Consider the following 55,243-nt stretch of genomic DNA (forward strand, 5'->3'; position numbering starts at 1 on the left):
AACGCCCAGGTGATGCCGCCGGCGAGCTTCTGGTCCGCCAGCAGGTCGGTGCCGGGCGGGGCGCCCGCCGTGGTGAAGGTGGTGACCAGCTGGTGGTTGGCCATCATCACCGCGACGCCGAAGAAGGCGTGGAACGGCATGCCCATGAACAGCTCGATGATCCGCATCACGTGGCCGGGGCGGTTCGGGCCCGGGTCCACGCCCATGATCGGCCAGAAGAACGCCAGGCCGGTGGCCAGGAAGTGCACCATCATGAAGATGTGCCCGGCGCGGTACTGCATCAGGAAGTCGAACAGCGGGGTGAAGTAGACCCCGTACAGGCTCGCGATGAACAGCGGGATGGTGAACGCCGGGTGCGAGATCACCTTGACGTACCGGCTGTGCAGCAGCGCCACCAGCAGCTCGCGCGGGCCGCGCGGGCGCCCCTTGCCGGCCGGACGCAGAGCGCGCAGCGCGAGCGTGATCGGGGCGCCGAGGAGCAGCAGGATGGGCGACAGCATGGACAGCACCATGTGCTGGATCATGTGTGCGCTGAACAGTGCCATCCCGTAGTCGTTGAGCCCGCTGCAGGTGACGAGGATCACCGAGCCGACGCCCAGGACCCAGCCGGCGGTGCGCCCGACCGGCCACTTGTCGCCGCGGCGGTACAGCCGGACGACGCCGAGCGCGTACAGGCCGAGGGCGACCAGGCTGCCGGCCAGGAAGACCCAGTCGGGGGACCAGGTCCACGCGTTCGAGAAGGTGAACGGGCCTAGCCGGGTCATCCCCCCGTGGTGGTGCATGCCTGACATTCCGTCGCCCATCGGCGGGTCCCGCTTTCCGTCCTGGTGGCCCCTGGAGGGGTCCGGTTCGCCCGTTTTGCTTGGCATACAGCCTAGGCGGGCCTTACCCCGCGCCGTGCCCCGCCCCCTCCGCGGGGGTGGGCGCGTCTCACTACAATGAGCGACCTGACGGAGGGGGTGGGCGGTGACCTCGACCACGGGGCCCCGGATCGCGATGACGGGGGCGACGGGCTTCATCGGCTCGTCGGTGCTCCAGGCGTTGGACGGATCCGACGTCCGCGCCCTGGCCCGGAAGGTCCCCGCCGTGAGCGGCCCGTCCTGGGTGGAGGGCGACCTCGCCGACGGGAAGGCCCTCGCCGAGCTGTGCGACGGCGCCGACGTCCTGCTCCACCTCGCGTCCAGGATCTCCGGCACCGCCGAGGAGTGCGAGGAGGTCAACGTCCGCGGGACCGGGGCCGTCATGGCCGCCGCCCGCCGGGCCGGGGTCTCCCGGATCGTCCACCTGTCCACCGCGGCCGTGTACGGGCAGGGCCCGCACGCGGGCGTCGGCGTGGACGAGGTGCCCGCCGTGCCCGCCTCGGAGGCCAGCCGCACCCGGCTGCTCGGGGAACGGGCCGCGCTGGCCGCCGGGGCCGTCGTGCTGCGGCCCGGCGTGGTGACCGGCCCGGGGGACCGCTGGGTGGTGCCCGCCGTGGCCGAGCTGGTCCGCCGGGTGCCGGTGCGCTGGGCGGGCGGCGGGGCCCGGCTCTCGCTCGTCGACCGTGCCGACCTGGCCCGCCTGATCGTCGCCGTCGCGACCGCCGAGCCCGCCGTGCCCTCGGGCGTCCACCACGCGAGCCACCCGGAGCCCGTCCGCGCCGGGCAGCTCCTCGACGCGCTGGACGCCCTCGGGCTGGTCCCCGCGCCGACCGGCCCGGCCGTCCCGTGGGAGGAGTGCCGCCGCCTGCTGGCCTCCGCGCCGGGCCGCGTCTCGGAGCGGCAGTTCGCGATGATCGCCCTCGACCACTGGTACCGCAGCGACGACATCTGGTCCCTGGCCGCCTGCCCGCCCGGCCCGGGGCCGCTCGCCCGGCTCGCCGCCGCCGCCGACTGGTACCGCGCGGCGCTCGCGGCGATGGGCTGAACCGCACCGGCCGGAAGGCCGGTCGGACCGGCGGCAGTGGCCGGCCGACACCTTGACCGGCCCGCCGCCCGGGTCGGTCGCGCTCTCGACGGTGCGGATGTCGGCGTTCGGCGTGCGCTCTCGACGGTGCCGTTGTCGGCGGCCGGGCGCCCCTCCTCCGGACGAGCTGTCCGGGGGAGAGCCCCGTCCACGCGGTCTGAGGATTCGGTGAGGGCCGTGACGCCGGGGCACGGCAACACAATCACTCAGAAGTCACCGCGATCGGACGTGACGTACGAGGGTTTGGTGGAACTCCGACGTTTGATGTGGTGTCAGATTGTTGATTTCTGTTGGAAGTTGGGTCTACGCTCCTGCCCGGCCATCCCCTCGCCAATCCGTCCCCGGAGACGCCCATGGGTCGCAGACACCTGCCCTCGAAACTCCGCACCGCCCTCGGCGCCCTGGCCCTGTTGCTGGGCGCGCTCGGCAGTCTGACCACACCCTCCCCCGCCCACGCCGCCACGCCCGTCCAGACCGCCGTCACCGTCGACGGCACCCGGCCCGGCCTCGCCTTCGACGGGATCGGGGCCATCTCCGGCGGTGGCGGCAACTCGCGCCTGCTGGCCGACTATCCGGAGCCGCAGCGCAGCCAGGTGCTCGACTACCTGTTCAAGCCCGGCTACGGCGCCTCGCTCCAGGTGCTGAAGCTGGAGATCGGCGGCGACACCAACTCCACCGACGGCGCCGAGCCCAGCATCGAGCACACCAGGGGCACCGTCGACTGCGACCAGGGCTACGAGTGGTGGCTCGCCGAGCAGGCCCGGGCCCGCAACCCCGGCATCACGTTCTACGGCCTGTCCTGGGGTGCCCCCGGCTGGATCGGCGACACCGGCAGCGGCGGAAGGTTCTGGTCCCAGGACACCGTCGACTACCTGATGTCCTGGATGGGCTGCGCAGCCCGGCACCACCTGGCCGTCTCCTACCTCGGCGGCTGGAACGAGCGCGGCTTCGACGCCGCCTGGTACGAGAGCCTCAAGAGCGCGCTGGTTTCCCACGGTTACGGCGCCACCAAGGTCGTCGCCGCCGACGACTCCTGGGCGGTGGCCGACGCCATGGCCACCGACCAGGCGTTCAGGAACGCCGTCGACATCGTCGGCGTGCACTACCCCTGCGGCTACCTCGGCTCCTACACCAACTGCCCCAGCACCGCGAACGCCCAGGGGCTCGGCAAGCCGCTGTGGGCGAGCGAGAACGGCTCCGAGGACGCGAACGACGGCGCCCCCGCGGTCGCGCGCGCGATCAACCGCGGCTACCTCGACGGCCGGATGACCTCGTTCATCAACTGGCCGGTCATCGCCGCGCTCTACCCGAACCTGTTCTTCTCCACCGACGGCATGTCGATCGCCGACCAGCCCTGGTCCGGCAGCTACACGATCGGCAGGACCACGTGGGTCACCGCGCACACCGCCCAGTTCGTCCAGCCCGGCTGGCGCTACATCGACTCGGCGGGCGGGTACCTCGGCGGCGCGCGCGCCAACGGCAGCTACGTGACGCTGAAGTCGCCGAACAACACCGACTACAGCACCGTCATCGAGACCGCCGACGCCACCGCCGCCCAGACCGCGAGCTTCACCGTCACCGGCGGCCTGTCCACCGGCACCGTGCACGTGTGGTCCACCGATCTCGGCTCGACCGACCCGGCGGACTGGTTCGTCCACACCCAGGACGTCGCGCCGCAGGGCGGCTCGTTCGCGCTGACCCTCCGGCCCGGCCACGTCTACACCGTCACCACCACGACCGGCCAGGGCAAGGGCGCCGCCACCCCGCCGGCTCCCGCCGCGCTCCGGCTGCCGTACGCGGACGACTTCGAGACGCCCGCCACGACCACCTCGCCCAGGTACTTCACGGACATGAACGGCGCCTTCCAGACCGCCCCGTGCGGCGGCGGCCGCACCGGCACCTGCCTGCGCCAGATGGCCCCGGCGACGCCGATCCGCTGGACCGACGAGCCGTACGACGCCCCGTACACGATGATGGGCGACGGCAGCTGGGCCAACTACACGGTCACCGCCGACACCCTCTTCGAGCAGTCGAGCACCGTCGAACTCCTGGGCAGGGTCAACCAGCAGGGCCGCAACAACAACGGCCTGAACGCCTACCACCTGCGCGTGAGCGACACCGGCGCCTGGTCCATCGACAAGAGCGACACCAGCTGGAACTTCACCACCCTCGCGAGCGGCACCACCACCGCTCCGGGCACCGGCAGTTGGCACACCGTCGCGCTCTCCATGCAGGACACCACCCTCACCGCAGCCGTCGACGGCGTCACGGTGGGCAGCGCGACCGACGGCAGCTTCACCAACGGCCAGGCAGGCCTCGGCGTGACCGGCTACCGGACCGACCAGTTCGACAACTTCGCCCTCACCCCGGGCACCCCGACGACCCACACCGGCCCGATCACCTCCGCGCTGCCCGGCAAGTGCGTCGACGACGACGGCGACTCCAGCGCCAACGGCACCGCCGTCCGGCTCTGGGACTGCAACGGCGGCGGCTCGCAGGTGTGGACCTGGTCCAACGGCGCCCTCACCCACGGCGGCAAGTGCCTCGACGTGACCGGCGCCGCCACCCTCAACGGCACCCCGGTCGAGCTCTGGGACTGCAACGCCGGTGCCAACCAGCAGTGGACGCCCCAGCCGGACGGCACCGTCAAGAGCACCCAGTCCGGCCGCTGCCTCGACGACCCGGGCTTCGCCACCGCCAACGGCACCCGGTTGGAGATCTGGGACTGCAACGCGGGCACCAACCAGCGATGGAAGCTGCCGTAGCCAGGCAGACCGCCCGGCCCCGCCCCGCTGCCGGCAGCAGGGCGGGAGCCCGGCCCCCGGGGTCAGGCGCGGGGAACCAGCGTGTTCTCGTTGGTGCGGCCCGCCGCGAAGTCGTCGACGTTCCGCGCCGTCGCTTCGATGATCTGGCCGACCGCCGTGCGCGTGAAGTACGCCTGGTGCGAGGTCACCACGACCTGGGGGAAGGTCACCAGCCGGGCCAGGACGTCGTCCGCGATGCCCTCGACGGAGCGGTCCGTGAAGAAGACGCCGGTCTCCTCCTCGTACACGTCCAGGCCCACGCCCGACAGCCGGCCCGCCCGCAGCGTCTCGACGAGGGCCGCGCTGTCCACCAGCCCGCCGCGGCTGGAGTTCACCAGGATCGCGTCGTCCTTCATCCGCGCCAGCGCCGCCGCGTCGATCAGGTGGTGGGTCGCCGGGACGAGCGGCACGTGCAGGCTCACCAGGTCGGCGCGGGCCAGGAGGTCGGGCAACTCCGTGTAGGACATGCCGAGTCCCACGCAGGCCGGGTTCGGCGCGAGGTCCCAGCCGAGCAGCTCGGTGCCGAACCCGGCGGCGATCCGGGCGAAGCACTCGCCGATCTTGCCGGTGCCGAGCACCCCGACCGTCATCCCGTGCACGTCCCGCCCGAGCAGCCCGTCCAGGCGGAAGTCGAACTCGCGGCTGCGCCCGGCGGCCCGCACGATCCGCCGGTTCACCGCCATCGCCAGCGTCCACGCGTGCTCGGCGACGGCGTACGGGCTGTAGTACGAGACCCGGGCGACGGTCAGGCCGAGGTCGGCGGCGGCGTCGAGGTCGATGTTGTTGAAGCCGGTGGAGCGCTGGGTGATCAGCTCGGTGCCGCCCGACGCCAGGACGGCCAGGGTCCCGGCGTCCAGGACGGCGTTGACACTGCTGCTGACGGCAGGGTAGCCGGCGGCGAGGGGGGCGGTGTCCCGGTTGAGGAACATGCCCAGGCAACGCAGTTCGTGCCGCCCGGCGAAGGCCTCCTCCAGCAGCGGCCGTTCGTCGGCCTGCACCCCGTACGCGAGGATCTCCATCGGCGCTCCTTCCTCCGGCCGTCCCACGCTAACCCGGGCCACCGCCGGGACGCCCGCCGGAACGCCGTCCGGAGGGCCCGCCGGAGCGCCCTCCGGACGCACGGAGCCCCCGGGTCGCGAACGACCCGGGGGCTGCGCAGTGGAGGACGAGGTCAGAGGACCGTCTCCGCCTCCAGGTAGCGCTCCTGCGGGACGGTCTTCAGCTCGGCGACCGCCTCGGCGAGCGGCACCAGGTTGATGTTGGTGCCCTGCAGCGCCGTGATGTGCCCGAACGCGCCCTTGTGGACGGCCTCGACGGCGTGCCAGCCGAAGCGGGTGGCGAGCACCCGGTCGTAGGCGGTCGGGGTGCCGCCGCGCTGGGTGTGGCCGAGGATCACCGGACGGGCCTCCTTGCCGAGCCGGTGCTCCAGCTCGCGGGAGAGCTGGGTCGCGATGCCGGTGAACCGCTCGTGGCCGTAGATGTCCTTCACGCCCTCCTCCCAGTGCATGGTGCCGGGCTCGGGCTTGGCGCCCTCTGCGCAGACCACGATGGCGAACTTCTTCTGCCGGTCGAAGCGCTCGCGGACGACGGCGGTCAGCTGCTCGATGTGGAACGGCCGCTCGGGGACGACGATCGCGTGCGCGCCCGCGGCCATGCCCGCGTTGAGGGCGATCCAGCCGGTGTGCCGGCCCATGACCTCGACGACCATGACCCGCTGGTGGGACTCGGCGGTGGTCTTCAGCCGGTCCAGGGCCTCGGTGGCGACCGAGACGGCGGTGTCGAAGCCGAAGGTCACGTCGGTGGCGGCGATGTCGTTGTCGATCGTCTTCGGCACGCCGACGATCGGCAGGCCCGCGTCGCTCATCAGCTTGGCGGCCTTGAGGGTGCCCTCGCCGCCGATCGGGATGACGGCGTCCAGGCCGAGGTCCGCGCAGTACTTCTTGGCGCGCTCGACCCCGTCGCGCAGGTGGCTGGGCTGCACCCGCGAGGAACCGAGGATCGTGCCGCCCTGGGCGAGGATGCCGCTCACCGAGTCCAGGGTGAGGGGGCGGTGGTGGCCCTCCAGGAAGCCGCGCCACCCGTCCTCGAACCCGATGATCTCGTCGCCGTGGTCGACCACCCCCCGGTGGACCACGGAGCGGATCACCGCGTTCAGGCCGGGGCAGTCACCGCCGCTGGTCAGCACTCCGATACGCATTAGCTTTGCAACTCCCGAGCAGAACCGAGGAACGGCCGGACTACAGGCTGGGACGACGAGCCGCCACCGTAGCGGTGCGATCCCGCGCCGGGGTGGCGGGGAGCTGACCGTGGGGTGAAGGATCGGCCGAATCGGGCAGAACGCCCGAAAAAGGCCGTGGTGTCGAGCATACGACCCCTGGTCCGGCCGGGCAGGAGCCGACGCGGGAGCGGCGCCGTCGGCGCCCCCGCGTGGAAGTGCAGCCTGCTGCCGAGGAGGGTGTGCAGCCGGCATCCCCCATTGTCGTACGTTCCGGGCCGCCCGTGGACCGGGTGACCGCATGGCGGGCACCCGGGCCGGGCGTACGGACGTACCGGGTTTGTCCTCGGACTCCCGGGGCCGCCCTTCCGGGCGGACGGCGGGAGTCCGAGGACGAGCCTTACTGGGGGCGCGTCGTGGCGGCGATGCGCTCGGCGCGCAGCGCGTCGTACCAGGTGGTGTCGGCCGGCGGCAGGGCGTTGACGTCCAGCGCCAGCTTGATCAGCATGTCCGCGACCGCGGGGTTGCGGGCCAGCACCGGGCCGTGCAGGTAGGTGCCGAAGACGGTGTCGCGCCAGGCGCCCTCGGTGCCGTCACCGGTGCCGTTGCCCCGGCCGACGGTGACGTTGGCGAAGGGCTGGACGCCCTGGCCGAGGTGGGTGACGCCCTGGTGGTTCTCGAAGCCGGTCAGCTGCGGCAGGCCGAGCCGCGGGTCGACGTCGGCGAGCACGTCACCGACGCACCGGGCGCCTTCGCCGCGGGTGGTCCAGACGTCGAGCAGGCCGAGGCCCGGCTCGCGCTCGCCGAGGTCGTTGACGAACTCGTGGCCCATGATCTGGAAGCCGGCGCAGACGCCGAAGATGATCGCGCCGTTCTCGGCGGCCCGCACCAGGCCGCTGTCGGCGCGCAGCCGCTCGGCGGCCAGGCGCTGCGGCCGGTCCTCGCCGCCGCCGATCAGGTAGATGTCCCCGCTGGTGGGGACCGCCTGGTCGGAGCGGACGTCGATCCGGGTCACGTTGAGATGGCGCTGGCGGGCCCGGCGCTCCACGACCAGGGCGTTGCCGCGGTCGCCGTAGGTGCTGAGCAGGTCCGGGTAGACCCAGACCACGCGCAGGCTGCTCTCACTCATCCTCGAAGGCCTTCCGTCACGAAAAGAGGGGCGTGGGGGCGCGGCATCAGCCGGCCACGACCTTCCGCAGCTGCTGGAAGGCGGTGTAGTTGGCGATGGCCTCGATCCGGCCGGGCGGGGCCATCCGGACGGCCTGCTCCAGCGTGTCCACCACGTGGAACTGCAGTCCGGCGACCTCCAGGCGGACGGCCAGGTCCAGCTTGCGCTGGCCCATCACGAAGACCGGGTGCCCGGCGAGGCGCTCGTAGTCGACGTCCCACAGCCAGGAGGTGTCGGTGCCGTCGGCGTCGAGGGCGTTGACGGAGAGGATGACCGGGGCGGGCGGCCCGTCGATCAGCGAGAAGGTCTCCAGCCAGCCGGCCGGGTTCTTCGCGAGCAGCAGGCGGATGTCGCGGCCCTGGTACTGGACGACGTCGTAGCGGCCGGCGACGGCCGTCACCGAGCGCATCCGCTCCAGCGCGACCTGCGGCGAGACGCCGAACACGGCGGCGACGGCGGCCGAGCTGGTGGCGTTGGCCAGGTTGGCCCGGCCGGGCAGCTGGAGCTGGATCGGCCAGGCGCCGCGCTGCGGGTCGATGACGTGGGTGCCCTGGAGCGCCCAGTGCGGGTTGGGGCGCCGGAAGCCGCACTCCTGGCAGAACCAGTCGTCGCCGGGGCGCTGCATGACGCCGCCGCACGCGGGGCAGGACCAGGCGTCCTCCTTCCAGGCCTGTCCGGCGGCCACCCAGACCACCTTCTTGCAGGAGGAGGCGGCCCAGGTCACCAGCGGGTCGTCGGCGTTGGCGATGACCACGGCCTCGGTGTCCTGGAGGCCCTCGCGCCACTTCTCGGCCATCATCCGCGTCTCGGCGGCGCGGTCGAGCTGGTCGCGGGAGAGGTTGAGCAGGGCGATCGCCTTGGGGCGGGTGTCGCGGGCGACCCCGGCCAGGTACTTCTCGTCGACCTCGATCACGCCGAAGCGGGCGTCCGAGCCGCCGGCCAGGGCGGAGGTGATGCCGGCCGGCATGTTGGCGCCGAGGGCGTTGGAGACCACCGGGCCGGCGGCGCGCAGCGCCTCGGCGATCAGGCGGGTGGTCGTGGTCTTGCCGTTGGTGGCGCTGACCAGCACGACGTCGAGGTGGTCGGCGAGGGTGGCGAGGAGGTCGGGGTCGAGCCTGAGGGCGACCTTGCCGCCGATCACCGAGCCGCTGCCGCGACCGGCCTTGCGCGACACGGCGGCCGCGACCTTGCCGGCGGTGACCGCGATCTTGGCGCGGGCCGGCAGGGAGGCGTCGCGCGCGCCTGTGGGCTCCGATTCGGTGCCTGCCATGCTCAGTGGTTCCTCCTTGCTGCGGCACCGCCCGGGGGCCGGTTAACGGGCCGTCGGGCGGCGGGGACGGGGCCAGCCTACCGACTCCGTCACCCGGCCCCACGATCCGGACCCCGCGCCGCCTGCTGCGACGCGCCCCCGGGGGCGCGTCCCGGGACGCCTGACGCATCGTCAGGAAAGGCGGTGTACGGACGGGGCTCCCGCGGGAAGGAGGACGTCGCCGAAGGGCCGGGCGGTTCCCGGTGAGAATGTGGTGAAGAAATGATCAGCAGGCCGGACGGTGCGGCGCCGGCTCCGCGCCCGCCAGGGTGGCGGTGATCACGAGGGTGCCGTCCTCGGCGCGGAAGTCCAGCGGCACGGCCAGCCGGCGCATCGCCGTGATCAGGCCCGCGTTCGAGGCGTGCGTCACCGCGTACACGGTGCCGATCCCGGCGGCCCGGGCCATCGCGGCCAGCCGGCGCAGCAGGCCCAGTCCGAGCCCGCGCCGTTGCCAGGCGTCCTCCACCAGGACGGCCAGTTCGGCCTCCCCGTCGTCCCACATCAGGTGCCCGAGGGCGACGATCCGCCCGTCCCCGGCCGTCACGGCGAGGCTGCGCCCGTGGCGCCCGTCCAGCAGGTGGTCCAGGTGGCGGTCGGAGTCGCGGACCGGCCCGTGGTAGCGAAGCCTCAGCGAGGCGGGGGAGCAGCGCTGGTGCATCGCCCGGGCCTCCGCCTTGTCGGCCGGACCGGCCGCTCGGACGATCAGGGCCGTCCCGTCCGCCAGGGACAGCCGAGCGGGGAGCGGCTCCTCCGCGACGAGGGCGTGCATCCGGCCCGTCGCCGGGTGCGTCCGGGCGACCCGGGGCGGGGCGTCGAGGAGCGCCACCCGGCCACCGGGCCCCTCGGGCACCGCGCACCTCCGGTCGGACCTGCCGAAAGACCGGGTCCAGAGCCGTTCGAAGCGCGTGTGCGATGCCGTCATGGAGGCGACGCTACCGACACCGCGCTTCGGCGCGGTTACGCGATCGTGAACGCACGAGTGTCCGGGACGGACCCGGGACGTGCCCGTGACCGGGCCGGGACGGATCCGGCAGAGGTCCAGACCGGTGCCTCATGTGACCGGGACAACGGGCGGCCGACGGTGGTGGACATGCCCGGCGCTCCTGACGAACGCAGGACGCCGGGGCGTGACAGTCCACGAACGAAGGCTCTCCCATGCGAACCACCCCGTCCGTCCCCGCCACCGCGACCACCGCCCTGCCGCGCGCCCGGCGCGCGCCCGCCGCCACCGCGCTCACCGGCCTGCTCGACCGCGTCGACAACCAGGTCAAGCTGCGCGGCTACCCGGTCGAGCTGGACGAGATCGCCCGCGCGATCGAGGAGCACACCTGGGTCCGCCGCTCGGCCGCGATCGTCACCGCCGACGAGCGCACCGGCCATCAGAACCTGGTCGCCTGCGTCGAGCTGAACCCGCGTGAGGCCGCCCTGATGGACCAGGGCAACCACGGCCGCCACCACCAGTCCAAGGCCGGGCGCCTCCAGGTCAAGGCCCAGCTATCCGATCCGGGCCTGCGCGACCCCGGGCAGCTGGCCGGCCGCCCGCAGGTCGACCTGCCCGGCCGCCTCGACGGGCTCGGGGCCGGCCTGTACTACGTGGTGGGGCCGCGAGGCCTCCTACGCCAACCCGGCGTACGTGACCGTGCTGTTCGGGGTGTTCACCGGCCGGATCAGCGGTCCCGAGCTGGAGCGCTGCCTGATCGAGACCGCCGACGAGGACACCTTCGTCACCTCGATCCGCCGACTGCTCCCCACCCTGGAGGAGGAGGTGGTCCGCCGGATCGTCCGGATCGTCGGCGAGACCTACGAGTTCGAGTACAGCTTCCGCGAGCTCGCCGAGCGCCGGCTGGACGTCCCGGTGACGATCTTCAAGGCCGCCGGCCACGACTACTCCTTCATCGAGGGCAGCTCCGGCTACTCCGCCGTCCCGCCCACCGTGGTCGACCTGACCGCAGACCACTACGGTGTCCTCAAGGAGCACGGTGCGGTCGAACTGGCCGCCGCGATCCGGGCGCTGGAGCGGACGGCCGGTGAGCACTGATGCGGACACGCCCACGGACGGCCCAGAATCCGTGAGCCACGAAGCCCCTTCGGATAGGGATGGCTCGGCTCTCCGCCGATCCCACCTCGACCCGAAGGGGCTTCCCCATGTCATTGAAGAGGACCGTGTTCGCCACGGCCTGCTGCGCCCTGCTCCTCGCCCTCGCCCAGCCCGCCGCCGCGGACAGCGGCAACCACGGCCCCAAGACCCCGCAGGAGGCCGCCGCCTGCAAGTCCGTGACCGGCTCCCTCCTCGGCGGCTTCGGCTCGATGCTCGGCAACGCCGTCTGCGTCGTCCAGCCCGACAACGGCTGAGCCCCCGCCCCCGTACGCCCTCTCCGGCCGTCGCTCACAGGACGCGGGTCGGTGCGTCCAGGAGGTCGTGGCCGCCGGTCGTGACGAGGGTGGCCAGGTCGGTGCTGGTGAGGGCGTGCGGGGCGCGGAGGACGAACTCGTCGACGGCGCCTTCGGGGAGGGGGTGGGACTGCATCGAGACGATGGCGACCTGCCGTTCGGCGAAGGCGGTGCACACGGGGGCGAGGCCGGCGGGGGAGTTCCGGACGGTGGCGCGGACCCGCCAGAGGGCGGTTGGGGATGCCACGGGGGCCGGGGGCGGCGGGCCGTGCAGGTGGTGGCGGTGGGACCACCACGTGTGGAACAGCGTCGTGGCCAGCAGCGCCGCCGCAGAGGCGGCGAGCAGCACAGGACCGTCGTGGCCCTTCACGACGACCTTGGCGACGAGATCGGCCGCCGTGACGGAGACGAAGACGGCGGCGAGTTCGACGGTGTCGCGGCGCCAGCGGTGGGGGCGGGAGGGGGTGGGCGTTGCGGAGGTGTGGACGGCTGTCGAGGTGTGCTCCGTGTGCTCCATGGCACCACTGTCCCCAGGTGGTGTTTCCCGTCCACGAACCTCCCGTGACCTGCGGGTTAAGGTCTCGCCCCGCGCGTTACTTCCGGAGGTCCGCCGCAGCCGCCCGCACCTCGGAGAGGAGGAGTTCCAGGTCCGCCTCCGTCGTGTCGGCGTTCAGGAGGCAGGCGCGCAGCATCTCCGTCCCGTCCAGCCGGGCGCCGGTGACGAAGACCCTGCCGCGGCGCTGCACGGCGACGGGCAGCTCGCGGTTGAGCGCGTCGAGGGCGGCCCCGTCCAGCCCGGAGGAGCGGTGGCGGAAGGCGACGATCGAGGTCTGCACCTCGGCCAGCAGCTCGAACTCACCGTCCGCCTCGACCAGTTCGCCGAGCCGGCGGGCGAGCGCGGTGCAGCGCGCGATGTCGCGGGAGAGGCCCGCGCGGCCCTTGTGGGCGATGGTCGCCCACACCTTGAGCGCGCGGAACGGGCGGGTCTGCTCGGTGCCGTACTCGGAGAACCAGCCGAGCTCGCCGGCGGCCTCGTCGCGCAGGTAGGACGGGACGAGGCTGAAGGTGCCACGCAGCTCGTCGGTGTCGCGGACCAGCGCGCAGCCGCAGTCGACCGGCACGCCGAGCCACTTGTGCGGGTCGAGGGCGAGCGAGTCGGCGCGCTCCAGTCCGGCGTAGCGGTGGGCGATCGCGGGGTCGAGGACGCCGAAGGCGCCGTACGCGCCGTCGACGTGCAGCCACAGCTCCTGCTCGGCGCACAGGTCGGCGATCGGGTCGAAGGCGTCGACGGCTCCGGTGCCGACGGTGCCGGCCGAGGCGACGACGAGGAAGGGCAGCAGTCCGGCGGCGCGGTCGCGCTCGACCGCGGCGCGCAGGTCGGCGGTGTCGAGGCGGCCGTCCGGGCCGGTGGCGACGGTGCGCAGGTGCCTGGTGCCGAGGCCGAGGAGCTCGGCGGCCTTGCGGACGCAGGAGTGCGTCTCGCCGGTGACGTAGCCGACCAGCGGGGGCATTCCGGCGAGGCCGTCCTCGCGGACGTCCCACCCGGCCCGCCGGGCGGCGCGGTTCCGGGCGGCGGCGAGGCAGACGATCGTGGCCATCGAGGTGCCGGAGGTGAGCAGGCCGCCGCCGGCCGGGTGCGGGAAGCCGACGAGTTCGGCGATCCAGCGGACGACGGCGCGCTCCAGGTGGACGTCGGCGTGGTCGCCGCCGGCGGAGCTGGGGTTCATGGCGGAGGCGGCGAGGGTGGCGAGGACGCCGGCGGGGGCGGGGGCGGAGTTGACCCAGCCGAAGAAGCGCGGGCTGCCGTTGCCCATGGGGTGGGGCAGGACGTCCCGGCCGATGGCCTCGACGAGCTCGGCGAGCGGGCGGCCGCCGGCGGGCAGCGGGGCGTCGAGGAGGGCGCTGCGGGTCGCGTCGTCCATGGGCTGCCAGACCGGACGGCCGGGCAGCTCGGCGAGGTAGTCGGAGACGAGGTCGGCGGTGGCGTGGGCGGCCGTGCGGAAATCGGTACTGCGGAAATCCATCGGGCGTGCTCCGGCGGTGTGGGGGCGGGCGCGGCGTCCTCGGCGCACCGGGTGATCAGCCGATGGTACGGAATGGGCCCGCGCCGTTGCGGCGCGGGCCCGTCGGACGGGACGACCGGTCCGGCGAAGAGGCCCGGTCCGGCGAAGACGCTCAGTCCAGCGAAGCGGAGAGCCCGCTCGCGGAGCGGCAGTAGCCCTGCATCTCCTTGTTGGTGATCTTGGCGCAGAGACGTCCGGCCGCGCCGCCGTCGGTGTAGTTCACCGTGTAGTAGCTGACCAGGCCCTCCGCGCAGGCCTTGCGCTGCCAGCCGTCGGCGGCCGTCGCGCACTGCTGGGCGGCCCAGTCCTCGCGGTCGAGGTTGTACTTCATCGTCCGCGAGCCGACGCCCCGGCTGCAGTCGACGGCCCCGCCGCCGGCCTTGCCGTTGAGGCACCACTTGAGGGCGTCGGCGTACACCTCGGGGTGGTTCGGGTAGTCGTGCGAGGAGAGGTAGAAGGTCGGCGCGTAGAAGTAGCACGCGGACTGGAACAGCGACGGCTGGTCCTTGCACGGGTAGAGCGGGTCCTGGGCGAGCTTGTCGGCGGGCAGGTTGGCCTTGGCCTGCTCGTCCTCCTCGTCCGGGCCGAAGAGCTGCATGAACAGGCCCTCGGAGCAGCGGATCCGGTTCTGGTCGGTGGTGAACTTGTTGCACAGGTCGCGGGCCTTGGCCACGTCCTGCTTGGCGACGAACATCGTGCCGTGGCCGACGCCGTGGATGCACGGGCCGCTGTTCTTGGGGGCGCACAGCTTGAGCAGGTCCACCTCGGGCTGGGTCGAGGCGTTCAGCATCTCCTCGACGGCGCCGTGCAGGTAGCCGGCCGCGCAGGTCTCGTGCGGGAAGGAGATGACCTTCTGGAAGTCGGCGTTGAACCGCTTGACGGCCGCGTGCCCGAGCTCGTGCGCGATCGGGTGGCAGAAGCGCACGGTGTACGGCTTCTCCTTGGTGATCCTGTCGAGGTCGGCGAGGGCGACGCCCGGGTCGGTGGCGTCCATCTCGGCCATCATCTTGTTGCGCAGCGTCGAGCGGGTCCAGACCGCCGGGTCGCCGGTCGGGGTGGCGCTCGCGGCGGGGGTGCCGTCGGGCGAGGCGGCAGCGGCGGCGACCTGGGTGGTCGCCGCGTTCGCGGTCGCCGGCGACCAGTCGGTGACGGCCACCGATCCCAGGCCGAGGACGCCGAGCAGCAGGGCGGTGAGAATCGCGAACGCTCGCGGTTGCATGACAGGATCCCCCGGCGGATCGAGTGCGGACGGTTCGCTCCCATCCTGACGCGCGAAGCGGCCGCAGTCCGCGTTTTGGCCCGCCATCCGGGAGTGTCGGCGACGCTACCGCACCGTCCGGTCCCGGCCCCGCACGGGATGGTCCCGGGTGGCCGCCGGGGCTCGCCCGGACGGCGCAGCCGGCCCGGGTGCTCCCGCTGCGCCGTGCGGGGGAGGGAACGCTCAGATGTCCAGCGCCACCTGGTACTCCGTCAGCCAGGTGGCGAGGTCCAGCGCGAGGTCGACGCCGAGCCGCACGGACTGCGGGTCGGTCCCCGGGGCGAGCGCGTCGTCCAGCCGCCGCCGGTCGAGCAGGCCGAGCACCGGGGACTTGCCCTCGGCGGCGAGTTCGGCGAGTTCGGCGCGCAGCAGCGCCGGGTAGTGCGGGTCGGCGGTGACGGGGTACGGGCTCTTCACCCGATCGGCGACCTCGTCCGGCAGCACGTCCCGGACGGCGGCGCGCAGGAGGCTCTTCTCCCGGCCGTCGAAGCTCTTCATCGCCCACGGCGTGTTGAAGACGTACTGGACGAGCCGGTGGTCGCAGAACGGCACCCGCACCTCCAGCCCGTTGGCCATGCTCATCCGGTCCTTGCGGTCGAGGAGCAGGCACACGAAGCGGGTCAGGTGGAGGTAGGAGACCTCGCGCATCCGGCGTTCCAGCGGGCTCGCGCCGGGCAGGTGCGGCACCTCGGCGAGCGCCTCGCGGTAGCGGGCGCGGCGGTAGCCGGGCAGGTCGAGCTCGCGCAGGAGGTCGGCGTCGAGCAGCTGCTCGCGCACGCCGGCGCCCGGGCCGGCGAGGCCGCGCTCGACGGAGGGCGCCCACGGGAAGTCGTCGGCGGCTATCGCGTCGGGATCGTGGAACCAGCGGTAGCCGCCGAAGAGCTCGTCCGCGGACTCGCCGGACAGGGCGACGGTGGACTGCCGTCGCACGCCGCGGAAGAGCAGCAGGAGCGAGACGTCCATGTCGGCGAAGCCGCCGGGCAGGTCCCGGGCGCGCAGGACGGTGGCGCGCTGGGCGAGGTCGGTGAGGTCGGCGGCGTCCAGTTCCACGACGTGGTGGTCGGCGCCGACGTGCTCGGCCAGCATGCGGGCGTACGGGCCGTCCGGGGTGGGCCGGATCGCGTCGGCGTGGAAGTTCTCGCCCTGGCCGGCGAAGTCGACGGCGAAGGAGCGGATCGGGCCGGCGCCGGCCCGGCTCAGCACGCCCGCCGCCAGGGCGGTGACGGCGCTGGAGTCCAGGCCGCCGGACAGGAGGGAGCACAGCGGCACGTCGGATCGGAGCTGGCGGTGCACGATGTCGTCCAGCAGGGCGCGGACGGTCGCGACGGTGGTGTCCAGGTTGTGGGTGTGCTCGCGGGCCTCCAGCGCCCAGTAGCGGCGCACGGTGATCCCCTCGCGGCGCACGCGGACGACGTGGCCGGGGCGGACCTCGGCGATCCCGCGGTAGGGGGTGATGCCCGGGGTGCGGCAGAAGGCGAGGATCTCGCGCAGCCCGTCCAGGTCCACGGCCGGCCGGACGGACGGGTGGGCGAGCAGGGACTTCACCTCGGAGCCGAACACCACGCCGTCCGCCGTGGGGTGGTAGTGCAGCGGCTTGACGCCCATGCGGTCGCGCACCAGCAGCAGCTCCTCGCGCCGGGCGTCCCAGATCGCGAAGGCGAACATGCCGTTCAGGCGCTCGGCCAGGTGCTCGCCCCACTCCAGGTAGGCCCGCAGTACGACCTCGGTGTCGCTGCGGGTGCGGAAGCGGTGGCCGGCCGCCCGCAGCTCCGCGCGGAGCTCGTCGTGGTTGTAGACCTCGCCGCTGTAGGTGAGGGCGGCCAGCAGCCGGCCGTCCTGCTCGACGGTCATCGGCTGGACGCCGCCCTCGACGTCGATCACCGCGAGGCGGCGGTGCCCGATCGCGGCGTGGCGCTCCAGGTGAACCCCGCCCGCGTCCGGACCGCGGCAGATCTGGGTGGCCGTCATGGCGTCGAGGACGTCCCGGTCGTTCCGGTCGGCGGTGAGGTCGCGGTCGAAGGCGACCCATCCGGTGATGCCGCACATCAGCAAGCCTCCGGTCTTCCGCTACGTGTGGAGAGGGTCACGCTACGTGGCGTCCGGATGGGCGACAAGAGTGTGTCGAAAAGGTGAAGGGAGGGGTTCCGCATGGTCCTCTGGGCCGAAAGTCGCAATGTCTGCCCGATTCCGGGCAGAAACTTTGGCTTCCTGGGCGTCGTCCGCCTAATGTCTTCCTCCGTGCCGAGCTCACCCCACCCTCATGACGACCTCGTCGCCCACCTCGCCCGGACCAGCCCCCTCGGGCCCCGGGAAGCGGCGCGGGTCGTGGCGGAGGTCCTGGCGTACTTCTCCGAGACCACCGAGGAGTACGTCCGCCGCCGCCACGGTGAGCTCCAGGCGCGCGGACTGACCAACGAACGGATCTTCGCCCGGCTCGCCGAGGAGCTCCCGGTCCGCCGCGTCGCGGCACCGGAGCTCTCGGCGCGCCAGCTGCGCCGGATCGTCTACGGCTGAGCCGACACCAACTCACGGAGGAGCCCGTCATGTGCGGAATCGTGGCCTACATCGGCCCCAAGGACGCGACCCCCTTCCTGCTCGAAGGGCTCGCCCGGCTGGAGTACCGCGGCTACGACTCGGCCGGGGTGGCCGTCGCCGGCCGCACCGGCGGCATCAAGCTCCGCAAGGTCAAGGGCCGGGTCGCCGACCTCGCAGCCGCCGTCCCCGCCCGCTTCAAGGGCACCACCGGCATCGGCCACACCCGCTGGGCCACCCACGGCGTCCCCAGCGACGAGAACGCCCACCCGCACTTCGACAACGCCGAGCGCATCGCCGTCGTCCACAACGGCATCATCGAGAACGCCGACGAGCTGCGCACCAGGCTCACCGCCGACGGTGCCGTCTTCCGCTCCGAGACCGACACCGAGGTGCTCTCCCACCTCATCGCCGCGCACGCCGCCGAGGGCGTCGAACTGGAGGAGGCCGTCCGCGCCGCCCTCGGCAAGGTCGTCGGCACCTACGGCATCGCCGTCCTCGACGCCGAGCAGCCCGACCGCATCGTCGTCGCCCGCAACGGCAGCCCGATCGTCCTCGGCATCGGCGAGAAGGAGATGTTCGCCGCCTCCGACGTCTCCGCCCTCGTCCGCTACACCCGCCAGGTCGTGCACCTGGAGGACGGCGAGCTCGCCGTCGTCCGCGCCGACGGCTTCCGCACCTTCACCGAGGACGCCCGCACCACCCACCGCCAGCCGTCCACCGTCGACTGGGAGATCGACTCCTACGACACCGGCGGTTTCGAGCACTTCCTGCTCAAGGAGATCCACGAGCAGCCCGGCTCCGTCGAGCGCACCCTCAGCGGCCGCCTCGACGAGCGCTTCGCCACCGCCCACCTCGGCGGCCTCAACCTCGACGCCCGCGAACTGCGCGAGATCCGCCGGGTCAAGATCCTCGGCTGCGGCTCCGCCTACTACGCCGGCGAGATGGGCGCCCAGCTGATCGAGGAGCTCTCCCGCATCCCCGCGCACAGCGAGCCCGCCTCCGAGTTCCGCTACCGCAACCCGGTGATCGAGGCCGACACCCTGTACGTGGCCGTCAGCCAGTCCGGCGAGACCTACGACACGCTGGCCGCCGTCCAGGAGATCAAGCGCAAGGGCGGCCGAGTCCTCGGCGTCGTCAACACCGTCGGCAGCGCGATCGCCCGCGAGTGCGACGGTGGCATCTACCTCCACGCCGGGCCGGAGATCTCGGTCGCCTCGACCAAGGCCTTCACCTCGACGGTCGTCGCCTTCGCCCTGCTGGCCCTGCACTTCGGCCGCATCCACGACCTCTCGCCCGCCGACGGCCGGCGCATCGTCTCCGCCCTCAAGGCGCTGCCGGACCAGATCCGCGAGGTGCTCGACCAGAGCGACGCGATCGCCGAACTCGCCGCCGAGTACGCCAAGTCGGCCGGGATGATGTTCATCGGCCGGGTCCGCGGCTACCCGGTGGCGCGCGAGGGCGCGCAGAAGCTCAAGGAGATCTCCTACGTCCACGCCGAGGCCTACCCGGCGAGCGAGCTGAAGCACGGCCCGCTGGCGCTGATCAGCCCCGAGCTGCCGACCGTCGCCCTCGTCCCGGACGACGAGCTCCTCGACAAGAACCTCACCACCCTCGGCGAGATCAAGGCCCGTTCCGGCCGCGTCATCGCCGTCGCCCACCGTCGCCCCGAGGACAAGCTCGCCGACCACTGCATCATCGTCCCCAAGAGCGAGCCCGAGCTCGACCCGCTGCTCCTCAACATCCCGCTCCAGCTCCTCGCCTACCACGCGGCGGTGGCCCTCGGCCGCGACGTCGACAAGCCGCGCAACCTGGCGAAGAGCGTGACGGTGGAGTAGCCGTCCCCACCCCGAGGACGAGCGGACCCCGGCAAGGGGTCCGCTCGCCTTTGCTCATGGGCGACGTGTCGCGGGGCGGCCAGTCACGGAGCGGCCTCCCCCGTGGCCGCCCCGGGACCGGACGCTTCTGCGTGGTCGGCACGGGCCGGACGGTGATCAACTTCGGGCATGCGTCCGTCTGTTGCCGCTGGTACTCCGGCGACGGCTTCCGCACCAACCCGGGAACGGGTCCTCCAGGACGGGGACGCACGGGGACAGCAGCAGCTCCGTATGCGTGCTCAGCCGGCCGCGGACCATGCGGACGACGGTGACCTCGTTCTCGCGGCCCGGCTCCTCGTCGTCGCGGACGTGCAGCAACCCGTAGGAACCCGGAGCCAGTCGGCCGACCTCGCGGAAGAACGCCACGATCGAGTCGTCGCGGTGGTTCGGGCAGCCGCCGAGGTGGACGAAGACGCCGCCGTTCATCCGGCGGAGGTCCAGCAGGTAGGGGCTGTCGAGCTCCCGGACGCGCTCGTCGATGCGCGCGGCCATCCGGTCGAGGCGCGCGTCGGCGTGGGGGGCGTCGTCGGCGTCGGCACTCTCCAGGACGTTGATCCAGCCGTGGTACTCGAACACGCGCCGCAGCGTAGCGCCCGGCGACCCGGCGCCCGGCGCCTCTTGCGTCACCCGGTGTCGGGGCGGGGCGGGAGCCCCCGGCCGAGCGCCATCAGGGCCGGGGCGGGGACTCCGTACGTGAACACGCGGTCGGCGTCCCGGGCGTGCTGGACGGCGGCGTCCAGCACACCCGGGAACCGCGTCCGCGTGCACGTGCGCCGCTGGACCGCCGCGACCCACTCCGCGGCCATCCCGACCCCCGCGTACGCCAGAGCCCGCCCGTCCCGCCACGTCGGGTCCAGCGCCCGCCCCTCCTCGTCCGCACACCAGGCGCGCCGCGTCACCGCCCCGCCCTCACCGAGGACGAACCCCTCCACGTACACCAGCCCGGTCGGCTTCAGCGCGATCCGCCACGCGTTGCGGAAGCAGTCCCCGCCGTCACTGCGCCGCGGCAGACCCGCCGGCCAGCCGCACGGTTCCTGGAGCCGCCCCTGCGCCAGGACCACGGCCTCGGCCGACAGCCCGCCGCCCGCAGCCCGGGCCCGCAGCGCACGGAGGAGGTCCAACTCGTGGGAGGAGATCGACGTGATCGTGGTGGAGGACACGCGGCCAGTTTTCGCAGCCCCGCCGGGCTGCGCGAGCCCGGCTAGCCCGTCCGGTGCCTTGGGGTGTTGTGGGCCCGGGCAGAGGGCGGTGGGTTCCTCGGCTCGCTCTGCGGCGTCAACGCCGCTCGTCGGCGGGGCGGGTGGCCATGGCGGACGTCCCGCCCGTGAGGGTCTTGGTCAACCACGCCATGAAGGCGTCGTAGTCGGCGTCGAGGCTCCAGCGCAGCCGGACGCCGTTGTCGCTCGTGGTGGTTCGTCCGATGTCGTCCATCGCGATGCAGGTGTCGTCGGAGTCGACGAACGGGAGGTCGAGAGCAGCCGTGAGGGTGAGCGCATCGTGCTGCATGCTGCCGGGGTGGAAGCGGGTGAACCAGGCGTCGAGGTGTGCGGCCAGGAGGGTGGCCCACGAGGGTGCGCCCGGAGCGGCCAGCCACCGGTACAGCTCGGATTCGGCCGTGACCTCGATCTTCGGGGTGAACGTCACTTCGGAGGCGATGAATTCGGGTGCCGGGAGCTGTCCGGCGGCGACTGCCGCGAGCACGCTGTGGGCGGCCGGGACGTCCAGACGGACGTTGTGCTCGGCGATCTCCGGGTTGCGGTAGCGCAGGGCTCCGCCCATCTGGGTCACCCGGAGCCGGGCAGCCGCCTCGGGAGCCTCGGCGAGGACGTGGGCGAGGTTCGACAGCGGGGCCATGCCGACCCACAGAACCGGCCCGTCGGTGGCGGCCAGGACCTCGCGGACGGCGGCGACGACGTCGGTCCGCTGCGCCGGGACGTCCTGCGGGACGAGGTGCTCGATGACGAAGTAGGGCGTGTCCGAGAGCTCGGCGCCGGCCACCGTCATCACGTCGGGGCGCCCCATCAGGTCCAGCAGGTGGCGCGCGAAGCGTGCGCGTCGTCCCTGGGACTCGTCGCCGGTGATGACGAGCTTGAGGTCGCCGGTGTACCGCGCAGCGGCGGCGACGGCCAGGGCGTCGTCGGCATCACCGCCGATGTCGGTGTCGATGATCAGCGGGGCGTTGCGCAGGTCCTCCGGGAAAGGGGCCGAGCGCATGCGGGCCGCCATCCTGCCGAACACACTGTCAGGAACAGCCTCTCCCGGCGACATGATGGCTTCCCGGTGCCGGCGTAGGTCATCCCACGTGTCTTCGGAGTTGTCTCCCACGTCTTTCCTCTCGGGCTCAATCGTCAAAGGTCGGCCTCGGAGAATGCATCGTAGTTGCGCCCGCCCACACACCTCATGGGCGAGGGAACCCAGCGCCTCCCCGCCGATCGGCGGGGAGGTGACTGAGTATCCGTACTCAGGCGGGACCTGCGCTTGGCGGCGGACGATGGCGGACGGCCCGCCGGATCAACGACTCCTGCCGCAAAGGGGAATGACGCATGGGAGCACTCTGGTCCTCGCCCGACGAACCGCATCGCCGGTCCGCACGGCGCGGATCCGCGTCCGGGAAGCGGCCCATGTCGTGCATCGAGTTCATCGGCTGTGCCCTCGCCGCCGTGCTGGCCCTCGCCGGGCTGGCGGTCCTCGGGGGGATGGTGCTGTTGTTCACCGGCTCGGTCCGACTGGTGCCGAACAAGTGAGGGGCGAACAGGGGTTGCGCCGGCTGGCCGCCCACGTTCGGGTCCTCGTCGCGCTCGGCCGTCCCGCCGTCGCGCTGCTCTTCGCCCTCTACGCGGCGCTCGGGCTCGCCCAGGCGGGGCGTGCGGAGGACCGGCTCCTGTTCGCCGAGTGCGTCGTGCCGGTCGTGGCGTTCCTGCTCTGCTCGGTCTGCGTCAACGACCTCTCCGACGAGGCGATCGACCGGGTCAACCTGCCGGGGCACTGGAGCCGGCCGCTGGTCACGGCCGCGGCGGGGAGCCGGAATCTCGTCGTGACGGCCGTGGTGTCCGCCGTCGTCGCGCTCGCCTCGGCCTTCCTGCTCGGCCTCCGGCCGGGGCTGTTGACGGTCGCCGCCCTCGCGCTGAGCGCCGGGTACTCGCTGCGCCCGGTGCGGCTGGCCGACCGGGGTGCCGTCGCGGCGCTCGCCCTGCCGGCCTGCTACGTCGCGCTGCCGTACCTGCTCGGCCTCACCGCAGCCGGTGCCGCCGTCGGCCCTCGTGACCTGGTGATGCTGGGCGGCCTCTACGTCGGGTTCGTCGGCCGGATCCTGCTCAAGGACTTCCGCGACGTCCGGGGCGACGCCCTCTTCGGCAAGCGGACGTTCCTCGTGCGGCACGGACGCCGCGCCACCTGCCTGTTCAGCGCCTGCTGCTGGGCGATCGGCACGTGCGTCATCCTGGCCGCCACGCCCCGGCCCACGCCGGCGTTCGTGGCCTCGTACGGCGTGTGCCTCGCCGCCGTGCTGCTCATCCTCCGCGCGCTGGCGAACGACGTCGGGCACCGGCGGGAGGAGGCGCTCATCGCGGGCGCGGCGGTGATCGGCCGGGGGCTGCTGGTCCTCCAGCTCGCGCACCTGGCGACGGGGCAGGCCGGGTGGGGAACGGGCGTTCAGGCGCTGGTTGTCGGCGGGCTCCTGCTGGTGACGGTCGGCCAGGTCGCCGGCCTGGTGCGGTACGGGCCGGGAACCGGGCTCACGACTGCCTCACTCGGGCAGGAGACGGCCGAGGCGTCGCCGCTTCGGTGAGCGACCGCCCGGTGAGCGACCGCTCGTGGTGAACGCCCCCGCCTGTAGGGGCGGGGGCGTGGTGGTCACGACAGCTCCGGCGTGCCCGGCTGCGTGGTGGACGGCGTCGCGTCGGCGGAGTCCGTGGTGGCCGGTGTGGTGGGCGGGGTCATCCTGAGCCAGCCCGGCAGCAGGGCGTCCACGACGGGCATCGCCATGATCCGCGTGATGGCCGCCGCGACGGCGAGTGCGACGCCGAGTCCGGGGAGGGTGGACGGCAGGTTCGTGGTGTGGACGAGGGCGGGCAGCGCGGCGGCGAGGCCGAGGACGAGCTGGAGGGTGGTGCGGATCGTGCGGCGGACGGAGTCGGGCATCGGATCTCCCTCAGGTGGTCGGGGTGGTGGGGGCGGGCACCGCGGGCACGGTCGGGCCGGTCGTGACGTGCATCTCGACACCGGACGCGAGGGCCTTGGCGACGGCGGCCTCGATGGCGGCGGTGACCGTGGCGGTGTCGACGCCGTCGGCGTGGGAGAGCAGCGTCTGCATGACCGCCGCCTGCGCCGCGATCTGGGCCTTCGCCACGGCGAGTTGGTACTGGATCGGGTTGTTGGCGGCGAGCAGCCACATCGCCGGGACGACCGCGTCGGCGCCGGTCCGCTGCTGCCAGTCGGCGGTCACGTTCGGCAGGCCGTGCTGCCAGACCTGCTGGGGCAGCCCCCGGACCAGGGTGCGGATTCCGTCCGGGTTGTCGTCGGTGTAGTGGACGGCGTAGGCGATGGAGTCCCGGACGGGCTGGCTGCTGACCGCGTTGGCGGTCTCCTCGCGGATCATCGCGCGGAGCTGGTCCTCGGTGTACGGCACGTCGTCCTCCTGCAAGGTACGGCCGGGCATCCACTGCCCGTAGTCGGTGGTGGTGGCGGTGTTGCGGTCGCAGTCGACGCCGCCGATGGTGATACCGCCGCCCTGCCGGAGGTGGGCATGGGGGTCCCAGACACCGCCGGACCACGCGGAGGTCTGCCAGTACCAGGTGACGAGCCCGGAGGCGGCGGCGCCCCGGACCACGTGCAGTCCGCCGTAGACGCCCGTTCGCGCCGCGCCGAGGACGCCGGCGACGCCGGCGAAGTACGGTCGGACGCTCGGCCAGTCGGTGTCGGTGTCGACGGCGAAGTAGATCGGCCGGTCCGGGGGCATGCCGCAGGCGGCGGCCTGTGCCGCGGCCGTTCGGGCATCGGCGGCGCCGGCGGCCTGCCCGGCGAGGGCCCGGCCTTCGGTGGTCTCCCACACGACGCCGCACCAGATGCCGTGCGCGGCCAGGTCGTCGGCCTCCGCGCGGGTGAGGTTCTTCGACGCGTCGGTGCTGAGGTACCGCATGGCGAAGGCCGCGCCGGAGGCCTGGAGGGCGGCGGCCGTCGGGTGGGTCCAGGGGTAGTCGACTCCCCAGGTCACGAGGTGGCTCCCTTGGGTGCGTGGGGGTGAGGGTGGGGGTGAGGGTGGGGGCGAGGGCGAAGGGCTCGGCGGACGGCCGGCCGACGGGTAGTCCGAGTACGTTCTGCCCCGCCACCAAGAGCGGCAAAGCCCGCAACCGCACCGTGTTTGACCAGTACAGGGGCACGATCATCCTGGTGGGCCGGATGATCGGGATGAGTCCGGGACGAGCCCGGGACGAGCCCGGGATGCCGGCGGGCCGGGTGTCGGCGCGACGTCGCGCGCGCCGTACGCTACGTCGGAGCCCGCCGAGAACCCTGGAGAACCTCCTTGCCCGCAGCGCGCCGACTCGCTCGCAACCCCGCCGCCTGGTACGCGGCCCTGCTGGCCGTCGGGGTGACGGCCACACACGCGCTGCCCGTCGACGACGCGGAGCGGCTTCGCGCGTGGGCCTCGACCAATCTGGTCAACCTGCGGCCCTGGCCGGCCGGGCACCCCGTCGAGGCGCTGGCGGCGTCCGCGTTCGTGCCCCAGGGCGACGGGTGGGCGTGGCCGCTGCTCGCACTGTCGGGGTTCACCGTGGTGGCGGTCCTCGGCCGGCTGCGCGCGGTGCTGGTGCTCGCGCTGGCCCACGTGGGGGCGACGGCCGTGACCGAGGGGATGGTCTGGTGGCGCATCCGGCACGGCGGCCTGCTGCCCGACGCCGCGTACGAGGTGGACACCGGCCCGTCGTTCGTCGTGGTCGCGGCGATGGTCATCGCGGCGGGGTGTGCCCGCTCGGTGTGGTGGCGGGTGGTGTGGCTGGCCCTGCTGGTGGCGTCAGCACCCGAACTGCTCGACGGCCTGCCCGACGGGGACGTGGCCGCGGTCGGACACGTCCTGGCCGCGCTCACCGGTCTCGCGGTCGTCGCCGCCCACCACGTCCGCCGTCGCCACCCGGCCCCCGAGCGGGAGCCGGCCCGTGTGCCGAGCCGGTCGCGGCGGTGAGCCGCCGTGGTGCCCGTCGGCCACTCGCGCGGCCGGTGCGTCAGGCGGGCTCCGCCGAACCGGTCAGGCCGAGCTTGCGCTGGGCGCGCTGGTAGAAGGTGGTGCGGCCGAGCCGGACGACGCGGGCGGCGTCGGGCAGCATGGTCACCTCGACGATGTCACCGGGGGACACGTGGCCGGCCAGCAGGCCGTCCGCCTCGACGGCGAGGTCGCCGCTGTGCGGCAGCACCTCCAGCGCGAGCCGCTCACCGCTGGAGAGGAACACGGAGCGGTTGAACGCGGAGTGCGGGGCCACCGGTGTGATCAGCAGGCCCTCGGCGTTGGGCGAGACGATCGGGCCGCCGGCCGAGAAGCTGTAGGCGGTCGACCCGGTCGGGGTGGCGACGACGACGGCGTCGGCGGTGTAGGACACGAACGGCTGGTCCTGCACGCGCACGGCGACGGCCGCGGTCCGGTGCCCCGGGCTGCGCACCAGCACGACGTCGTTGAGAGCCGTGTGCCCGGTGGAGCCGAAGCGGGCGTGCACGCCCGAACGGGTCTCCACGGTGAAGCGGTGGTCGTCGATCGCGTCGAGCGCCGCCGGGAGGTCCGGCACGTCGACCTCGGCGAGGAAGCCCAGGCGCCCGACGTTGACGCCGAGCACGGGCGCGTGCCCGCCGGACACCATCCGCATGGCGCGCAGCATGGTGCCGTCCCCGCCCAGGCTGATCAGCAGGTCGGCGCTCGCGGTCATCTCCTCCGCCTCGACCGGGACGGCCTCGCAGCCGATCCGCGTCACCTCGGCCGCCAGTCCCAGGACCTTGGCGCCGCGCCCCCGGCTCCACCGGAGGACGGCGTCCACGCTGGGCGCGCACCTGCGCTCGGGGTGGAGGACCAGCCCCACCGTGCCGATGAATCCCATCCGGGGCACCTCGCCGTCGTGCGGGCGGATGTTGCTCCTCCCAGTCACGCACAGCCGGGTGCCGCCTTCAAGGGCACGGGCCGAGGACGGCGCCGGCCAGGGGCGGCCGTGTATGGAGGGTTCCGGCTGCGGGCACCGCGTGTCGTCCGAGAGTGCCGGTCGCGCGGCTCCTGGCCCGGTACGGCTCAGCCCCGGGCCAGGACGACCCCCCCGTGGCCACCGGCGCGTCGGCGAGCATGGCGGTCAGGCCGGCCCGCGGGCGTTCGAAGGTCCACCAGAGGCAGGCCGGCACGAACATGCACAGGACGAAGCCGGCTCCTACCGGGCCAGGGCGTCGCGTCGGTGGCCGATGGTGCGGGCACCGATCGGCGGTGGCCGACAACCACGTCGACGGCACGGTCACCGTGGCCGCCACGACCGGCAGTGGCCCTTTCCCGGACGACACCGCGCCCGCATCGAGGCCGACACCGGTCGGCGGCGCCCTCGCCTGCGCCGCCAACACGCCCGCTCCGACCGCCAACGGCCACGCCGACACCGTGACCGGCGCCCGCGCGGGCAGTGCGCCGGCCTGTGATCCCGGGGCCCTGCGCCCGGTCCGCCCGCTGCGTCCGGTCCGTCCGGTCCGTCCGCTCCGCCGCCTCGGCGGATCCATTCGGGCCGGACGCACCTCGGCCCCCGTGGGCTCCGTCGTCCTCTCCGGTGGACGGCGGGCCCCGGGGGCCGGAGGCCTCATCCGGTGCCGGTGGCACGCGGCACCGGATGGGTCTACGCGGGCTTGCGGCCGTGGTTGGCCTTCTTCTTCCGCCGGGCCTTCTTCTTGCGGGCGCGCTTGGACATTCTGTTGTTCCTCTCGGTCGACGCGTCGGCGGTGTGGTTCAGGCGGCCTGGCCGACCAACTGGTCGGCGAGCTTGGCGAGCCGCTTCTTCGAGCGCTCCTCCTGCGCTGCCTGGGCGGTGGGTGCGACCGAACCGCCGTCGTAGTAGGCGCCGTTGACGACCGGGAAGTCCGGCAGGCACAGCCGGACGACGGCCGCCGCGCCCTCGGCCGCCGGAGCGCCGACGCGTCCGTACAGGGGGAGCAGGGCGGTCTCGCACTGGCCCGGGTTGACGCTGACGGCGGTGATGCCGGAGCCGTCCGGGGCCATCTCCGCGGTGTCCATGGTGAGCGCGAGCTGCGACTGCGCGTACGCGGCGACGCGCGAGTACTTCTTGACGCGGTGCGGGTCCGACCAGTTCATCGACGCGGTGCGGTGCAGGGCGGAGGAGACGTTGACGATGCGGGCGCCGTCGGCCGCCGAGAGCGGGGCGCGCAGCAGCTTGGCGAGGAGGTGGCCGGCGAGGAAGTTCACCTGGAACGAGACCTCGTTGCCGTCGTCGGTGAGGGTGCAGCGCTCGGGGGCCATCACGGCGGCGTTGTTGACCAGCAGGTCCAGCGCCGGGTAGTGCTTGACGACCGTCCCCGCCAGCACCGCCACCTCCGACAGGTGGGTGAAGTCGGCTGCCAGCTCGACGAGTTGGTCCCGCCTGGCGCCGTCCGCGACGAGCCGGGCGACGGCCGCCTCCGCCTCGGCGGTGGTCCGGGCGTGCACCAGGACGGTGGCGCCGAGGCCGGCGAGGAGCCGGGCGGTCTCCCAGCCGATGCCGGAGGACGCGCCGGTGACGAGGGCGGTGCGGGCGGACAGAACAGAGACGGACATGACCCATCCAGGGTGGAGGGCGTCGACGGGGTGCGAAGGAGGCGCGGCGCGTGGCCGCAGCTCCCCGGTGCCGTCGGCGCGGAGAGAAGTGATGCGTGGAGAGGTGTTTCGCGCGGCCGTCCCCCGGCCCCGGAGCCGACGGGACGGGGGACGGACGGCGGGGATCGGCGCAGGGGCCGGGCCGGACGAAGCGGCGAGAGCCCGTGCGCACGCGGCCGGCGCCGAGCGGGTTGGCGCTCGGTGTTACCGGACGGTGGTGGCGACCGCGACGGCGACAGCGACGATCCGCGGCCGACTATGCGGCGGGCGGTCGTGGTGACGTGTCGAGCGGTGCATGCCCATCATCAAAGCCCTGGGGACGGCCCGGGGCAAGCGCCTTCACCCGCCCTGACGGAGCACTGATGCGCTGCTGACGGGTCCTTGACGCCCCGCGCGCAGGAGGTCGACACGGTCGACTTCCTGCGCGCGGGGAGGCGGGACGGGACCGGCGTCTACGCCTCCTCGGCGGGGCCGTAGACGACGTGCAGGACACCCGTCCGGAAGGCCTCGCAGCTCAGCAGCTTGAGCGGGAGCGGCGTGGCGGAGTCGGCGAACAGGCGCTGCCCGTGGCCGACCGCGATCGGGTGGACGAACAGGTGGAGCTCGTCGAGGAGCCGGGCGGCCAGCAGCTGGCGGACGACGGAGACCGAGCCGGACATCGCGATGGCGCCGCCGGGCCCGCTCTTCAGCTCGGTGACGGCCTCGACGAGGTCGCCCCGCAACTGCTCGGAGTTGCGCCAGGTGAACGTCAGCGGGGAGTGCGACACCACGAGCTTGCGGGCGTCGCCGAGCGCCTTGGCCATCCGGGACAGCTGGGACACCTCGGCGACCGCTGCCGCGGCGTCGCCCGCGTCGACCGGGCCGCTCTCCCGGGAGGGCCACGCCCCGGCGAAGCCCTCGTAGGTGGCGCGGCCGAACAGGAGGGTGTCCGCCGAGCCGAGCTGGGCGTTGACGGCCGCGCCCATCTCGTCGTTGTAGTACGGGAAGTGCCACTGGTCCGGCGCTTCCACGACGCCGTCGGCGGCGATGAACAGGCCGGCGGTGATCTTCCTCATGAGGTGTGCTCCCTACGAGCTCGGTGTCGGTCGTCCCGTCAGGTTGGACCGGTCGCGGCGCCGGAACTCATCGGCGCGCGGCGAAGAGCTTCGAGGATCCGGTGTGTTCCTCCGCCGGCGGGTCGTCGGCCGGGCGTGCGGTGGGTATGCTCCCCGCCGCACGACCCGGACTCGGACTCGCTTCGGAGGTACCCGTGGCCCTGCACGACTCCCTGTACGACGACGCGCTCGCGCTGGCCCCGGACCTGGTCCGGCTCCGCCACGACCTGCACCGTCTCCCCGAGGTGGGCCTCGACCTGCCGCGCACCCAGGAGCGCGTGCTGGCGGCGCTCGACGGGCTGCCGCTGGAGATCGGGACGGGCTCCGGGCTGAGCTCGGTCACCGCCGTGCTGCGCGGCGGACGCCCCGGGCCGACGGTGCTGCTGCGCGGCGACATGGACGCCCTGCCGGTCGCCGAGAAGGCCCCGGTGCCGTTCGCCGCCGGGAACGGTGCCATGCACGCCTGCGGACACGACCTGCACACCGCCATGCTGGCCGGCGCCGCGCACCTGCTGGCCGCGCGGCGCGAGCGGCTCCAGGGTGACGTGGTCTTCATGTTCCAGCCGGGGGAGGAGGGTTGGGACGGCGCCGGGGCCATGCTCGCCGAGGGCGTGCTGGACGCGGCCGGCCGACGCCCGGTCGCCGCCTACGGCGTGCACGTGGTCGCGACGATGCCGCACGGGGAGTTCACCGCCCGGCGCGGCCCGATGATGGCCGCCTCGGCCTCGCTGCACGTCACCGTCCACGGCGCGGGCGGCCACGGTTCGGCGCCGCACCGGGCGAAGGATCCCGTCCCGGCGGCCTGCGAGATGGTCACGGCCCTGCAGACCATGGTGACCCGCCGCTTCGACGTGTTCGACCCGGTGGTGATCACCGTCGGGCTCTTCCGGGCCGGCACGCGACGCAACGTGATCCCCGAGACCGCCCGCTTCGAGGCGACCGTGCGGACGTTCTCCGCCGAGGCGCAGTCCCGGGTCGCGGAGGCGGCCGTCGAGCTGATCAGGTCCGTCGCCGCCGCCCACGGGCTGCGGGCGGAGGCCGAGTTCCGTCCCGAGTACCCGGTGACCGAGACCGACGCGGCCGAGACGGACTTCCTGGCGGACACCGTCCGGGAGGCGTTCGGCGAGGAGCGCTTCCGGACGATGACGAACCCGCTGACCGCCTCGGAGGACTTCTCCCGGGTCCTGAACGCCGTACCCGGCTCGTTCGTGATGCTCGGCGCGGCCCCGAAGGGGAGCGACCCCGGCGACCGGGCCCCCAACCACTCGCCGTACGCCGAGTTCGACGACGCGGTGCTCGCCGACGGCACCGCGCTCTACGCCGAACTCGCCGTCCGCCGCCCGGCGGCGTGAACGGGGCGGGTCCCGTCGGCCACGGGACCCGCCCCGGGAGTTCAGTTGCAGTGCACGGTGCCGGCCGCGACGACCCCGCCGCCGGAGAAGTCCCACGTGGGGGTGTCCCCCCAGCACTGGTGACCGCCGGCGTTGAAGTTCATGCTGCCGTGGTACTTGCGGTCGTTGTACACGTTCGGAGCGACCTTGATGAACCCGGAGTCCCACCACCAGCTGCCGGCGTTGGGCCGGGGCGAGCCGGTGTTCGACGCGTGGTCCGAGCTGGACTTCACGTCGATCAGGCCGTTGTGCCAGTTGCCGTTGACGAAGTTGGTGTTCCAGATGTTGACCTCGGTGTACGCGACCTTGTTGTTGGGGTCGCAGTAGTTCCAGGCCAGGTAGAAGTTGCCGATCGTCCGCCCACCGGCCCAGATGTACTGGCCGCCGCCGAGGACGGAGGCACAGGACGTGGAGTTGGCGTGTGCCGTGCCGGTGCCGACGGCGGCGAAGGTGACACTGGTGGCGAGGACGGCGAGCGCGGTGGATGCCGCGCGAACGCGGGCGCTGATGCGCATGATCCCCCCTGACGGGAGTCTGAGAGGTGACTGGAGGCCACCTGACGGTTACGCGTCATGCTTCCACCAGGACCGCCCCGGGTCCAGAGCCGGCACGGGCGGGCGCACCGTCACGGGTGCGGGTCAGACACCGAAGTCGAAGAAGGGGAGGCAGACGAACGGTGCGGCGTGCGCGGGATCGAGCCGGTTCAGGACCAGTTGGGTCACGTTGGGGTCGACGGCCTGGCCGACGTGTCCGGTGAAGTCCAGCCCGCAGACGTCCTGGAGGACGATGTTCGTGGTGTTCGGCCCGTCGAGCAGGCCGCTCGTGTACGGGGTGACGACCTGGTCGTAGCGGGAGACGATGCTGGTGTAGACGGGTCCGGGCACGGCCACCGGCCCGTCGTCGAGCGTCGCCAGGAAGGCGGAGCCGGGCAGGAAGTCCGCGCACGCGCCGCAGCCGACGCCGTCGAGGATCGCCTGGAGGTGGATGGCGGAGGCGAGGGCGCCCAGGCCGTCGAGGGTGGTGCCCCGGAAGTTGGAACCGAAGCCGACGAAACGGTCGACCTTGGCGGCGCCGCCCAGGGCCTTCATGTAGTAGGCCGGGACGGTGGTGCCCTCGGAGTGGCCGACGATGTCGACCTTCGCGGCACCGGTGGCGGCGCGGACCCGGTCGACGAAGGCGCTCAGCTCCGCCGCGCTGCCGGCCATCGGGGCAAGGCCGCCCGCGAGGGGCCCGAGGACGGTCTGCCCGTACGTCTCGGAGTACGCGCAGTAGCCGTGGGCGACGAGGGCCGGGGCCAGGGTGAGGAAGTTGTCCACCCCGTTGCCGCCCATGCCGTGGACCAGCACGACGGGCTCGGGGTGCGCGGCGCTCGGGCGGCAGGACCAGTCGTTCCAGCCGGAGTTGGAGGCGGAGGGGGAGCCGGAGTCGGGGGCGGAGCCGGAGTCGGGGGCGGAGGCGGTGGGGGCGGTGGAGGCGGCCGACGCGGTGGGGGCGGCGACGGCGACGGTCAGCGCGCAGGCGAGCGCGGCGACGGTGCTCCTGAGTCGGTTGCGCATGGGGGAACTCCCTTGGGGTGGAAGGGGTGCGACCCGATGTGAAAACGGCGCGGTTCACATGTGGCCCTACCGGAGAGTAGGACCAACTCAGGTACACGACAAGGGATTTGACAATGACCGTTTTCAAAGATCCATGCGGCCAGGATACTTTGGGCATGAGATCCGGAAGCCGCTATCGAGGCCGGAGCGTCGACGAGCGCCGCGAGGAGCGGGAGCGCCGACTGCTCGATGCCGCACTGGAGTTGATGGGCGGCGAGCCCGGCTACCGGGGGACCACCGTGGCGGCCCTGTGCGCAGCCGCCGGGCTGTCGACACGTCAGTTCTACGAGCACTTCCGGACGTTGGAGGAGGTCCTCACGCGCCTCTACGCCTCGGTGAACGACCGGGCGGAGGCGGAGGTGCTGGCGGCGTTGGGCACGCTCGACCCGGCGACGGCGCCACTGGCCGCCCGGGTCCGGGCCGGCCTCGGCGCCTACGCGCGGGTGACGGCGGGCGATGCCCGCTGGGCGCAGATCGCCTACGTCCAGATCGTCGGAGTCAACCCGACGCTGGAGCGGCTCCGCGCCGACCGCCGCGCGCGCTGGGCGGCACTGCTCGCCACCGAGGCGGACCAGGCCTCCGGTCGCGGCGAAGTGGCCGGACGGGACTGGACGTTGACGACAGCCGCCTTCATCGGCGCGGTCAACGCGCTCCTGCACGACTGGGCGGCGGGCTACGTCGCCGCCGAGTTCGACGAGGTCGTGGCCGAGCTGACGGACCTGCTCCTCGCCCGGCTCACCTACTGACCGACGGCCGGCTGCGGGCCTCGGCGGTCGGGGCGGCGGGTCGGTGTGCGCCGCGGTCCGAAGAGTCCAGAAGCGCACCGCCCTCCCGCGCCACCCCCGCACGCCGGTGGTGCACCGGCGTGCGGGGGCCCGCCGGCACGTGTCACTCGGCCAGCAGTTCGATCGGGGTCTCGGCGGTGGCCACGGTATGGGGGAGCGGCATGCCGTTCGGGCCCATCGTGAGCATGGTGGCCTTCACGGTGGCCGGGCCGGTGCGCAGGAGCGGGCTGGGCCGGCGGCCGTCGGTCATCGGGCGGCCGGTGTTGGTCCAGGTGCGTTCGGTGCCGTCGCACTGCGCCCTGAACCCGCCGATCGACTCGGGGTGGCCGTCCTGGACGACGTTGCTGCCGATCAGGACGACCTTGCCCGGGTGTTCGACGCAGCGGTAGCCGCCGGTCAGGGTCACGGTGCCGTCGTCCGCGAGGGTGCCGCCGCTGACGCTCACCGCGTCGGAGGGGGCGTCCGGCGTGGTGACGGCCGTGGCCGCGGTGCCGGGGGCGGCGAGGCCGATCATCGCGGTGATCACGGCGGCCAGCGTGCTGACTTTGCGCATGGTGGTGGGTCCTCCGAAGGTGTGGTGCGAGTGCACCGACGTACCTACCGCGTGCCGGAGGCCTGCCGCACGCCGCCACCCGCCTCCGGACGCGGCTCCACCCGGATGGCTCTGTGCGGATTCCCGGCACGGCCGAGGTGCCGCGCGCGAGCGTTCGCCGTCCCCGCCCGCGCGGCACCTGCGGAGGGCCGGTCAGTGTCCGGGGAAGGCGGCCGGTCGCTGCCAGGCGCGCACGTAGTCGACCAGCAGGTGGCCTTGACTGCCCGGCGCCGGTGGGATCTTGGCGTAGACGAAGTTGTCGAGGAGGACGTTCACCGGGCCGTTCGACGTCCTGCTGCTGTGGTAGACCATCCGGCCGTCGATCCACCAGTCCGTTCCCGACGGTTCGATGTCGACGCCGTAGGTGTGGAAGTCCGCGGCCGGATCGAACGCGGGCCGGTGCACGGTGCCGGCGGTGTTCGGGCCGGCGGTGTTCGGGCCGGGGCGGGAGATCCCGGGCCACGGGAACCCGGGCGGGGCGTCCTGGCGGCCTCCGCCCGGGTTGTGCTGGGTGAGGTGGAGCCGGGAGTGGTCGTCCGAGTAGAACTCGAAGGCGTCGGTCTCACCGTGGGCGGGGAGCGTGACCCCGGGCGCCGCCCACGTCCACAGGGCCGACCAGAAGCCCTTGGGGGCCGGGAGTTTCGCGCGGATCTCGGTGTAGCCGTACCGGAAGGCGTAGGACGGCGACGAGTTGAGCATGCAGCTGGACCAGGCGTAGTGCTTGCCGCCGGCGCTGGTGATGTCATCCGGTTTCGCGGTGATGTCCAGCGTGCCGCCGGCGACGGTGCAGTTCGCCGGCTGGTCGAATTCGAGCTGCTGGTTGTCCGGGTTGCCCGTCCCGAGCGGGGCGGCGGACCAGTCCGCCTCCGCCTCGGACTGGAACGACCACTTCGTCCGGTCCACCGACGTGCCGTCGAACTCGTCGGCGAACTCGAGGTTCCAAGGGCCTGCGGGCCCTGCGGGCGCGGGCCGCGCCGGGGTGGTCGGCGGCCAGGGTAAGGGGCCGGTCGGAGTCGGCATCGAGGGGAGTGTCGGCACCGAGGGGAGCGTCGGCACCGAGGGGAGTGCCGGCCAGCCGCCGGGGAAGGGCCAAGAACCGGTCCCCGGCGAGGGCCAGGGCCAGGGCCAGGGCTGGACCGCGGCACTCCGGTGCGGCGCCGCCAGGGCCGCCGGGGACACGAGGGCGCACACGGCCGCGCCGGCCATGGCGGCAGCGGCCAACTTCAAGGGTTTCACCGAGGGATCCGCCGTTCTGCGACAGGTCGCGGCCGTCGACGGGACCGCCCGAGGACGACGGCCGGACGTTGGGGGGCCGGGGCGTCGGCCCTGAAGTGGTGAGCGCGCTACCGACGACTCTGGCACCCGTCCCGGGGACTCGCGCGTCGTACGGGCCCGGGTGGGTGACCCGCCGACAACCACGGGTTCGGGAGCGGCTGATGAACGGTCGTCCGGTCCGCCGGACCCACCGTCACCCGCGCCCTTCTTCGCTCTGCCCGGCGGCCGGCTGGCCGACCGACGGACGGCCGGCCGGCCGAGGAGATCCTCCGGGGCCGGCGCGGGCGAAACGTTCACTCAACGGCTCATCGGGCACGACGCGAGTTTGTGGATTTCCAAATTCCGTTAAGCGCATGAGAACAGGAGGCACGGACCGTCTCTTCCGACAAACTCCCTTGACCGTCGCCCGTGGCTGCGCTACATTTTGTCACCCCGATTCTTCTCGTACTGACGGGGAATGCATGGCTGTCAAATGGGAACCGGACCCCGCCGCGTCCTTCGTCCGCCGCCTGGGCAAGTCCTCGCACGAGCTCGGCCAGACCTCCGGCAATGCCAGTTGCCCGGACATCTGGGAGCTGGACAACGGGGACGTCGCGGTCATCGGACGTGACCTCACCGCCTCCTACCAGGGCAGACTTCCCGAGGGCGTGAGCATCGACCCTGGTGAACAGCTCGTCGTCATCCCGCGTGCGACGATCGTCGCGGCGAAGGCGGACATCCCGGATGCATGAACTTCTGGCCGGGGCCGACTGGGAGCGCATGGAGCTCGGGGACTATTACGCGGAATTCGAGGAAATCTTCTGGCGGATCAACGCCCTGGGATTCTGGAAACTGGAGCGCCGGCAAACCTTCAAGGAGCCCGGGTACGACAGCTGGGAGGCTTTCGCCGCCGGAGACTGGGAGAATTCCATGGGAATTCTGGAAGCCGGTCGTTCCGACATGGAGGGCTACCACCGGAGGATCGCCGAACGCGGATTCTCGGCGCGCCGGGTGCGGATCGTGGAGGAGCCGATCAGTGCCTACCTCCAGTGGGAGCTCCACGCCCTCCGCGTCCGCGACCAGAGCGGCGGGCCGATCCGCGTCGTGGGCCCGGAGCAGGTGGCGCGCTTCGAGGCGGGCGGCCTCCTCCCGGAGATCTACACCCTCGGCTCAGAAGTCATGTACGAGGCGGTCTACGACGAAGACGGCGTCCTCGAATCCGTCCGGAGGTTCGCCGACCACGAGCTGATCCTGCGCTGTCGGCAGTTCATCGCCGACCTCTACGCGGAGGGCGAGCCGCTGGAAGCCTTCTTCGCCCGGGAGGTGGCCGTCCTCTCGCCGCCCGCCGGGCAGCGGTGCTGACCGCTCGATGAGCGGATCCGGCCGGAACGGCCCCGCGCCGAACGGACCGCTGCCGAACGGCTCTGCGCAGTCCGGCCATTGGCAGTCGAACCGGATCGCCGGATCCGCGGCCGCGAGGGACGTCGTCCAGGCGCACGACGTTCACGGCGGAATCCACTTCCACCAGCCGGCGGAACGCTCGTTCAGCGTGATGCCCAACCAACTCCCGTATGCGGGCGGCCGTTTCATCAACCGCAGCGGCGAGTTGGGAAGCCTGGACCGGTTGGCCGACGGCGGGGGCGAGGTCTTCGCGCCGTCGCCCGTCGTGGTGGTCACGGGCACGGCCGGGGTCGGCAAGACCTCCCTCGCACTGCACTGGGCGCACCGGGTCCGCGACCGCTTCCCGGCCGGAGCCCTGTACGTCAACCTCCGGGGCCACGACGCGAACGCGCCGGTCTCCCCGGGTCAGGTCCTGGACCGTTTCCTCCGGGACCTGGGGCTCCCCGCCGCGGCCGTGCCGGCCGGCGTGGAGGACCGGGCCTCGCTGTACCGCTCGATGACCGCCGACCGCCGGCTCCTCGTCCTGCTCGACAACGCCGCGACGGCCGCCCAGGTCCGCCCGCTGCTGCCCGGCGCCGCGGGCTCGCTGACCCTGGTCACCAGCCGGAACAGTCTGCCCGGGCTGGTGGCCCGGGAGGGGGCGGACCGGCTCGACCTGGCGCGTTTCCCGGACGCCGAGGCCGTCCTGCTGCTGCGCGCGGTGACGGCCGCGTCCCGGACGGCCGACCGGCCGGACGAACTGGCCGAACTGGCCCGGCTCTGTGCGGGCCTGCCGCTCGCGCTGCGGATCGCCGCCGAACGCGCGGCGGGCCGGCCGCTGATGCTCCTGTGCGAGCTGATCGCCGAACTCAAGGACCGGTCCGCGCTGTGGGAGGTCCTGACGGCGGAGACCGAAGAGGAGACGGACGCGATGCACCACGTGTTCGCCTGGTCCTACCGGGCCCTGCCCGCCGCCGCCGCCCGGCAGTTCCGGCTGCTCGGTCTGCACCCGGGGGACGAGTTCGGCCTTCCGGCCGCCGCCGCGCTGGCCGGGAGCACGGTCGCCGAGGCGCGCCGCCGGCTCGACGTCCTGACCGGTGCCCACCTGGTCGAGGAGTGCGCCCCGGGCCGTTACCGGCTCCACGACCTCCTGCGGGCGTACGCCGTCACGCAGGTCCAGGAGACGGAGTCGGCGGACGTCCGGCGTGACGTCCGACGGCGCGTCCTGTCCTGGTACCTGCACACCGCGGACAACGCGCAGTCGGCGCTGGCGCCGTTCGACCGCTACGCGCTGGACCTGCCGGTTCCGGCGGACGTCGTCCCACTGGCCTTCGACGACCACCCGTCGGCGCTGCGCTGGTACCGCGCCGAGGTCGGCAACCTGGTCGCGGCCACGCGGGCCGCCGCGGAGACCGGCTGCCACGACCTCGCCTGGCGTCTGGCGGTCGTCCTGCGGGCCGTGTTCATGCACCAGAACGCCTTCGAGGACTGGGTGACGACGGCCGAGATCGGCCTCGGCTCGGCCACCCGGGACGGCAGCCGCGCGGGCGAGGCCGAGGCGTACGAGAACCTGGGGAAGGCGTACTTCCAGTCGCGCCGGCTCGACGAGGCCGAGGAGTGCCACCGCGCCGCCCTGGAGATCCGCCGCCGGACCGGTGACCGGTTCGGTGAGGCGGTGTCGGTCAACGCCCTCGGCCTGCTCGGTCTGCGCCGGCGGCGGCTGGACGAGGCCCGGTCGTGCTTCGAGGCCGGCGCGGCTATCTTCGCCGACCTGGGCGAGCGGCGCTGGGCGGCGCTGCTGCTGTCGAACCTGGCCGAGACCCGCTGCGAACTCGGCGACTTCCGCGCGGCGGCCGAGGCACTGGAGCGGGCGCTCGCGGTGTTCCGCGAACTCGGCGACCGGAGCGGTGAGGGCAACGCGCTGCACTTCCTCGGCTGGGCCCGGCGCGGGCTGGGGTCGCTCGCCGAGGCCCGTGCGGCGGCCGGGGCCGCGTTGGCGATCGCGGCCGAGGAGGGCAACGACCTGTGGGAGGCGCACTGGCTCGTCGGGCTCGCCCACGTGGAACGCGCGGCGGGGCGGCCCGCGGAGGCCCTGCGGGCGTGCGAGCGGGCGGTTGACGTCCAGCGGCGGCTGGGCGACCGCAGTCGGGAGGCGACGGCGCTCGACGGGGCCGGGGAGGCCTGCCGCGACCTCGGCCGGAACGACGACGCGATCCGTCTGCACGAGGCCGCCGCGCGGATCCACCGGGAGTGCGCGGACCGGTGGCAGTTGTCGGGTGCGCTCGACAACCTCGCGCGCGCCCTCGGCGGGGCGGGCCGCGAAGAGGAGGCCCGCTGCCACCGGACCGAGGCGCTGGCCCTCCTCGCGGACTTCGACGATCCGCGGGCGGCCGAGCGGCGGGAGCGGATCGGCCGGGACGGGGTCAGCGGGGACGGGATCAGCGGGGACGGGGTCAGCCGGGCGCCGACTCCGTGATCCAGAGCGGGCCGTCGGCGCAGTCGAGACGGATGCCGTCGGCCGGGGTCAGCGCGGTCCGGAGCACCCGGAGGGCGCGCCCGCCGATGTCGACCGTCGGGCCGAGGCCCGGCCCCATGAAACGGAAGGTGCGGACCTGGTTGTGGATCTCGCGTGCGGTGCGGGTGCGATCGATGACGGAGAACTCCGCTTCCATCAGTCCTGCGCGGCTCGCGCGGGCGTCGTCCTGCGGAATTCCGGGAACTCCGTTCGAAATGCGGCCGATCGATTCGGCGAGCAGTCGCCGAATGACCGGTTCCAGCCGTGGCCAGAGGATGTCCGGCGTGACGTCGTCGGGGATCGGGATTCCGTCCTGCTGGGCGAGCACCGGACCGGTGTCGAAGTCCTCGTCCATGCGGTGGACCGTCACGCCGAGGTGGCGGTCCCCGTTGCGGATCGCCCACAGTACGGGCGCGGGCCCCCGGTAGGCGGGCAGCAGCGAGCAGTGGAGGTTGATGACGCCGAGGCGGGGCGTGGCCAGGACCGACGGCGGCAGCTTCCAGTTGAAGCCGTAGACGACGAGGAGATCCAGGCCGTAACCGGCGAGGGCGCGTGCCAATCCCTCGGAGCCGGCCGGCACGAGGAGGTCGACGCCGGCGGGGATCGCACCGAGGAGGGGACCGATCGCTGCGGCCGCGTAGTCGTCCGTCGGCTTTCCGGGCCGCATCGAGCGCGAATACACGTGAACCAGTGGATCGTGCCCCTCCTGTCGGCACACGGAATGGATGGTCTGGAACTCGCGGACCCCGAAGGACGCAATGCCGATGCGCAGATGATCTTCCACGGCTCGGGACCCTAGCAGTCCATCACCTGCCGGAGCGTCAATTCCGCTGTTCCGTCGGCTAAATGACGGCCGACCGGGCGAGAATGAAAAGCTGGCTCGCCGTGCCCCTCCACTTCCGGGGCGGCGCGGCTCAGAGGCCGAAGCGGGCGCGGTGGGAGGTCGGGACGAGGTCGGCGTACTCGGGGTGCTTGGTGATCCAGCCGCGGATGAACGGGCAGTACGGCAGGACGGAGAGCGCCTGCTCGCGGGCTGCGTCCAGTGCGGCGCGCGCCAGCCCGCCGGCCAGGCCGCGGCCCTCGAAGCGGGGGTCGATCTCGGTGTGGATGAAGGCGATCTCGTCGCCGGAGCGGTGGTACTCGGCGAAACCCGCGAGCTCGCCGTCCTCGTGGATCTCGAAACGGGACCGCCCGGGGTTGTCGGTGACGAGGTGTGCCATGGGTTCCTCCTGTGGATTGTTGTGGGGCCGGTGGGCGCCCTCGGGGGCCACACTAGCCGGAAACTAGTTGAAGTCTCAACAGTATGGGCTGCCCATCCTGGACGGCGCGGGGCCCTGCTTCGGGCCGTGGGCCTCCTCGGCGTGATCACCGAGGCCCCCGCGCGGGGGCGGTTTCTAGGGGTCGGTTGGGCGCGGTGGGTGTGCGGTCGGGACGGGGTTCGGGGGTAGGGGGTGTAGGCGCCGTTCGTGTCCAGGGCGCAGCTGCCGCTCTTGAGGCCGTCGACGGCGGTGTGCTTGAGCCGTTCCCGGGCCATGTGGTGCAGGTCCTTGGCCCGGCTCTCCCAGGCCGTTTGGTGCCCGGCGCGGGCCACTCTGATCATGAGCTTGTCGCTCATCGGGGTGGGCCGCTCGGGCGACGTGCGGCGCGCAGCCCGCGGTCGGGCGCCGGTTGCCGGCGCTACGGGGGCGGCGGCGGGAGCAGGACGTTCCGGGTGACGGGGGAGGAGAGGATCACGGACGTCGTGGTGCGGCCGAGGGCGGAGATGAGTTCGATGAGTTCTTCCAGGTGGGTCGTGTCGCGGGCGGCGATCTTGAAGACCCAGCAGTCCTCGCCGATGACGTGGTGGACCTCCAGGATCTCGGGGCGGTGGACGAGTTCCTGGCTGCGGAGGTACTTGACCGTCACGCGTGCGTGCGGGGAGACGCGGACGAAGGCCTGGATGCCGTAGCCGAGGCGGGCGGGGGCGACCTGGGCGGCGTAGCCGGTGACGGTGCCGTCGGCTTCGAGGCGGCGGACGCGCTCGCCGACGGCGGCGGGGCTGAGGTTGACGCGGCGGCCGAGTTCGCTGAGCGTGATGCGGCCCTCGGTCTGGAGGAGCTCCAGGAGGTGCAGGTCGACGGCGTCCAGGGCGCTCTCGGGGCGTGGAACGGGCCGCCCCGAGGAATCGTCGGTGGCCCGGCCCGTCTGCCGTCGGTCTTTCGGTCGCGGCGCCTGAACTCCCATGATCTCCCCTTCATCAGATGACGCCGCACCGTAACACTTGGGGGCATGGAAAACGTGCTGGTCATTGGGGGGAACCGCTACTTCGGGCGGCGGCTGGTCACCCGGCTGCGGGACTCCGGCGCCCGGGTGAGCGTGCTGAACCGGGGGTCGGCGGCCCCGCCGCCCGGGGTGGAGCGGCTGGTTGCGGACCGGGAGGACGCGGCGGCGCTGGGCGCGGTGCTCGCGGGCCGGGAGTTCGACGTCGTGGTCGACCAGGTCTGCTACACGCCGCTGCACGCCGAGGGCGCCGTGCGGGCGTTCGCGGGGCGGGTCGGGCGGTACGTCATGACGTCCACCATCGAGGTGTACGACACCGGGGAGGCCCGGCCGGTCGGCGTTCCGCTCGGCGAAGATGTCGTGGCTGCGGAGAAATGGCCGGTTCGGCCTGAATCGCCGTGGGGCGACGAGAAGTTCAGGGCGGCCCAGTACGGCGAGGGCAAGCGGCAGGCCGAGGCGGTGCTGGCCCGCAGCGGTGCGTTCCCGTTCGTCGCCGTCCGGGCCGGGCACGTGCTGGGCGCCGACGACTTCACCGGGCGCCTCGCGCACTACCGCGAGCGGATCGCGGCCGGGCTCCCGGTGGCCGTCCACCCGGCGAACCTGCCGTCCTCGTACACGCACGAGGCCGAGATGGCCGACGTCCTGCACTGGGCGGCCGGGGCGCGGTTCACCGGGGCCGTCAACGCCTGCTCGCACGGCGAGTTGACGGCTACGGACCTCTGCGACCTGATCGCGGACGGCCGTTCGTACCGGACGGCGGTGCCCGTCCAGGGCGACGAGGCCTCGCCGTTCTCCTTCGACCGCTACTACGGCATGGACAACTCCCGCGCCGAACGGCTCGGTTACACGTTCTCCCACACCCGCGACTGGCTGCCCGAGCTCGTCGCCGAAACGCTTCGACGAGGAGCCGCCGCATGACCACCACCCGCCGCCTCGGCACCCTGCACGTCAGCGCCATCGGCCTCGGCGCCATGCCGCTCTCCGTCGAGGGCCGCCCCGACGAGGAACGGGCGGTCGCGACCGTCCACGCCGCGCTCGACGCCGGCATCACGCTGATCGACACCGCCGACTCCTACCACTGGCACGCCGACGAGTACGGCCACAACGAACGCCTCATCGCCCGCGCCCTCGCCGCGTACGGCCCCGGCGCCGACGGCGTGCTGGTCGCCACCAAGGGCGGCCGCGGCCGGCCCGGCGACGGCTCCTGGACCGTCGACGGCGACCCGGCCCACCTCAAGCGGGCCTGCGAGGGCTCGCTGCGCCGCCTCGGCGTCGAGGCGATCGGCCTGTACCAGCAGCACCACCCGGACCCGCGCGTCCCGTACGAGGACTCGCTCGGCGCGGTGCGCGAGCTGTACGACGAGGGCAAGATCCGGGCGGCCGGCATCTCCAACGTCTCGGTGGAGCAGGTGCGGCAGGCGCGCGGGATCCTCGGCGACGCCCTGGTGTCCGTCCAGAACCGCTACTCGCCGGCGTTCCTCCAGCACTGGCCGGTGCTGGAGCTGTGCACCGAACTCGGTCTCGCGTTCCTGCCCTGGAGCCCGCTCGGCGGCATCGGGCAGGCGGGCTCGGTCGGGAGCGGAGCGTTCGCCGAGGTCGCGGCCGGGCGCGGGGTGAGCCCGCAGCGTGTGGCGCTCGCCTGGCTGCTGGCCGCGTCTCCGGTGATGCTGCCGATTCCGGGCGCGAGCCGGCCGGAGACGATCCGGGACTCGGCCGCTGCGGCCGAACTGGTGCTGACGGAGGAGGAATTGAACGTGCTCCCGGCGGTCGGCCGAGCGGCTGCGCGCGGCTGATTCGCGGGTCGCCCCCGGCGGTCGACGGATACGTGGGTGGGACGGGCGGAATTCTGGGGTCCGATCCCTCATGCGGGCGGGCGACGGACGGTGTTGGCTCTGTGTGTGCCGGAGAGCAGCCCGGCGCGACGCGGCAGCAACTCCACCCGGTGCTGCCGCGTCGGATCCGTGCGGGGGCAGCGGGCAGCGCCCCCGCACGGATCACGCCGTCCTCCCCGGCCGTCGGGGGCGGTCGTTCGCACGAACCGCAGAGGAAGACATGCGTGACGAACCGGACGAGTTCGGGACGGCGGTGGCCGGGATCGCGGCCTTCGTCGCGGCCGCCGCCGACCCCGCGTGCAGCACGCTGTTCCCCACCTGCCCGTCCGCCCACGACACCAACCCGCTGAGCCTCGGCTTCGGCGCGAGCGGCGTCCTGTGGGCGCTGGACGCCTCGGGCGTCCCGCTCCGGCCCGGCTGGAAGGAGTGGCTGCGCGAGCGGCTCGACGCGGTCGACCCGGCGACGTACCCCGGCGGCCTCATGAACGGCCTGGCCGGCCTCGCCTGGACCTCCGACGAGCTCGGATTCCGCGGTCAGGCCCGGACGTTGCTCGCACTGGCCAACCGGCGGGCCGCCGAGTCGGGCGATCACACGTTCTACTACGGCCTCGCCGGCGTCGGCATGACGAACCTGCGCTTCTACGTCCGCGGCCACGACGAACGCGACCTCGCCGCCGCCCTCGACTGCGCGCGGGCGCTGCGCGAGACCGTGCGGCACGACGGCGAACACGCCTACTGGCTCGACGAGTTCAACAAGGTCAGCGAGTTCGACAAGGTCGGCGAGTTCGACGGGTTCTCCGCGAACGGCGCGCTCACGGGTCTGGGTCTCGGCCAGGCCGGCGTGGCGATGTTCCTGCTCAGGATGTACCAGGTCACGGGCGACGAGAGCCATCTGCGGCTCGGCCGCGCCGCCCTCGCGTGGGAGCTGGCGCAGGCCCGACTCGTCGACGGCATGCCCGTGTTCGAGCACGAGGGCGCCAGGGAACCGCACGTCGAGGTGGGCGGCGCCGGCATCGCCAGGGTGCTGCTGCGCTACGGCGGCCTCGACGACGCGCGGGCCGTGCTGCGTGCCCTGGACGCCGGCCGGTCCGGCCTGCCCGGTTGCGGCTCCGGGATGGCCGGCCTCGCCGACGCCCTGCTCGACGCCGCCGAGATCACCGGGGACCGGACCTACCGGGAAACCGCCCTGCGCCGGCTCGACCTCGTCCGCGGGACCTTCCTCTCCGAGCCCGCCGCGCGCCCCGGTCCGCTGCGGGGCGACGGGTCCGCGCGCCTCGGCGTGTCCGGCGAGGACCTGCCGCGCTGCGCGTGCGACTACCTGACCGGCTCGGCGGGTGTGCTGCGCGTCCTGCACCGCGCGCACCACGGCTGTCCCGCGGACTTCCTGCTCGACGAGGTGTCCCGGTGACCGGACTCCGGGCCGGTTCGTGAGGCCGGCGGGCCCGGTCAGCGCGGCCACTGAGCCCGGTTCGCCGTGATCGTCCCGCCCCTAGCCGTGCACGGCCAGGTCCGCGGCCAGTCGGCAGAGTGCGGCCCGGTCGGGGCGGCCGGTCTTCTGGATCAGGCTGGCCAGGTGCTTCTCGACCGTGCGCGGCGAGATCGACAGCAGCCGGGCCAGGTCCTGGTTGCCCGGACGGTCGACGAGCAGCGCCAGCACCTCGTACTCGCGCGGCGTGACGCCCTGGGCGCGCAGCCCGGCCGGGATCAGCTCGCAGCCCCTGCGGCGCTGGGCGACGTTCACCCCCGCCTGCCGGAGCAGCGCCCGGCAGGCGCCCGCCACCGGCGGGACGTCGAGCGCGTGGAAGTACTCCTCGGCGGTCCGCAGCCAGGCCACCGGGTCGCCCCAGCCGTCGGCGAGCGCGGCCTCCGCGACCAGGCGCAGCCCCAGGTGGTGCCCGGTGGGGAAGCGCTTGGGGTCCCGCCGGACCCGGGCGACCGCCTCGGTGGCCTCGGCGGCCCGGCCGGCCCGGCCCAGCAGCACCGCTTCGGCGAGGTCCAGGAACTGCCGGTTCCACGCGAGTTCGGCGCCCGGCGACGCGGTGACGGCGGCGTGCTCGGCCCAGCCCGCCGTGCCGGCCAGCACCGCCAGCAGCGGGCGCAGGCCGTACCGCCCGGCGAGGAAGTAGACGTTCGGGTGCTCGGCTTCCCAGGCCGCCGCCGCCGCGAACTCGGCGTCGGCCGTCGCGCGGTCCTCCTCCAGCAGCGCGCACATGGCCCGGCACAGGCCGAGCATCACCGGTGTGAGCAGCGACCCCTCGCCGCCCGCCTGCCGGAACGCGCGCAGGACGTGCTCCATCGTGCGCCGCCGTCCCTGGTGGGCGGCCAGGGTCGCGGAGGTCAGCAGCAGGTAGCGGTGCGTCGCGTGGTTGCGCATCCGGCCGGCCGCGTCCAGGCAGCGCCCGATGATCTCCTCGGCCGCCGCCGGGTCGCCCGAGAGGACGGCGTGCATCGCCAGGAACCCCTCGGTTCGCTGGCTCAGCACGATCGAGCCGAGGTCCTCGGCCGCCGCCCTCGCCTGCTCCAGCCGCCGCGCCTCGCCGGTGCGCATGAACGCGTTGCCGCCCAGCCGGATCAGCGCCTCGAACCGCCAGCCCGGCAGCCCGTGCGTCTCGGCCACGGCGAGCATCCGCTCCAGGCACCCGTCGGCGACGTCGAAGCCGTGCGTGCGGGAGAGCATCGCGAGCACCTGCCAGGCCTGGCAGGCCAGGACCGGCAGCCCGGCCCGCTCGGCCATGTCCGCCGCCTCCTCGGCCAGCCGCTCGGCGTCCGGCAGCCGCTCCTCCTCGCCGGGCAGCAGCGCCAGGTGCGCCTCGACGACCGCCAGCGCGGCGGCCTGCTCCGGTGCTCCCCCGTTGTGCAACCGGGACCGGGCCGCGGCCACCTGGGCGACCGTCTCCGCGCCCCGCTCGGCCACGACGGCGGCCCAGGCCAGCCGCGTGTGCAGGGCGACCATGCGGTCGGCGGCCAGCGTCGTCGAACCGAGCGTCGGCAGCGTGCCGGCCAGCGCGAACGCCCGGTCCAACTGGCCGTCCTCGGCGAGCGCGTACGCCAGCGACTCGGTGATCTCCGCCCGGTGCGCCGGGCCCGCCAGCGACTCGGCCCGCTCCAGCAGCAGTACCGCCGACGCCGAGGCACCGTCTGCCATCGTCAGCCGGCCGGCCTCGGCGAGCAGCAGTGCCGCGCCCGGCCGGTCATCCGCGGTGACGAGCAGGTCGGCGACCAGCTGGCACCGGTCGGGGGTCGGCGGCCCGTCCTCGCGCAGCGCGTCGGCGGCCCGGCGGGCGAGTGCGGCGCGCTGGGCGGCGGGGATGCCGGCGAGCACGGCGTCGACGGTGATCGCGTGGCGGAACGCGTAGTCGTGCGGTGAGGAGTCGTCGGGGACGAGGAAGTGCGCCTCGGTCGCCGCCCGGAGGCGGATGAACAGGGTGGGGTCGTCGAGTCCGGTGACGGTCCGCAGGGCGGAGACGCAGCAGCGCGGGCCGATGGTGGCCGCGAGGAGGAGGAAGTCGCGCAGCGGGGGGTCGACCTGCAGGAGGCGGTGGCCGAAGCTCTGCACGACGGTGGTCGGCACGGTGGTGTCGAGGTCGCCGGTGACCTGCCAGCCGTCGTCTCCGGCGGTGCTCAGCAGTCGGGAGTCGACGAGGTCGGCGAGGAGTTCCTCGACCAGGTACGGGTTGCCGTCGCTGCGGGTGACCAGCCGGTCGACGACGGCGTCCGGTACGTCGGCGGCCGGGGCGTCCAGGCAGCCGGCCACCAGGGCCCTTATCTCGGGAGCGCTCAGGGGCGGCAGCGTCGCGACGGTGGCGACCCGGCGGCGCTCGGTGCTCCGTGCGAGGTTCAGTGCGGTGCTCGGGTCCGGGCGGACGGTCGCGAGGAGGAGGACGGGCAGGCGGCCGAGGTTGTCGGCGAGGTACTCGGTGACGGCGACGGACTCGGAGTCCGCCCAGTGCAGGTCTTCCAGGGCGAGGACGCAGCCGGTGTCCCGGCCGATCACGGAGAGCAGGCGCAGCAGTGCCTCGGCCAGTTCGACGACGCTCTCGGTCCGGCCGGGGGCGGCGGCGTTGCGCCACTCCGGGACGACTCGGGCCAGGGCCGAGCGGTAGGGGAGCAGTTCGGGGTCGGTGGGTGGGGCGGTGGTGCGGAAGTGCGAGGACAGCGCCTCCAGCAGTGGACGGAACGGGGTCCCGCCGCCGGTCATGCTGCCGCGGCCGCGCAGCACCGGGATTCCGCGGTCCGCCGCCCGCTGGACGCAGTGGTCGACCAGCCGGGACTTGCCGATTCCGGGCTCGCCGATCAGGAACACCGTGCGGCCGTTGCCCTCCCGAAGCCGCGTCAAGGATCTCTCCAGCAGGGAGATTTCTTCCTGACGGCCGATGGTGACCGGCGAAGTGATGCGCATGTCGGCAGGGTAGTTGATCGTATGAACAAGTTGACAAAACGATTGCCAAAATCCGGAGGCCGGGGCAGGGGTTGGGGAAGGGGCCGCTGCGCGGGGCTCGGGGGTGGGGCTTGGGGTGGGGGTGGGCTTTCGGGAGGGTGGGTTCCGCCGGGCGTGGGTTGAGGAGGGTGCGTTGGTGGGGGTGTGCCGACGGCCGGGCGGGGGCCTTGGGCTCCCCGGCGCCGGCCGTCGGTTGAGTGGTGGTCAGCGGAAGGTCACGGTCTCGATCGTGCACTTGCCGCGGTCGCGGGTGCCCATCAGTTCGGCGCGGCGGGCGAGCAGGCCGGTGGCCGCCGGGCGGAGGCGGATCGCGCCGATCGGGTCGTCCTGCGCCGCTTCCTGGGCGACGGTCGGGGACGTCCGGCGACGGACGGTCTCGTGGATGTCCATGGCTCTTCCTCTCGTTGATGGGTCACGGCGTCCGGTTCGACGGCCGTGGTTCGATCGGTGCTTGCAGCAGCAGCGCCGAAGGCGTGTGGTCGGGGAACGCGAGCCGCAGCAGTCCGTGGCCGATGCCGGCCAGCCCGGTCAGGAAGCCGGGGGCCGGGACGGCGGACGGGGTGCCGCAGACCGGGCCGGCCCGGTCGAGGGCGGCGAGCAGGGTTGCGGTGCGGGCGCCGAGGGCCGGGTCCTTCGCGTGGGCGAGCAGTTCGAGGACGCCGAGTTCGCCGTGGCACGGGCTGTGGGTGGGGAGCGGGCGGGCTGCGGCCGTGCGTTCGACGGTGGTCCTGAGGTGGTGGCTCAACCGTTCGTCGGTCGAGGCGGCCTCGCTGTCGGCGATGGCGAGGGCGATGCCTGGTGCGCCTTCGCACCAGGTCGTTCGGCGTACCGGTGAGGCGGCGGCCGAGTGCAGTGCGGCGAGCCCGGCTCGCCGGTGTTCGGCGCTGCCGTCCTCGGTTGCGGCGAAGCGGAGAAGGGCCCATCCGATGCCGGCCGTTCCGGTGAGGAAGCCGTGGTAGCCGGGGAGCGGGCGGGTGAGGAGCGCGTCCGCGCAGCGGCGGGCGCCTTGCCGGGCTTCGGTGCTGCCGACGGCCAGGAGGGCGGCGAGACCGCCGGCGGTGCCCTCGGCGAGGGTGGGGGAGTGTTCCGCTTCGGCTGCTTCGGCGGTCAGTTGGACGGCCGGGGCGAGCCAGGTGGCGATCTCGTGGTCGTCCAGGAGGACGGCGAGTCGGCTCAGCGCATACGTGAGGCCGCCGAGGCCCGCGAACGCGCCGGCGCCGATCAGTGGCAGTTCCGCGGGCCGGGCCGTGAGTCGGTCGAGGAGTTCGGGCACCGGGCGCAGGGCCTGGCGGGCGGCGTCGGCGTAGCGGTCCCTGCCGGTGAGTCCGGCGAGCTGCGCGAGGAACAGGGCGGGGCCCGGGTAGCCGCCGCCCAGGTCGGCACCGGCCGGGGCGGGCTGCCAGTAGCGGCCGCCCAGGAGTTCGAGGCCGATCCAGTTGGCCCGGCCGGTGGAGCGGTGGGCCTCGTCGAGGAGGGTGTCGCCGATCGTGCGGGCGGCGTTCAGGAGGTCGGCGGGGGAGGGGTGTTGGGCGCCGGGGCGGGGAGCCCCCGGCGGGGTGGGGGCGGGCTCGTGGGGCGGGGTGGTCGAGCGGCTCGTCATGGCCGCGCGGATGATCCACTCCTGTCGGGAACAGGGTTGCCCGAGCCGCTCGCCGACCCGGTCGAGGGCCGGGCGGTCCAGCGCGCCGCGCACGCGCCTGCCCTGGCCGGTCCACAGGTCCGCCGTTCCCGGACGGGTGGTGAAGACGGGTACGTCGCCGTTCCAGAGCTCTGCCGCTTCGTCGTCGGCCAGCCCGGTCCAGCCGGGGTGGTCGGTCCCGTCCGCGAGGGCGTCCCGGAGCAGGGCGTCCCGGTCGGCCGCGTTCCTCAGGAGGTCGGGGTGGGTGGACTCGTCGAGCAGCGTGGCGTAGTCGGCCGTCGCGCGGACGACGACGCGGGTCTCGTCGTCGGCGAACGCGGGCAGCAGGGCGAGCAGTCCGTCCCTGTCGTCGGCGAGGATGCGCCGGGCCAGGCGGTAGCCGTCGAGCAGGGCGCCGACGTGGTCGGCCGGGTCGGCGTCCGTGCCGGCGAGGGTGGGGCGGTTGGCACCGCCGTGGAGTTCGCCGGGGTGGCGGACGAGCCGCATCCGGTCGGTGCCGGCCTCCTCCCACCGCACGGACTCCCCGGGCACGGTGGCCCCGGCGTCGCCGCCCAGTCCGGAGGCGTCCACGGCCCGTTCGTCACCGAGGATCAGGCGCGGCAGCAGGCCGGTCCGGTGCATCGAGGCGGCGAGGGCGACGGCCGCCGGATCGACGGACTCCCCGGGCTGCTGCGGTGCGGGCGGGTGGAAGAGGGTTTCGAGGTCGACCGGTACGGGGTGGTCCGCGCACGCGATGAGGTTCTCGAAGTGCAGGTCGGTGCAGTCGAAGGCGTGCAGCAGCGCGAGCCAGGCGCCCTGCCGGAGGTAGAAGCGCTCCACTTCCCGGGGTGTTGTGCACGGGCGGCGGTCGACGAACTCCGTCCAGCCGTAGCCGTCCCGGGAGACCAGGGCGACGGCCCGCAGGCCGGGCGAGCCGGGTTGGGCGTTGAACCGGTCGATGACGGCGTTGAAGTGGTGGTGGGTCCGTAGCGAGCGCGGCTTGTACACGACCCTTGCTCCGTCTGCGAAGTGCATGACGGCGACGGCGTGGCCGCGTCGGTGCTGGTCGCCGGTGCGGTGGACGGCGGTCAGCGGACCCGGGTCGGTGCCGCCGAGCAGCGTGGTGACGATGTCCGCCCGGTCGGCGGCGAACCTGTTCAGCAGGACGGTGAGTGCCTCGGCGGCGGCCAGGCAGGTCTGCGCCAGGATCCTCGCCAGGACGGGGTAGGCGCGGAAGAGGCCTGACAGGCCGGGCCGGTGGGCGGTCGACTCGATGTAGGAACGGAAACGTCCCTCCGAGGCGGGGCCCGTCAGGTGGCCGTTCGTCCGGGCGGTGTGGAGTTCCAGGACGAGCGTGCGGGCGGCCTGCCGGGTGAGGGCGTCCGCGAGGTCGTCGGCGAACCGGGCCCGGATCGCGGGCAGGCCGGCGAGTTCCGGCGGGATTGCGGTGTGCACGCGGGTCAGCGCGGTCCGGACGAGCGGCGCCACGACCGGGCGGAATCCGGTGGTGCCCGGCATCGGGCCCGCGGGCACCTGCGGCACGCCTGCGCCCGCGACCGCTTCCTCGACGAAGGCGGCCCACGCGGGGCGGCCGTCACACGCGGGCTCGCCGGGGCGCAGGCCGGGCTCCCACCAGCGTCCCGTCAGGGCCGCGGCCGTCGCGTCGCTCGGAGGAGTGGTCACGGCACAGAGCGTGTCAGCCGGAAGACGGTTCGCACAAGAGTTTGATCAAGCCGGGTGGGTCCGGGGGATCCCGGGGCGCGTAAGAAGATGGGGGCCGGTCCCCCATGTGGGGGTGGGTGTGCCGTGCCCAGAATGGCGATCGCGGCCGCGGTTCTCCGCTTCCGTTCCCGGCCAGGCCGTCTCCGATCAGGGCAGCGGCGGCTTCCGGGACGGCACCACAGGTGGACGGTTCGCCCGCGTGGGGGCGGGGGTTCCGGCCCGGGGGGAGCCGGAACCCGCCGGTCACCCGGCGCGCGGACGTCGCCCGCCCTCCCCCCGTGGGGCGGGCGATGTCCTCGCGCCGGGTGGCCGAATCGCCGCTATCCGGCCGTCCGCACGTCCTGGACCGCCGTGAGCCATCCGTCGAGCGCCTTCAGCGCGGCCCCCGACTCCACGGCCTGTCGCGCCTCGTGCAGGGCGGCCGGGAACCGCGGCGCCACCCGGCCGGGCCGGGGCCGGGCGGCGATCAGGGCGGCCGCCGCGTTGAGCAGGACGCTGTCCAGCACCGGGCCCGTCGCGCCCGCCACGACCTCCCGCAGGACGCGCGCGTTGTGCTCGGGGCCGCCGCCGACGAGCGCCCCGGCGGGGGCCGGCGCGAGCCCGAGGCCGGCGGGATCGAGCCGTTCCTCCGTCACGGTGCCGTCCTGGACCGCCCAGATCCGGGCCGGCGCGGTCGTCGTCAGCTCGTCCGTCCCGTCCTCGGAGCGCACCACCAGGGCGGAGGTGCCGCGAGCGGCCAGCAGGCCGGCGATCGCGGGGGCCGCCCGCAGGTCGGCGACGCCGACCACCTGGTGGCGCGGCCGGGCCGGGCCGATCAGCGGCCCGAGCAGGTTGAACGCGGACGGCACGCCGAGCGCACGGCGCACCGGGGCGGCGTTGCGCAGCGCCGGGTGGAAGACCGGCGCGAAGCAGAACGTGATGCCGGCCCGGCGGGCGACCTCGGCGACGGCCGCGGGCGGCAGGTCCAGCGGGATCCCGAGCGCCTCCAGGACGTCCGCGGTGCCGCACCTGGAGGAGGCCGAGCGGCCGCCGTGCTTGACGACGGGCACCCCGCAGGCGGCGACCACGACGGAGGCCATGGTGGAGATGTTGACGGTCGAGCCGCCGTCGCCCCCGGTGCCGGCGAGGTCGACGCACCGGCCGTCGTCGACGTCCAGCGGCACCGCGTGGTCGAGCGCGGCCGCGACCAGGCCGGACAGTTCGGCGGCACTCTCGCCCTTGACCCGCAGGCCCATCAGGAAGGCCGCGAGCTGCTCCGGTCGGAAGTCGTCGTCCAGCACGCGCTCCATGGCCCACCGCGCCTCGTCGGCCCGCAGGTCGTGTCCGCCCGCCAGGGCGGCGAGCAGCCGCGGCCAGGTGAGGTCCGGGGTGTGCGTGAGAGTCCTGTCGTCCACTGGTTCGCCGTCCTTGGCGTCGAGTCCAGCGGGGGCCCCGGAAAACGCGAATCGGCCGCCCACCGGACGGCCGATACATGACGCGCTGCGCTGTCAGGCCACCCGATCGGGGGCCCACCAGGATCCGCGGCACGTCGTCATGGCGGTCATGCTAGCCCATGCGCGGCCCGGAGCAGTCCACTCGGGTGGAATTGGACCGGGACGGCCGGTGCGCCGGTCGATACGCTCGGGACACAGTTGATCTTCCCCGCCACGGAGTGACCCCATGCACCCTGAACTCGCCGCCGACCTGGACCAGTTGCCCGCGCTGCTGGAGGAGACCCGGCAGCGGGCCGTCGCCTTCCTGGGCGGTCTCGACGAGCGGCCGGTGGTCACGCCGCTGGCGGAGTCCGCGCCGGTGCGGCTGGGGGACGGCGGCGGGATCGGGCTGCGCGCGGCGCTGGCGGAGTTCGCCGAGCGCTGGGAGCCGCGGCTGAGCGCGAGCGCCGGTCCGCGCTACTTCGGGTTCGTCACCGGCGGCGCGACCCCGGCGGCCCTCGCGGGGGACTGGCTCACCGCCACCGCCGACCAGAACTCCAACTCCTCGCTCGACCCGGCCGGGCAGCACCTGGAGCGCGAGACGGTCGGCTGGCTGCGCGAGCTCTTCGGCCTCTCCGACGCGCACACCGGCACGTTCGTGAGCGGCGCCACCATGTCGAACACCGTCGGCCTCGCGATCGCCCGCGAGTGGCTGGGCGAGCGCCTCGGCGTGGACGTCGCCGAGGACGGCGCCGGCGCGCTCGGCCGGGTGCGGGTGCTGTCCGGCAGTGCGCACTCCAGCATCGCCAAGGCGCTGTCCGTGTTGGGTCTCGGCCGCTCGGCGCTCACCGCCGTGCCGACGCTGGCGGGCCGCGAGGCGGTCGACCCCGCGGCGCTGGAGCGGGCGCTCGCGGCAGCGGACGGTCCGTGCGTCGTCGTGGCCAACGCGGGCACCGTGAACACCGTCGACTTCGACGACCTGCGGGCGATCGCCGCGCTCCGCGAACGGTACGACTTCTGGCTGCACGTGGACGGCGCGTTCGGCGCCTTCGCCGCCCTGACGCCGGAACACGCCGGGCTCGTAGCCGGGTTGGACCTCGCCGACTCCGTCTGCGTCGACCTCCACAAGTGGCTCAACGTGCCCTACGACAGCGCCGTGCAGTTCACCCGCCGCCGCGACCTGCAGGCCCGCGTCTTCCAGAACGCCGCCGCCTACCTCGGCCCGCTCGGCGAGCACCCCGACCTCGTCCACCTCACCCCCGAGAACTCGCACCGACTGCGCGCCCTCGCCGCCTGGTTCACGCTGCGCGCGTACGGGCGGGCCGGCCACCGCGAGATCGTCGAGCGCTGCGTCGCCGGGGCCCGGACGCTCGGGGAGGCGGTGGCGGGCATCGACGGGCTGCGCCTGTTGGCGCCGGTGCGGTTGAACGTCGTCTGCTTCACGCTCGCCGACGACCCCACCGCCGAGCGGCTCGCCGGCCTGGCCGCGGAGGTCGCGGGGGAGGCCTTCTTCACACCGACGCGCTACGCCGGGGTCCCGGCCCTCCGCGCGGCGTTCAGCAACTGGCGCACGACGGAGGCGGACGTCCGCCGGACGGTCGCGGCGCTCGCGCGGGCGGTGGCCGAGCCGGCCTGAACGTCATCGGACCGCTTCAGCTCCTTGCCTGCGCGGTCGTGAGGCCCCGGACGACGAACGCGACGCCGTCGGTGATGGCGGACTCCCGTGTCTCCTCCGGGAGTTCGGCGTAGGGGCCGAGCAGGAGCAGGGCCAGGCCGTGGACGCCGGCCCAGGCGTTGAAGGTGGCGGTCGCGGCGGGTTCGGCGAGGAGGCCGGCGGCGTCGAGTGCGGCGAGGGCCTCCTGGAGGATCGCGGAGGGGCCGCGCCGCACCTCGTCGCCCTCCTCGTCGGGGGCGGGGTCCTGCCCGCTCTGCTCGGGGGCCGGGGTCTTGCCACCGGTCGGGAACGCGGTGGCGAACAGGCCGGGCTCGGCCAGGGCGTAGCGGATGTAGCCCTCGCCCACGGCGGTGAGGCGGCCGACCGCGTCGAGCCCCGGGTCGGCGGCGGGCGTGCGCCGCTCCAACTCGGCGTCCATGGCCTCGGCGAGGCGTCGGCGGGAGTCCCGGGCGACCTCGTCGACGAGGTCCGGCAGGGCGGAGAAGTGCCGGTAGGCCGCGTTGGGCGAGACGCCGACCCGGCGCGCGGTCTCGCGCAGCACGATGGTCGAGGGGCCGCCCTCGCGCGCGAGTTCGACGCCGGCCTGCACGAGGGCCTCGCGGAGGTTGCCGTGGTGGTAGCCCGCTCGCTGTGAATCCATGCTCGATGTTAACAGCGTGAACACGTCGACCGGGACCGGCCTGGTTCTCCTCATGAACTCTCTTGTGCTGCACAGTGGTTGAGGATGGGCGGGTGGCGAATCGAGGTGGATGTTGACGCCGTCCACATCCGCGCGTAAGTTCACAGTGTCCACATTGGGGGTGGGTCGCGCCGCCCCTGCCCGGGGACGCTCCATCGACCAGATCGGGGACACTCATGACCAGCACCACGGCTCCGCCCGCCGTCGCCCCCACCGAGGGGACGGGCCCCGGAAGTGGACGCTTCCCCTGGACCGTCGTCCTCCTGACCTCCCTGGGGATCGTCGGCTACGTCGTCGCCACCTACGCCCAGGCCGGTCTGCCCCTCGACGGCTCGCGCGGCGGCCTCGCCGCCACCTACGCCGAGCGTCCCCTCGGCATCCAACTCGCCTTCTACGTGCACATCGTGACGGCCTCGGTAGCGCTGCTCGTCGGCCCGTTCCAGTTCTCCGCCGCGCTGCGGCGCCGCTCCCGCGCGGTCCACCGCTGGACGGGCCGCGTGTACCTGGCGGGCGTCGGCCTCGGCTCGCCGGCCGCCCTCGTGATGTCCTTCGTCAGCTCGATCGCCTTCGACGGCTTCTTCGGCTTCGGCAGCCTCGCGCTGCTGTGGGCGTGGACGACCTGGCGC

General features: G+C 73.6%; 48 protein-coding genes and 1 pseudogene (2 of these 49 running past the window's edge). 19 read left to right on the forward strand and 30 right to left on the reverse strand.

What is annotated here, in order from left to right; all coding sequences use genetic code 11:
* Positions 1-782, reverse strand: partial view of a cytochrome c oxidase assembly protein gene (locus tag AB0C76_RS03875; RefSeq protein WP_359959211.1) — the 5' portion only. 187 nt of this gene lie to the left of the window's left edge; the window shows 782 of its 969 coding nt (coding positions 1-782); it begins with the start codon at positions 780-782; the stop codon falls past the left edge of the window.
* 184 nt (positions 783-966) lie between these two features.
* On the opposite strand from AB0C76_RS03875, the gene AB0C76_RS03880 reads away from it, so the two are divergent.
* Positions 967-1,905 (forward strand): NAD(P)-dependent oxidoreductase, encoded by a 939-nt coding sequence (locus AB0C76_RS03880; RefSeq protein WP_359959214.1) that lies wholly within the window; start codon positions 967-969, stop codon positions 1,903-1,905.
* Positions 1,906-2,297: 392 nt separating this feature from the next.
* Positions 2,298-4,709, forward strand: a complete 2,412-nt coding sequence (locus AB0C76_RS03885) for a ricin-type beta-trefoil lectin domain protein (RefSeq protein WP_359959217.1) — start codon at positions 2,298-2,300, stop codon at positions 4,707-4,709.
* Between the two features lie 62 nt (positions 4,710-4,771).
* Here AB0C76_RS03885 and AB0C76_RS03890 read toward each other — a convergent pair whose 3' ends face one another.
* The 5 genes and pseudogenes from AB0C76_RS03890 to AB0C76_RS03910 all read right to left on the reverse strand — a co-directional run.
* The gene (locus tag AB0C76_RS03890) at positions 4,772-5,767 is read right to left on the reverse strand and encodes a 2-hydroxyacid dehydrogenase (RefSeq protein ID WP_359959220.1); all 996 of its coding nucleotides are present in this window, start codon (positions 5,765-5,767) and stop codon (positions 4,772-4,774) included.
* Positions 5,768-5,919: 152 nt separating this feature from the next.
* A complete protein-coding gene (locus AB0C76_RS03895; RefSeq protein ID WP_359959223.1) occupies positions 5,920-6,945 on the reverse strand; it encodes a 6-phosphofructokinase in 1,026 nt (341 codons plus the stop codon).
* Between the two features lie 418 nt (positions 6,946-7,363).
* Positions 7,364-8,092, reverse strand: coding sequence for a glutamine amidotransferase (locus AB0C76_RS03900; RefSeq protein WP_359959226.1), 729 nt, complete (start codon positions 8,090-8,092; stop codon positions 7,364-7,366).
* Between the two features lie 46 nt (positions 8,093-8,138).
* Complete coding sequence (locus tag AB0C76_RS03905) at positions 8,139-9,401, reverse strand: MurT ligase domain-containing protein (protein ID WP_359959229.1); 1,263 nt, start codon at positions 9,399-9,401, stop codon at positions 8,139-8,141.
* 265 nt (positions 9,402-9,666) lie between these two features.
* A pseudogene (locus AB0C76_RS03910) lies at positions 9,667-10,167 on the reverse strand (GNAT family N-acetyltransferase); the annotation flags it as partial.
* A 906-nt stretch (positions 10,168-11,073) separates the two neighbouring features.
* Between AB0C76_RS03910 and AB0C76_RS03915 the strand changes: the two are divergent.
* Entirely contained in the window at positions 11,074-11,478 is a 405-nt protein-coding gene (locus tag AB0C76_RS03915; RefSeq protein WP_359959232.1) for a hypothetical protein, read from the forward strand.
* Positions 11,479-11,585: 107 nt separating this feature from the next.
* Entirely contained in the window at positions 11,586-11,792 is a 207-nt protein-coding gene (locus tag AB0C76_RS03920) for a hypothetical protein (RefSeq protein WP_359959235.1), read from the forward strand.
* Positions 11,793-11,826: 34 nt separating this feature from the next.
* Here AB0C76_RS03920 and AB0C76_RS03925 read toward each other — a convergent pair whose 3' ends face one another.
* The 4 genes from AB0C76_RS03925 to asnB form a co-directional block, all read right to left on the reverse strand.
* The gene (locus AB0C76_RS03925; protein WP_359959238.1) at positions 11,827-12,348 is read right to left on the reverse strand and encodes a hypothetical protein; all 522 of its coding nucleotides are present in this window, start codon (positions 12,346-12,348) and stop codon (positions 11,827-11,829) included.
* Positions 12,349-12,424: 76 nt separating this feature from the next.
* Positions 12,425-13,855, reverse strand: coding sequence for a pyridoxal-dependent decarboxylase (locus AB0C76_RS03930; protein ID WP_359959241.1), 1,431 nt, complete (start codon positions 13,853-13,855; stop codon positions 12,425-12,427).
* 151 nt (positions 13,856-14,006) lie between these two features.
* Positions 14,007-15,113, reverse strand: a complete 1,107-nt coding sequence (locus AB0C76_RS03935) for a hypothetical protein (RefSeq protein ID WP_359959243.1) — start codon at positions 15,111-15,113, stop codon at positions 14,007-14,009.
* Positions 15,114-15,335: 222 nt separating this feature from the next.
* Positions 15,336-17,198, reverse strand: coding sequence for an asparagine synthase (glutamine-hydrolyzing) (gene asnB / locus AB0C76_RS03940; protein WP_359959246.1), 1,863 nt, complete (start codon positions 17,196-17,198; stop codon positions 15,336-15,338).
* A 180-nt stretch (positions 17,199-17,378) separates the two neighbouring features.
* Here asnB and AB0C76_RS03945 point away from each other — a divergent pair, with 180 nt between their 5' ends.
* Together AB0C76_RS03945 and glmS are read left to right on the forward strand one after the other, a co-directional pair.
* A complete protein-coding gene (locus AB0C76_RS03945; RefSeq protein ID WP_359959248.1) occupies positions 17,379-17,666 on the forward strand; it encodes a hypothetical protein in 288 nt (95 codons plus the stop codon).
* Between the two features lie 29 nt (positions 17,667-17,695).
* Complete coding sequence (glmS, locus tag AB0C76_RS03950; protein WP_359959250.1) at positions 17,696-19,522, forward strand: glutamine--fructose-6-phosphate transaminase (isomerizing); 1,827 nt, start codon at positions 17,696-17,698, stop codon at positions 19,520-19,522.
* A 156-nt stretch (positions 19,523-19,678) separates the two neighbouring features.
* On the opposite strand, the gene AB0C76_RS03955 is transcribed toward glmS, so the two are convergent.
* The 3 genes from AB0C76_RS03955 to AB0C76_RS03965 all read right to left on the reverse strand — a co-directional run bounded on the left by AB0C76_RS03955 (position 19,679) and on the right by AB0C76_RS03965 (position 21,775).
* Entirely contained in the window at positions 19,679-20,137 is a 459-nt protein-coding gene (locus AB0C76_RS03955; protein WP_359959253.1) for an Imm7 family immunity protein, read from the reverse strand.
* A gap of 47 nt (positions 20,138-20,184) precedes the next feature.
* Positions 20,185-20,721 carry a hypothetical protein gene (locus AB0C76_RS03960; RefSeq protein WP_359959255.1) on the reverse strand — a complete coding sequence of 179 codons (537 nt, stop codon included), beginning with the start codon at positions 20,719-20,721 and terminating at the stop codon, positions 20,185-20,187.
* Positions 20,722-20,836: 115 nt separating this feature from the next.
* A complete protein-coding gene (locus AB0C76_RS03965) occupies positions 20,837-21,775 on the reverse strand; it encodes a nucleoside hydrolase (protein WP_359959257.1) in 939 nt (312 codons plus the stop codon).
* 407 nt (positions 21,776-22,182) lie between these two features.
* On the opposite strand from AB0C76_RS03965, the gene AB0C76_RS03970 reads away from it, so the two are divergent.
* A complete protein-coding gene (locus AB0C76_RS03970) occupies positions 22,183-22,305 on the forward strand; it encodes a hypothetical protein (protein WP_359959260.1) in 123 nt (40 codons plus the stop codon).
* A complete protein-coding gene (locus tag AB0C76_RS03975; protein ID WP_359959263.1) occupies positions 22,302-23,348 on the forward strand; it encodes a UbiA family prenyltransferase in 1,047 nt (348 codons plus the stop codon). The genes AB0C76_RS03970 and AB0C76_RS03975 overlap by 4 nt, the downstream gene beginning before the upstream one ends.
* Positions 23,349-23,413: 65 nt before the next feature.
* Here the strand turns inward: AB0C76_RS03975 and AB0C76_RS03980 are convergent, their stop codons facing one another.
* Positions 23,414-23,701: a hypothetical protein gene (locus AB0C76_RS03980; protein WP_359959265.1), complete on the reverse strand. Its 288-nt coding sequence runs from the start codon at positions 23,699-23,701 to the stop codon at positions 23,414-23,416.
* Positions 23,702-23,711: 10 nt separating this feature from the next.
* Positions 23,712-24,773, reverse strand: coding sequence for a glycoside hydrolase domain-containing protein (locus AB0C76_RS03985; RefSeq protein WP_359959268.1), 1,062 nt, complete (start codon positions 24,771-24,773; stop codon positions 23,712-23,714).
* Positions 24,774-25,082: 309 nt separating this feature from the next.
* On the opposite strand from AB0C76_RS03985, the gene AB0C76_RS03990 reads away from it, so the two are divergent.
* Positions 25,083-25,739: a rhomboid-like protein gene (locus AB0C76_RS03990; RefSeq protein ID WP_359959271.1), complete on the forward strand. Its 657-nt coding sequence runs from the start codon at positions 25,083-25,085 to the stop codon at positions 25,737-25,739.
* A 40-nt stretch (positions 25,740-25,779) separates the two neighbouring features.
* Here AB0C76_RS03990 and AB0C76_RS03995 read toward each other — a convergent pair whose 3' ends face one another.
* The 3 genes from AB0C76_RS03995 to AB0C76_RS04005 all read right to left on the reverse strand — a co-directional run bounded on the left by AB0C76_RS03995 (position 25,780) and on the right by AB0C76_RS04005 (position 29,431).
* Positions 25,780-26,688, reverse strand: coding sequence for an NAD(+)/NADH kinase (locus tag AB0C76_RS03995; protein ID WP_359959274.1), 909 nt, complete (start codon positions 26,686-26,688; stop codon positions 25,780-25,782).
* Positions 26,689-27,515: 827 nt separating this feature from the next.
* Entirely contained in the window at positions 27,516-28,337 is an 822-nt protein-coding gene (locus tag AB0C76_RS04000; RefSeq protein ID WP_359959276.1) for an SDR family NAD(P)-dependent oxidoreductase, read from the reverse strand.
* A gap of 491 nt (positions 28,338-28,828) precedes the next feature.
* Positions 28,829-29,431, reverse strand: a complete 603-nt coding sequence (locus AB0C76_RS04005) for a dihydrofolate reductase family protein (protein WP_359959278.1) — start codon at positions 29,429-29,431, stop codon at positions 28,829-28,831.
* Between the two features lie 194 nt (positions 29,432-29,625).
* On the opposite strand from AB0C76_RS04005, the gene AB0C76_RS04010 reads away from it, so the two are divergent.
* A complete protein-coding gene (locus tag AB0C76_RS04010; protein WP_359959280.1) occupies positions 29,626-30,822 on the forward strand; it encodes a M20 family metallopeptidase in 1,197 nt (398 codons plus the stop codon).
* 41 nt (positions 30,823-30,863) lie between these two features.
* Here the strand turns inward: AB0C76_RS04010 and AB0C76_RS04015 are convergent, their stop codons facing one another.
* A complete protein-coding gene (locus AB0C76_RS04015; protein WP_359959282.1) occupies positions 30,864-31,376 on the reverse strand; it encodes a hypothetical protein in 513 nt (170 codons plus the stop codon).
* A 123-nt stretch (positions 31,377-31,499) separates the two neighbouring features.
* On the reverse strand, positions 31,500-32,417 hold the full coding sequence (locus AB0C76_RS04020) for a lipase (RefSeq protein WP_359959284.1): 918 nt from the start codon (positions 32,415-32,417) through the stop codon (positions 31,500-31,502).
* Positions 32,418-32,572: 155 nt separating this feature from the next.
* On the opposite strand from AB0C76_RS04020, the gene AB0C76_RS04025 reads away from it, so the two are divergent.
* The gene (locus AB0C76_RS04025) at positions 32,573-33,202 is read left to right on the forward strand and encodes a TetR/AcrR family transcriptional regulator (RefSeq protein WP_359959286.1); all 630 of its coding nucleotides are present in this window, start codon (positions 32,573-32,575) and stop codon (positions 33,200-33,202) included.
* 142 nt (positions 33,203-33,344) lie between these two features.
* Here the strand turns inward: AB0C76_RS04025 and AB0C76_RS04030 are convergent, their stop codons facing one another.
* On the reverse strand, positions 33,345-33,794 hold the full coding sequence (locus tag AB0C76_RS04030; protein ID WP_359959287.1) for a DUF6299 family protein: 450 nt from the start codon (positions 33,792-33,794) through the stop codon (positions 33,345-33,347).
* A gap of 192 nt (positions 33,795-33,986) precedes the next feature.
* Positions 33,987-34,853 carry a glycoside hydrolase family 16 protein gene (locus AB0C76_RS04035; RefSeq protein ID WP_359959290.1) on the reverse strand — a complete coding sequence of 289 codons (867 nt, stop codon included), beginning with the start codon at positions 34,851-34,853 and terminating at the stop codon, positions 33,987-33,989.
* 716 nt (positions 34,854-35,569) lie between these two features.
* On the opposite strand from AB0C76_RS04035, the gene AB0C76_RS04040 reads away from it, so the two are divergent.
* From AB0C76_RS04040 to AB0C76_RS04050, 3 genes are all read left to right on the forward strand, one after another.
* Positions 35,570-35,839: a hypothetical protein gene (locus tag AB0C76_RS04040; protein ID WP_359959293.1), complete on the forward strand. Its 270-nt coding sequence runs from the start codon at positions 35,570-35,572 to the stop codon at positions 35,837-35,839.
* A complete protein-coding gene (locus tag AB0C76_RS04045; RefSeq protein WP_359959296.1) occupies positions 35,832-36,449 on the forward strand; it encodes a DUF6879 family protein in 618 nt (205 codons plus the stop codon). Before AB0C76_RS04040 ends, AB0C76_RS04045 begins: the two co-directional genes overlap by 8 nt.
* Before the next feature lie 190 nt (positions 36,450-36,639).
* The gene (locus AB0C76_RS04050) at positions 36,640-38,943 is read left to right on the forward strand and encodes a tetratricopeptide repeat protein (protein ID WP_359959299.1); all 2,304 of its coding nucleotides are present in this window, start codon (positions 36,640-36,642) and stop codon (positions 38,941-38,943) included.
* Here AB0C76_RS04050 and AB0C76_RS04055 read toward each other — a convergent pair.
* The 3 genes from AB0C76_RS04055 to AB0C76_RS04065 form a co-directional block, all read right to left on the reverse strand.
* On the reverse strand, positions 38,921-39,766 hold the full coding sequence (locus AB0C76_RS04055; protein WP_359959302.1) for a formyltransferase family protein: 846 nt from the start codon (positions 39,764-39,766) through the stop codon (positions 38,921-38,923). The genes AB0C76_RS04050 and AB0C76_RS04055 overlap by 23 nt on opposite strands.
* A gap of 130 nt (positions 39,767-39,896) precedes the next feature.
* The gene (locus AB0C76_RS04060) at positions 39,897-40,202 is read right to left on the reverse strand and encodes a GNAT family N-acetyltransferase (protein ID WP_359959305.1); all 306 of its coding nucleotides are present in this window, start codon (positions 40,200-40,202) and stop codon (positions 39,897-39,899) included.
* A gap of 457 nt (positions 40,203-40,659) precedes the next feature.
* Positions 40,660-41,205, reverse strand: a complete 546-nt coding sequence (locus tag AB0C76_RS04065; RefSeq protein ID WP_359959308.1) for an Lrp/AsnC family transcriptional regulator — start codon at positions 41,203-41,205, stop codon at positions 40,660-40,662.
* A gap of 45 nt (positions 41,206-41,250) precedes the next feature.
* Between AB0C76_RS04065 and AB0C76_RS04070 the strand changes: the two genes are divergently transcribed.
* From AB0C76_RS04070 to AB0C76_RS04080, 3 genes are all read left to right on the forward strand, one after another.
* On the forward strand, positions 41,251-42,159 hold the full coding sequence (locus AB0C76_RS04070) for an NAD-dependent epimerase/dehydratase family protein (RefSeq protein ID WP_359959310.1): 909 nt from the start codon (positions 41,251-41,253) through the stop codon (positions 42,157-42,159).
* On the forward strand, positions 42,156-43,034 hold the full coding sequence (locus AB0C76_RS04075; protein ID WP_359959313.1) for an aldo/keto reductase: 879 nt from the start codon (positions 42,156-42,158) through the stop codon (positions 43,032-43,034). Before AB0C76_RS04070 ends, AB0C76_RS04075 begins: the two co-directional genes overlap by 4 nt.
* Positions 43,035-43,293: 259 nt before the next feature.
* Positions 43,294-44,481 carry a lanthionine synthetase C family protein gene (locus tag AB0C76_RS04080; RefSeq protein WP_359959316.1) on the forward strand — a complete coding sequence of 396 codons (1,188 nt, stop codon included), beginning with the start codon at positions 43,294-43,296 and terminating at the stop codon, positions 44,479-44,481.
* 81 nt (positions 44,482-44,562) lie between these two features.
* On the opposite strand, the gene AB0C76_RS04085 is transcribed toward AB0C76_RS04080, so the two are convergent.
* The 4 genes from AB0C76_RS04085 to trpD form a co-directional block, all read right to left on the reverse strand.
* A complete protein-coding gene (locus AB0C76_RS04085) occupies positions 44,563-47,472 on the reverse strand; it encodes an AAA family ATPase (RefSeq protein WP_359959319.1) in 2,910 nt (969 codons plus the stop codon).
* Between the two features lie 243 nt (positions 47,473-47,715).
* Positions 47,716-47,901, reverse strand: a complete 186-nt coding sequence (locus AB0C76_RS04090) for a hypothetical protein (RefSeq protein WP_359959322.1) — start codon at positions 47,899-47,901, stop codon at positions 47,716-47,718.
* 22 nt (positions 47,902-47,923) lie between these two features.
* Complete coding sequence (locus AB0C76_RS04095; RefSeq protein WP_359959325.1) at positions 47,924-50,812, reverse strand: type 2 lanthipeptide synthetase LanM family protein; 2,889 nt, start codon at positions 50,810-50,812, stop codon at positions 47,924-47,926.
* A 359-nt stretch (positions 50,813-51,171) separates the two neighbouring features.
* Complete coding sequence (gene trpD, locus AB0C76_RS04100) at positions 51,172-52,245, reverse strand: anthranilate phosphoribosyltransferase (protein ID WP_359959328.1); 1,074 nt, start codon at positions 52,243-52,245, stop codon at positions 51,172-51,174.
* Positions 52,246-52,510: 265 nt separating this feature from the next.
* Between trpD and AB0C76_RS04105 the strand changes: the two genes are divergently transcribed.
* Positions 52,511-53,899, forward strand: a complete 1,389-nt coding sequence (locus AB0C76_RS04105) for a pyridoxal-dependent decarboxylase (protein WP_359959331.1) — start codon at positions 52,511-52,513, stop codon at positions 53,897-53,899.
* Positions 53,900-53,915: 16 nt separating this feature from the next.
* Here the strand turns inward: AB0C76_RS04105 and AB0C76_RS04110 are convergent, their stop codons facing one another.
* A complete protein-coding gene (locus tag AB0C76_RS04110; RefSeq protein WP_359959333.1) occupies positions 53,916-54,578 on the reverse strand; it encodes a TetR/AcrR family transcriptional regulator in 663 nt (220 codons plus the stop codon).
* A gap of 215 nt (positions 54,579-54,793) precedes the next feature.
* Here AB0C76_RS04110 and AB0C76_RS04115 point away from each other — a divergent pair, with 215 nt between their 5' ends.
* Positions 54,794-55,243 carry the 5' portion of a DUF2306 domain-containing protein gene (locus AB0C76_RS04115; RefSeq protein WP_359959336.1) on the forward strand. The gene runs 276 nt beyond the window's last position, so the window shows 450 of its 726 coding nt (coding positions 1-450); it begins with the start codon at positions 54,794-54,796; the stop codon falls past the right edge of the window.

This window comes from Kitasatospora sp. NPDC048722, assembly GCF_040650235.1.
GTDB lineage: Bacteria > Actinomycetota > Actinomycetes > Streptomycetales > Streptomycetaceae > Kitasatospora.

What these genes read in the sequence shown, in the direction of transcription:
- AB0C76_RS03885 (WP_359959217.1), top strand. Translation starts at nt 2,298, where the DNA reads ATGGGTCGCAGACACCTGCCCTCGAAACTCCGCACCGCCCTCGGCGCC.
- AB0C76_RS03890 (WP_359959220.1), bottom strand. Translation starts at nt 5,767, where the DNA reads ATGGAGATCCTCGCGTACGGGGTGCAGGCCGACGAACGGCCGCTGCTG.
- AB0C76_RS03895 (WP_359959223.1), bottom strand. Translation starts at nt 6,945, where the DNA reads ATGCGTATCGGAGTGCTGACCAGCGGCGGTGACTGCCCCGGCCTGAAC.
- AB0C76_RS03900 (WP_359959226.1), bottom strand. Translation starts at nt 8,092, where the DNA reads ATGAGTGAGAGCAGCCTGCGCGTGGTCTGGGTCTACCCGGACCTGCTC.
- AB0C76_RS03905 (WP_359959229.1), bottom strand. Translation starts at nt 9,401, where the DNA reads ATGGCAGGCACCGAATCGGAGCCCACAGGCGCGCGCGACGCCTCCCTG.
- AB0C76_RS03920 (WP_359959235.1), top strand. Translation starts at nt 11,586, where the DNA reads ATGTCATTGAAGAGGACCGTGTTCGCCACGGCCTGCTGCGCCCTGCTC.
- AB0C76_RS03925 (WP_359959238.1), bottom strand. Translation starts at nt 12,348, where the DNA reads ATGGAGCACACGGAGCACACCTCGACAGCCGTCCACACCTCCGCAACG.
- AB0C76_RS03930 (WP_359959241.1), bottom strand. Translation starts at nt 13,855, where the DNA reads ATGGATTTCCGCAGTACCGATTTCCGCACGGCCGCCCACGCCACCGCC.
- AB0C76_RS03935 (WP_359959243.1), bottom strand. Translation starts at nt 15,113, where the DNA reads ATGCAACCGCGAGCGTTCGCGATTCTCACCGCCCTGCTGCTCGGCGTC.
- asnB (WP_359959246.1), bottom strand. Translation starts at nt 17,198, where the DNA reads ATGTGCGGCATCACCGGATGGGTCGCCTTCGACCGCGACCTCACCGCC.
- AB0C76_RS03945 (WP_359959248.1), top strand. Translation starts at nt 17,379, where the DNA reads ATGTCTTCCTCCGTGCCGAGCTCACCCCACCCTCATGACGACCTCGTC.
- glmS (WP_359959250.1), top strand. Translation starts at nt 17,696, where the DNA reads ATGTGCGGAATCGTGGCCTACATCGGCCCCAAGGACGCGACCCCCTTC.
- AB0C76_RS03965 (WP_359959257.1), bottom strand. Translation starts at nt 21,775, where the DNA reads ATGCGCTCGGCCCCTTTCCCGGAGGACCTGCGCAACGCCCCGCTGATC.
- AB0C76_RS03970 (WP_359959260.1), top strand. Translation starts at nt 22,183, where the DNA reads ATGTCGTGCATCGAGTTCATCGGCTGTGCCCTCGCCGCCGTGCTGGCC.
- AB0C76_RS03980 (WP_359959265.1), bottom strand. Translation starts at nt 23,701, where the DNA reads ATGCCCGACTCCGTCCGCCGCACGATCCGCACCACCCTCCAGCTCGTC.
- AB0C76_RS04000 (WP_359959276.1), bottom strand. Translation starts at nt 28,337, where the DNA reads ATGTCCGTCTCTGTTCTGTCCGCCCGCACCGCCCTCGTCACCGGCGCG.
- AB0C76_RS04005 (WP_359959278.1), bottom strand. Translation starts at nt 29,431, where the DNA reads ATGAGGAAGATCACCGCCGGCCTGTTCATCGCCGCCGACGGCGTCGTG.
- AB0C76_RS04015 (WP_359959282.1), bottom strand. Translation starts at nt 31,376, where the DNA reads ATGCGCATCAGCGCCCGCGTTCGCGCGGCATCCACCGCGCTCGCCGTC.
- AB0C76_RS04020 (WP_359959284.1), bottom strand. Translation starts at nt 32,417, where the DNA reads ATGCGCAACCGACTCAGGAGCACCGTCGCCGCGCTCGCCTGCGCGCTG.
- AB0C76_RS04025 (WP_359959286.1), top strand. Translation starts at nt 32,573, where the DNA reads ATGAGATCCGGAAGCCGCTATCGAGGCCGGAGCGTCGACGAGCGCCGC.
- AB0C76_RS04030 (WP_359959287.1), bottom strand. Translation starts at nt 33,794, where the DNA reads ATGCGCAAAGTCAGCACGCTGGCCGCCGTGATCACCGCGATGATCGGC.
- AB0C76_RS04035 (WP_359959290.1), bottom strand. Translation starts at nt 34,853, where the DNA reads ATGCCGACTCCGACCGGCCCCTTACCCTGGCCGCCGACCACCCCGGCG.
- AB0C76_RS04040 (WP_359959293.1), top strand. Translation starts at nt 35,570, where the DNA reads ATGGCTGTCAAATGGGAACCGGACCCCGCCGCGTCCTTCGTCCGCCGC.
- AB0C76_RS04045 (WP_359959296.1), top strand. Translation starts at nt 35,832, where the DNA reads ATGCATGAACTTCTGGCCGGGGCCGACTGGGAGCGCATGGAGCTCGGG.
- AB0C76_RS04050 (WP_359959299.1), top strand. Translation starts at nt 36,640, where the DNA reads ATGCCCAACCAACTCCCGTATGCGGGCGGCCGTTTCATCAACCGCAGC.
- AB0C76_RS04060 (WP_359959305.1), bottom strand. Translation starts at nt 40,202, where the DNA reads ATGGCACACCTCGTCACCGACAACCCCGGGCGGTCCCGTTTCGAGATC.
- AB0C76_RS04065 (WP_359959308.1), bottom strand. Translation starts at nt 41,205, where the DNA reads ATGGGAGTTCAGGCGCCGCGACCGAAAGACCGACGGCAGACGGGCCGG.
- AB0C76_RS04070 (WP_359959310.1), top strand. Translation starts at nt 41,251, where the DNA reads ATGGAAAACGTGCTGGTCATTGGGGGGAACCGCTACTTCGGGCGGCGG.
- AB0C76_RS04075 (WP_359959313.1), top strand. Translation starts at nt 42,156, where the DNA reads ATGACCACCACCCGCCGCCTCGGCACCCTGCACGTCAGCGCCATCGGC.
- AB0C76_RS04080 (WP_359959316.1), top strand. Translation starts at nt 43,294, where the DNA reads ATGCGTGACGAACCGGACGAGTTCGGGACGGCGGTGGCCGGGATCGCG.
- AB0C76_RS04085 (WP_359959319.1), bottom strand. Translation starts at nt 47,472, where the DNA reads ATGCGCATCACTTCGCCGGTCACCATCGGCCGTCAGGAAGAAATCTCC.
- AB0C76_RS04090 (WP_359959322.1), bottom strand. Translation starts at nt 47,901, where the DNA reads ATGGACATCCACGAGACCGTCCGTCGCCGGACGTCCCCGACCGTCGCC.
- AB0C76_RS04105 (WP_359959331.1), top strand. Translation starts at nt 52,511, where the DNA reads ATGCACCCTGAACTCGCCGCCGACCTGGACCAGTTGCCCGCGCTGCTG.
- AB0C76_RS04110 (WP_359959333.1), bottom strand. Translation starts at nt 54,578, where the DNA reads ATGGATTCACAGCGAGCGGGCTACCACCACGGCAACCTCCGCGAGGCC.